Origin of the sequence: Flavobacterium sp. (assembly GCF_027484705.1) — a bacterium.
In the GTDB taxonomy this organism is placed as follows: domain Bacteria; phylum Bacteroidota; class Bacteroidia; order Flavobacteriales; family Flavobacteriaceae; genus Flavobacterium.
This window is the reverse complement of the sequence record NZ_JAIXSL010000020.1, coordinates 1-57,671: the sequence shown is the minus strand read 5'-3', so window position 1 is coordinate 57,671 and position 57,671 is coordinate 1. Positions and strand designations below refer to the sequence as shown.

At 40.7% G+C, this 57,671-nt stretch carries 39 protein-coding genes and 1 tRNA gene; 20 read left to right on the top strand and 20 right to left on the bottom strand.

All coding sequences use genetic code 11. The features are described 5' to 3' along the window. The first annotated feature begins 20 nt into the window (after positions 1-20). The 5 genes from Q0058_RS12165 to Q0058_RS12145 all read left to right on the top strand — a co-directional run bounded on the left by Q0058_RS12165 (position 21) and on the right by Q0058_RS12145 (position 4,612). Positions 21-557 (top strand): AAA family ATPase, encoded by a 537-nt coding sequence (locus tag Q0058_RS12165; protein ID WP_298224311.1) that lies wholly within the window; start codon positions 21-23, stop codon positions 555-557. Positions 558-637: 80 nt separating this feature from the next. After that, positions 638-2,533: an ATP-dependent DNA helicase RecQ gene (locus Q0058_RS12160; RefSeq protein WP_298224308.1), complete on the top strand. Its 1,896-nt coding sequence runs from the start codon at positions 638-640 to the stop codon at positions 2,531-2,533. Beyond that, positions 2,533-3,480: a methionyl-tRNA formyltransferase gene (fmt, locus tag Q0058_RS12155; protein ID WP_298224306.1), complete on the top strand. Its 948-nt coding sequence runs from the start codon at positions 2,533-2,535 to the stop codon at positions 3,478-3,480. The genes Q0058_RS12160 and fmt overlap by 1 nt, the downstream gene beginning before the upstream one ends. A 177-nt stretch (positions 3,481-3,657) precedes the next feature. Beyond that, positions 3,658-3,930: an HU family DNA-binding protein gene (locus Q0058_RS12150; RefSeq protein WP_298176651.1), complete on the top strand. Its 273-nt coding sequence runs from the start codon at positions 3,658-3,660 to the stop codon at positions 3,928-3,930. A 121-nt stretch (positions 3,931-4,051) separates the two neighbouring features. Further along, positions 4,052-4,612, top strand: a complete 561-nt coding sequence (locus tag Q0058_RS12145; RefSeq protein ID WP_298224304.1) for a YqgE/AlgH family protein — start codon at positions 4,052-4,054, stop codon at positions 4,610-4,612. Here Q0058_RS12145 and Q0058_RS12140 read toward each other — a convergent pair. Both Q0058_RS12140 and Q0058_RS12135 read right to left on the bottom strand, forming a co-directional pair. Continuing rightward, a complete protein-coding gene (locus Q0058_RS12140) occupies positions 4,609-5,445 on the bottom strand; it encodes an aminotransferase class IV (protein WP_298224302.1) in 837 nt (278 codons plus the stop codon). The genes Q0058_RS12145 and Q0058_RS12140 overlap by 4 nt on opposite strands. Positions 5,446-5,497: 52 nt before the next feature. Next, positions 5,498-5,890, bottom strand: a complete 393-nt coding sequence (locus tag Q0058_RS12135; protein WP_298224300.1) for an START-like domain-containing protein — start codon at positions 5,888-5,890, stop codon at positions 5,498-5,500. A gap of 150 nt (positions 5,891-6,040) precedes the next feature. Here Q0058_RS12135 and Q0058_RS12130 point away from each other — a divergent pair. The 3 genes from Q0058_RS12130 (at position 6,041) to Q0058_RS12120 (ending at position 21,549) form a co-directional block, all read left to right on the top strand. Beyond that, positions 6,041-6,114 (top strand) — tRNA-Met (locus tag Q0058_RS12130). A gap of 414 nt (positions 6,115-6,528) precedes the next feature. Next, positions 6,529-13,023: a choice-of-anchor D domain-containing protein gene (locus Q0058_RS12125; RefSeq protein WP_298224298.1), complete on the top strand. Its 6,495-nt coding sequence runs from the start codon at positions 6,529-6,531 to the stop codon at positions 13,021-13,023. Positions 13,024-13,254: 231 nt separating this feature from the next. Then, positions 13,255-21,549, top strand: coding sequence for a choice-of-anchor D domain-containing protein (locus Q0058_RS12120; RefSeq protein ID WP_298224297.1), 8,295 nt, complete (start codon positions 13,255-13,257; stop codon positions 21,547-21,549). Between the two features lie 144 nt (positions 21,550-21,693). On the opposite strand, the gene hisS is transcribed toward Q0058_RS12120, so the two are convergent. Then, entirely contained in the window at positions 21,694-23,064 is a 1,371-nt protein-coding gene (hisS, locus tag Q0058_RS12115; protein ID WP_298224295.1) for a histidine--tRNA ligase, read from the bottom strand. A gap of 146 nt (positions 23,065-23,210) precedes the next feature. Between hisS and Q0058_RS12110 the strand changes: the two genes are divergently transcribed. Next, positions 23,211-24,452, top strand: coding sequence for an ABC transporter permease (locus Q0058_RS12110; RefSeq protein WP_298224293.1), 1,242 nt, complete (start codon positions 23,211-23,213; stop codon positions 24,450-24,452). On the opposite strand, the gene prmC is transcribed toward Q0058_RS12110, so the two are convergent. Further along, complete coding sequence (gene prmC, locus Q0058_RS12105; RefSeq protein ID WP_298224291.1) at positions 24,453-25,307, bottom strand: peptide chain release factor N(5)-glutamine methyltransferase; 855 nt, start codon at positions 25,305-25,307, stop codon at positions 24,453-24,455. Between the two features lie 8 nt (positions 25,308-25,315). Further along, complete coding sequence (locus tag Q0058_RS12100) at positions 25,316-25,801, bottom strand: GNAT family N-acetyltransferase (RefSeq protein WP_298224289.1); 486 nt, start codon at positions 25,799-25,801, stop codon at positions 25,316-25,318. Positions 25,802-25,828: 27 nt separating this feature from the next. Here Q0058_RS12100 and ribD point away from each other — a divergent pair, with 27 nt between their 5' ends. Genes ribD through Q0058_RS12085 form a run of 3 tightly spaced genes read left to right on the top strand, consistent with a single transcriptional unit; the run spans position 25,829 to position 28,070 of the window. After that, on the top strand, positions 25,829-26,857 hold the full coding sequence (gene ribD, locus Q0058_RS12095) for a bifunctional diaminohydroxyphosphoribosylaminopyrimidine deaminase/5-amino-6-(5-phosphoribosylamino)uracil reductase RibD (RefSeq protein WP_298224287.1): 1,029 nt from the start codon (positions 25,829-25,831) through the stop codon (positions 26,855-26,857). Next, positions 26,850-27,452, top strand: coding sequence for an HAD family phosphatase (locus Q0058_RS12090; RefSeq protein ID WP_298224285.1), 603 nt, complete (start codon positions 26,850-26,852; stop codon positions 27,450-27,452). The genes ribD and Q0058_RS12090 overlap by 8 nt, the downstream gene beginning before the upstream one ends. Positions 27,453-27,458: 6 nt before the next feature. Further along, complete coding sequence (locus Q0058_RS12085) at positions 27,459-28,070, top strand: YigZ family protein (protein ID WP_298224283.1); 612 nt, start codon at positions 27,459-27,461, stop codon at positions 28,068-28,070. Here Q0058_RS12085 and Q0058_RS12080 read toward each other — a convergent pair whose 3' ends face one another. Further along, a complete protein-coding gene (locus Q0058_RS12080) occupies positions 28,071-28,466 on the bottom strand; it encodes a thioesterase family protein (protein ID WP_298224281.1) in 396 nt (131 codons plus the stop codon). Positions 28,467-28,669: 203 nt separating this feature from the next. On the opposite strand from Q0058_RS12080, the gene dnaA reads away from it, so the two are divergent. Genes dnaA through Q0058_RS12065 form a run of 3 tightly spaced genes read left to right on the top strand, consistent with a single transcriptional unit; the run spans position 28,670 to position 31,296 of the window. Further along, on the top strand, positions 28,670-30,097 hold the full coding sequence (dnaA, locus tag Q0058_RS12075) for a chromosomal replication initiator protein DnaA (protein ID WP_298224279.1): 1,428 nt from the start codon (positions 28,670-28,672) through the stop codon (positions 30,095-30,097). A gap of 2 nt (positions 30,098-30,099) precedes the next feature. Beyond that, complete coding sequence (locus tag Q0058_RS12070) at positions 30,100-30,567, top strand: low molecular weight protein-tyrosine-phosphatase (RefSeq protein WP_298224277.1); 468 nt, start codon at positions 30,100-30,102, stop codon at positions 30,565-30,567. A gap of 9 nt (positions 30,568-30,576) precedes the next feature. Continuing rightward, on the top strand, positions 30,577-31,296 hold the full coding sequence (locus Q0058_RS12065) for an SAM-dependent methyltransferase (RefSeq protein WP_298224275.1): 720 nt from the start codon (positions 30,577-30,579) through the stop codon (positions 31,294-31,296). A 53-nt stretch (positions 31,297-31,349) separates the two neighbouring features. On the opposite strand, the gene Q0058_RS12060 is transcribed toward Q0058_RS12065, so the two are convergent. From Q0058_RS12060 to dapF, 5 genes are all read right to left on the bottom strand, one after another. Further along, positions 31,350-31,985, bottom strand: a complete 636-nt coding sequence (locus Q0058_RS12060) for a peptidoglycan-binding protein LysM (RefSeq protein WP_298224273.1) — start codon at positions 31,983-31,985, stop codon at positions 31,350-31,352. 96 nt (positions 31,986-32,081) lie between these two features. After that, positions 32,082-32,960 (bottom strand): DUF2279 domain-containing protein, encoded by an 879-nt coding sequence (locus Q0058_RS12055; protein WP_298224501.1) that lies wholly within the window; start codon positions 32,958-32,960, stop codon positions 32,082-32,084. Between the two features lie 42 nt (positions 32,961-33,002). After that, positions 33,003-34,046: an endolytic transglycosylase MltG gene (gene mltG / locus Q0058_RS12050; RefSeq protein WP_298224271.1), complete on the bottom strand. Its 1,044-nt coding sequence runs from the start codon at positions 34,044-34,046 to the stop codon at positions 33,003-33,005. 11 nt (positions 34,047-34,057) lie between these two features. Then, complete coding sequence (locus Q0058_RS12045; RefSeq protein ID WP_298224269.1) at positions 34,058-34,591, bottom strand: GNAT family protein; 534 nt, start codon at positions 34,589-34,591, stop codon at positions 34,058-34,060. After that, the gene (gene dapF, locus Q0058_RS12040; protein WP_298224267.1) at positions 34,585-35,367 is read right to left on the bottom strand and encodes a diaminopimelate epimerase; all 783 of its coding nucleotides are present in this window, start codon (positions 35,365-35,367) and stop codon (positions 34,585-34,587) included. Before dapF ends, Q0058_RS12045 begins: the two co-directional genes overlap by 7 nt. 199 nt (positions 35,368-35,566) lie before the next feature. On the opposite strand from dapF, the gene Q0058_RS12035 reads away from it, so the two are divergent. Then, complete coding sequence (locus Q0058_RS12035) at positions 35,567-36,964, top strand: trypsin-like peptidase domain-containing protein (RefSeq protein ID WP_298224265.1); 1,398 nt, start codon at positions 35,567-35,569, stop codon at positions 36,962-36,964. A 159-nt stretch (positions 36,965-37,123) separates the two neighbouring features. Continuing rightward, on the top strand, positions 37,124-38,572 hold the full coding sequence (locus tag Q0058_RS12030) for a glyceraldehyde-3-phosphate dehydrogenase (protein ID WP_298224263.1): 1,449 nt from the start codon (positions 37,124-37,126) through the stop codon (positions 38,570-38,572). Positions 38,573-38,868: 296 nt separating this feature from the next. On the opposite strand, the gene Q0058_RS12025 is transcribed toward Q0058_RS12030, so the two are convergent. The 5 genes from Q0058_RS12025 to Q0058_RS12005 form a co-directional block, all read right to left on the bottom strand. After that, positions 38,869-40,278, bottom strand: coding sequence for an amino acid permease (locus Q0058_RS12025; RefSeq protein WP_298224260.1), 1,410 nt, complete (start codon positions 40,276-40,278; stop codon positions 38,869-38,871). 202 nt (positions 40,279-40,480) lie between these two features. Further along, entirely contained in the window at positions 40,481-42,106 is a 1,626-nt protein-coding gene (locus Q0058_RS12020; protein ID WP_298224259.1) for a DUF4832 domain-containing protein, read from the bottom strand. A gap of 316 nt (positions 42,107-42,422) precedes the next feature. Next, positions 42,423-44,768, bottom strand: a complete 2,346-nt coding sequence (locus tag Q0058_RS12015; protein ID WP_298224258.1) for a T9SS type A sorting domain-containing protein — start codon at positions 44,766-44,768, stop codon at positions 42,423-42,425. A 274-nt stretch (positions 44,769-45,042) separates the two neighbouring features. Next, complete coding sequence (locus tag Q0058_RS12010; protein WP_298224256.1) at positions 45,043-47,310, bottom strand: aconitate hydratase; 2,268 nt, start codon at positions 47,308-47,310, stop codon at positions 45,043-45,045. Between the two features lie 166 nt (positions 47,311-47,476). Continuing rightward, a complete protein-coding gene (locus Q0058_RS12005) occupies positions 47,477-48,616 on the bottom strand; it encodes an acyltransferase (RefSeq protein WP_298224254.1) in 1,140 nt (379 codons plus the stop codon). An 11-nt stretch (positions 48,617-48,627) separates the two neighbouring features. On the opposite strand from Q0058_RS12005, the gene Q0058_RS12000 reads away from it, so the two are divergent. After that, complete coding sequence (locus tag Q0058_RS12000; RefSeq protein WP_298224252.1) at positions 48,628-49,767, top strand: hypothetical protein; 1,140 nt, start codon at positions 48,628-48,630, stop codon at positions 49,765-49,767. A 46-nt stretch (positions 49,768-49,813) separates the two neighbouring features. Here Q0058_RS12000 and Q0058_RS11995 read toward each other — a convergent pair whose 3' ends face one another. The 4 genes from Q0058_RS11995 to Q0058_RS11980 are packed head-to-tail and all read right to left on the bottom strand — an operon-like array spanning position 49,814 to position 55,032. Continuing rightward, positions 49,814-50,767, bottom strand: a complete 954-nt coding sequence (locus Q0058_RS11995; protein ID WP_298224250.1) for a MoxR family ATPase — start codon at positions 50,765-50,767, stop codon at positions 49,814-49,816. 50 nt (positions 50,768-50,817) lie between these two features. Continuing rightward, positions 50,818-52,248, bottom strand: coding sequence for a peptidylprolyl isomerase (locus Q0058_RS11990; protein WP_298224500.1), 1,431 nt, complete (start codon positions 52,246-52,248; stop codon positions 50,818-50,820). Continuing rightward, a complete protein-coding gene (locus tag Q0058_RS11985; RefSeq protein WP_298224248.1) occupies positions 52,211-53,062 on the bottom strand; it encodes a hypothetical protein in 852 nt (283 codons plus the stop codon). The genes Q0058_RS11990 and Q0058_RS11985 overlap by 38 nt, the downstream gene beginning before the upstream one ends. Further along, positions 53,062-55,032 (bottom strand): peptidylprolyl isomerase, encoded by a 1,971-nt coding sequence (locus Q0058_RS11980; RefSeq protein WP_298224246.1) that lies wholly within the window; start codon positions 55,030-55,032, stop codon positions 53,062-53,064. The genes Q0058_RS11985 and Q0058_RS11980 overlap by 1 nt, the downstream gene beginning before the upstream one ends. Before the next feature lie 255 nt (positions 55,033-55,287). Here Q0058_RS11980 and Q0058_RS11975 point away from each other — a divergent pair, with 255 nt between their 5' ends. Both Q0058_RS11975 and Q0058_RS11970 read left to right on the top strand, forming a co-directional pair. Next, a complete protein-coding gene (locus Q0058_RS11975; RefSeq protein WP_298224245.1) occupies positions 55,288-56,877 on the top strand; it encodes a peptide chain release factor 3 in 1,590 nt (529 codons plus the stop codon). 116 nt (positions 56,878-56,993) lie between these two features. After that, positions 56,994-57,206 (top strand): hypothetical protein, encoded by a 213-nt coding sequence (locus tag Q0058_RS11970; protein ID WP_298224243.1) that lies wholly within the window; start codon positions 56,994-56,996, stop codon positions 57,204-57,206. Positions 57,207-57,671 lie beyond the last annotated feature (465 nt).

The window sequence follows — 57,671 nt, the reverse complement described above, 5'->3', positions numbered from 1 at the left end:
TTGCGGCTTATTGCTCAAAAATGGCAAAAGAAATTATTGTAATTATCGGCGGACCGGGAACCGGAAAAACCACCATCATTGATGGTTTGATGCAAAAAGGATATTGTTGTTATCCCGAGATTTCGCGCGAAGTTACGATGGAAGCCAAAAAGCAGGGCATCGAACAACTCTTCCTCGAAAAGCCTTTGCTCTTCAGCGAACTGCTACTTGAAGGCCGCAAAAAACAATACCAAAACGCGCTCAACGAACCACATGATTTCGTATTCTTAGACCGCGGCATTCCTGATGTTTTGGCGTATATGCACTATATTGGCGACAGTTATCCTTCTTTTTTTGACGCCGCCTGCAAGGAACACCTATACTCCAAAATTTTCATTCTGCCACCTTGGGAAGAAATCTATATCAGCGATGACGAGCGTTACGAGAACTACGAACAGGCCAAACTGATCTTCGAACATTTGACGGAAACTTACGTCAATTACGGCTATGAACTCATTGAAGTTCCGAAAGCGAGTGTGTCCGAACGAATCGATTTCATCCTGCAATCGCTTCATTAATTATTCCCACATTCGATTTTCCGAGCGGTATCAAATTTTATGTAAATTTGTGTACGTGTCTAATTTTATACCTATAGCGAATGTCGGAAGCCATACAAATCCTCCAAAAATATTGGAAACACGAAACCTTTAGAGCGCCTCAGGAAGCCATCATCACTTCGATTCTTGAGCGAAAAGATACTTTTGCACTGATGCCCACCGGCGGCGGAAAGTCGGTTTGTTTTCAGATTCCGGCACTGATGAATCCGGGAATGGGATTGATTATTTCTCCACTCGTGGCCTTGATGAAAGACCAAGTCGCCAACCTTCAGAAACTCGACATCAAAGCCATTGCCCTGACCGGCGGTATCGGAACCGAAGAAATGATCGACTTGCTTGACAACTGCCAGTTCGGAAATTACAAATTTCTTTACCTTTCACCCGAACGTTTGCAATCAGACTGGATTCTGGAACGCATCAAAAACCTGCCTATAAATCTTATCGCGATTGACGAAGCGCATTGTGTGTCGCAATGGGGGCATGACTTTCGACCGTCTTATCTCAAAATTTCACAGCTCAAAACCCATTTCCCAAAAGTGCCTTTTGTGGCTTTGACCGCATCAGCCACGCCAAGGGTTGAAGCCGATATCATCACCCAATTGGGTTTGGAACATCCTGCCGTTTTCAGAAAATCATTTGCACGCGAAAACATTGCTTATATGGTTTTTGAAGTCGAAGATAAATTGTTCCGCGCCGAGCAGATTCTTCGTAAAAATCCCGAGCCTTCCATTATATATGTACGCAACCGCAAATCTTGTCTGGATGTTTCACAGCAATTGCAGACTTTAGGGTTTAAAGCTACTTTTTACCACGGCGGTTTGACTTCGAAAGAGAAAGACAAAAATATGCAACTCTGGATGAACGAAGAAGTGCAGGTAATCGTCGCTACGAATGCGTTCGGAATGGGCATCGATAAAGCGAATGTCAAAACCGTCATTCACATGCAGCTTCCCGAAAATCTCGAAAATTATTATCAGGAAGCCGGTCGCGCCGGAAGAAATGGCGAGAAAGCTTTTGCGGTATTATTGAGTAGTCCGTCGGATATTTTTCAGGCGAAAGACCAATCGATTCATGTTTTGCCCGACAGGAAATTCTTGCTCGAAGTGTATGTGAAACTTTGCAACTATTTCCGCATTGCTTATGGCGAAGGCATCAACGAAGTCTTTTCATTCAACCTCAACACCTTTTGCTCGAAATACGGATTTCCGACTTTGAGAGCGTACAATGCGATGCAGTTTTTAGACCGGCAAGGTATTGTGACTTTATCGCAGGAATTCTCGGAAAAGATCACGATGCAATTCCTGATTCCGTCGAAAGAAGTCATCCGTTATACAAGTTTGAATCCGAACGATGAAGAAATCATTCTAACGATTCTCAGAACTTATCCCGGAATTTACGACATGCCGACGGCTTTCAATATGGCCTTAATTGCGAAAAAATCAAATCATAGTGAAGCGGAAGTGAGTCAGGTTTTGAAGAAATTACAAGAAAAGGAAATCATTGCTTACACTTCAAAAAATAATGATGCGGTTCTGATTTTTAATGAAGTCCGCGAAGACGAGAAAACCATCAACCGCATTGCGAAATATCTCGAACATCAGAACCAGCTGAAAGTCGATCAGTTGCAATCGGTTTTGCATTATGTGAATGACAAAAACACCTGCAAAAGCCAATTGTTGCTGGAATATTTTGGCGAAAAAGATTCAAAACCTTGTGGCATTTGCTCGTATTGCATTTCGAAAAATAAAACCAAAACCGACATTCATTTGGTGGTTAAAGAAATTCTTGAGGTTTTAAAAACTGCAGATTTAAATTCGAGGGAAATTGAAAAAGTAGTGCCGTTTGCCTCAAAGGACATTATCTTTGCGCTTCAAATGTTGCTGGAAAACGAGATCATCATTCTCAAACCCAACAACCAATACACTTTAAGAAAATAATGGAAGCATTGAGAATAATCTTTATGGGAACGCCCGAATTCGCCGTCGGCATTCTGGATTCGATATTGAAAAACAATTATAATGTAGTCGGTGTGATTACAGCTGCAGACAAACCGGCAGGTCGCGGACAAAAAATAAAATATTCGGCGGTCAAAGAATATGCGCTTGAACACAACCTTACTTTATTGCAACCAACCAATCTAAAAGATGAAACTTTTTTAGCGGAATTGAAAGCTTTGAATGCCAATCTTCAAGTAGTTGTCGCTTTCAGAATGTTGCCAAAAGTCGTTTGGGAAATGCCGAAGTACGGAACGTTTAATCTTCATGCTTCGCTCCTGCCCGATTATCGCGGTGCGGCTCCAATCAACTGGGCGATTATTAATGGGGAAACTAAAACTGGTGTGACTACTTTTTTTATTGATGATAAAATTGACACAGGCGCGATGATTCTGAATGCCGAGATTGCGATTGCTGAAAATGAAAATGCCGGACAATTACACGACCGTTTGATGGCACTCGGAAGTCAAACAGTTGTTAAAACTTTGGCGTTAATTGAAAACGGAAATTTGGAGACCAAAATTCAAATGGAATCTGAAGATTTGAAAACCGCCTACAAACTCAATAAGGAAAACTGTAAAATCGATTGTAATAAAACCGGAAATGAAATTCACAATCTCATTCGAGGCCTTTCGCCTTATCCTGCGGCCTGGTGCTATTTTAAAGATGGCGATCTAGAATGGAATATTAAGATTTATGAAGCCGAATTCATTCCAGAAAAACATGATGGACCAATTGGAAAAATAACAACTACCAAAAAAGAAATAAAAATTGCGGTGGTTGACGGATATGTCCAAATCATGGCTTTACAATTTCCCGGAAAGAAAAAAATGACCACGGCAGAATTACTTAACGGAATGACGTTTTCAGAAAATGCTTACGCTTGTTAAGTTGCGCCGCCATTGGAGTGAGAATAAAACCGACAAAAACAACTTCCTTTATCAACAAAACAATCGACTTATCAACAAATCGGTGAAAAACACGGCAAATGTCTTGCGCAGTAAGGAATTCCTTTTAAATTTGTTTCAATTAACATAATGTTTAACCAACAATTAATAACTATTATTATGAACAAATCAGAATTAATCGATGCTATTGCTGCTGACGCAGGAATCACAAAAGCAGCTGCTAAATTAGCTTTAGAATCATTTTTAGGTAATGTAGGTGGTACTTTGAAAAAAGGTGGAAGAGTATCTTTAGTAGGTTTCGGATCATGGTCAGTATCTAAAAGAGCTGCTAGAGACGGAAGAAATCCACAAACTGGAAAAACAATCAAAATTGCTGCTAAGAATGTAGTTAAATTCAAAGCTGGTGCAGATTTAGAAGGTTCAGTAAACTAATAAAAGTTTATAAAATATAAATTAAAAGTCTCCTTTTTGGGGACTTTTTTTTTACTTAAAGCGAAATATATTTGTTTATTTAAAAATTTTATTACTAAATTTAATCAAAATTGCGATTCTAATGATATCAGAAAAATTAAAAAAAGGACATTTGCTGATTGCTGAGCCTTCTATAATTGGAGATTTATCTTTCAATCGCTCCGTGATATTATTAGCCGATCACAATGACGAAGGTTCTGTCGGATTCATTATCAACAAGCCTTTAAAATACACTATCAACGATTTGGTTCCCGATGTAGAAGCCAACTTTAAAATATACAATGGCGGGCCAGTAGAACAAGACAACCTTTATTTCATTCACAACATACCGCATTTGATTACCAATAGCGTCGAAATTTCGAACGGTATTTTTTGGGGTGGAGATTTCGAATTGACCAAAAACCTCATCAACACCGGACAGGTCAAAAAGGATAATATCCGTTTCTTCTTAGGATATACCGGTTGGGAAGCCCAGCAATTGGAGAATGAAATGAAATCGAATTCCTGGATTCTGGCTGAAAATCTTTATGAGAACAAAATTATCGGCAAATCAACGACTGATTTTTGGAAAGAAAAAATCTTAGAACTTGGCGGCGATTACATTATTTGGTCGAATGCGCCTGAAAATCCTTTGTTGAATTAATTCCGGATTGATTCGTTGAGTTTCTCGGATAGTTGCTGCGCTAAATCTGTTCCGTATTCCTTTTTCCTGTATTTTGTAATGGATTGGATGCCTTTGACGACATTAGTCATGAAGAGTTCATCGGCTTTTTGAAGGTCGAACGGCGAAATCGAAACTTCTAGAATTTCTATATTTTCCATTGATTTTGATAACGCAATGACCTTTTTTCGCATGATGCCATTCAAACAACCGTCGGAAATTGGTGGCGTAATCAGTTTGTTATCCATTAACATGAACAGGTTTCCCTGCAAGGCTTCCACGACATTTTTCTCATCATTTAACAGCAGGCAATTCTGCAAACCATTTTCTTTCGCAAAGATGCTTCCTGTAATATGAACCATCTTATTGGTCGTTTTGATCGTCGACAGCAATTGCTTCGAAACGTGAAAATCCTTATACAAATCGACTTCATAAGGAATCGCATCGAAAGAATAATCTAAATTTTCTAATGGATTTGACTGGATGATATAGCTAACAAGATTAGTTTCGGGCAAATAGTAACCGCCTTCATTTCTGTAAATCGTAATACGAACTCTAGCGGAATCAGCACATTGATTGGCTTTTGCGGTGCTTAAAATTTGTTCTTCAAAAAACTCCATCGTAAAGTTCATTGGAATTTCCATGCGCACGATTCGCATGCTCGCCATTAATCGGAAATAATGGTCTTCAAGAAAAAGAATCTTTTGGTTTCTTATTTTTAAGGTTTCGAAAACACCGTCTCCGTAGAGAAAACTCCGATTGTTAGACCACGATTGTTCTTCAGAAGAAACGAGCATTCCGTTGTAATTGACCATAAAAAAACCCTAATTAATATTAGGGCAAATATAAGTGTATTCTCAGTAAATATTATACCGAACCGATAACATGTTTAAGGTCTGATATCTGATTCTCCCATAATAATTTAGCCTCATCAAGTTCGTCTTCTTTGGCAAAATCGACAATCATTAAGGATACGTCTTTAGTGATTTCGTCTTCTAGGATTCGCAATTCAAAAAAATAATCTGTGTCTTTTTTATTTTCGTCAATCCAACGGAATTTAATCTTCTCTCCGGTTTTTTTTGAGGACAAACGGGCGTTTTCTTCAGAGTCATCCCATATGAAAGTAAAGTATTCGCCTCTCGAATTTACATTGTCCGCGAACCACTCCTGCAGCCCCGAAGGCGTTGATATATACTGATATAACAACTGAGGCGATGAGTTGATGGGAAATTCGAGTTCGTAGCGTGATTTTAATTCCATTGTTGGGTACTAATTTTTGGGAAATATATATAATAATAGCACAATAAAAAAGCATTTTTTTAAATAATTTTTTTCTCATTATAAATTTGCAACCTATGATTTAAGTTTTATATTTGCACCCGCATTGCGGTATTGCATTTACCGAAATCTGGCGAGGTAGCTCAGTTGGTTAGAGCGCAGGATTCATAACCCTGAGGTCACGGGTTCAACTCCCGTCCTCGCTACAAAAATGAAGTCTTAAGTATTTGTACTTAGGGCTTTTTTTATTTTTATGTCTTTTTCATTTGCTATTTATGCTGATTTTTTTGGTGATAAAACATTAGTCCATTGATGTTTTTAAATGAAGCCTCTTTATTTTCATTTTTACTTTGTGAATTTTACTTTCTACAATACTTACATTCTGTTAGAATCTTCAAAATTGAAGTTTTGAAAAACCAATCCGGTGCTAAAATCAAGAAAGAAATCTCAAATAAAAAATTATATTTGTAATATTTACCTTACTTAATATTCAAATAAATGCATTTTATCGATTTTTTATGTATTTAATCGATTAAAAATTTTGTAATTCAAATCCCTTAAGATACTTTTGGCTCGTTAAATATTTATATCACTAACAATTTTTTCGGGGGAAAAAGATTATGAAAAACTTACTACTTAAATTTACGGTCATTGCATTACTGATGATAAATTGCAAAGACGTTTACGGCCAATGTACAGGATGCACTTTGAACATCACAGTACCAAACAATTTAACCTACAGCGTTACTGCGGGCACAACCATTTGTATCACTGGAACTGGAACTTTTACAGGTAGGTTGAATAATTTCAACGGGAATACACTATGCATCGGCACCGGTGTTACGTACAATCCTTCTGCTGCTCCAAATTACAATGGCAACTGGACCATCATTAATAACGGAACATTTCAGAACGTCAACAATTTAAATTTTAATAGCGGATGCAATTTTACCAATGCGCTCACAGGAACTATAACTCTTGGCAGTAGTACCAATATTAACTGCCCTTTTGTAAACAATGGAACGCTCAATGCCGGTAGCATTACCGCCAATTCAAGCATTACTCTGGGAGGTACTACCACCCTTTCCAGTAGTCTAACTAATAACGCAACCCTAACCATAACCGGTGCTGTTGTTGCCGGAAGTATTACCAATAACAATTCAATTGTTGGTGGCGTGGGCTCCAATTGTAACAGCTTAAGATCTACCGGATCGTTTAGCAATTCAGGTACTATTGGAAACACAGGTCAATATTTATATGTAGCCAATACAGGAGGTTCTATCCTTTCTCCGGCAAGTACTATAAGTCCGACTGCGCCTCCAAGTCAACCCACTTCATTGGTTTTGAGTAATTCCGGAACTACAATAAACGGATCATTTACGCAATGCGTTTCTAGTGGCTATGTTATTTTAAGAGCTATCGCTGCTTCTGTTCCCGCCACAACCAATCCAACCAACATGGCTTCATTGGCGGTAGGACAATCCGTCGGAGCGTGGACAGTTGCTGCAATAAATAGCGGTCAATCGACAACTACGTTTGCAGATAATATCGGAGCGACTTGCAGCAATATTTACTATAGAATATATGCTTATAACAGTGGAGGCAGTTGCAGAGTATATAATGTCAGTTCGCCTTTAACAGGAACTTATAACCCTACGCCAACCATCACCACTACCAGTCCTGCAACAATATGTGGTGCCGGAACGGCAACTTTAGGCGCTACGGCAAGTGCCGGAACCATCAACTGGTATGCTGCTGCGACAGGCGGGGCAAGTATTGGAACCGGAACTTCTTTCGCTCCAAGTATAACTTCAACAACAACATATTATGTCGATGCTACCAATAATGGTTGCACAACCGCTAGCAGAACGGCAGTTGTGGCCACTTTAATTACAGCACCAACATCTATCGCCGGAACGAATGTAACTACTTGTGCCAATAGCGGCGCAGTAAACATAACTGCTGGTGCCAGCGCAAGCGGTTACACGTCTTTTTCATGGGCTTCAAGTGGCACGGGAATATTTACTAATCCTAGTTCATTAACCTTGTGCACTTATACTCCTAGCACATTGGATATTGCTTCCGGTAGCGTAACTTTAAGGTTAAACGTAACCGGAAATGCGCCTTGCGGAACCATCTTTTCAACCAAAACACTAACCATCACGCCAAATGTTACAGCAAGTGTAAGCATCGTTGCTACCGCTACAACAACCTGCGCGGGCAATACAGAAACTTTTACGGCAACGCCAACCAATGGTGGAACAACACCTTCCTATCAATGGAAGAAAAATGGTGTGAGTGTAGGAACCAACAGTACTACTTTTGCCACTTCAGCTTTGGCCAACGGCGATGTGATTACATGTGTAATGACTTCCAATGCTACTTGTGTCATTGCTTCACCTGCTACATCGAATGCATTAACGATGACAGTAAATGCCTTACCGACAATAACCGGTTCAACGCCGGGTTCAAGAATTAATACGGGAACAGTGGTGTTAGGTGCAACCTGTTCATCAGGCGGGGTTTTCTGGTATACCACACTAAGCGGTGGCGGGCCAATAGGAAGCGGAAACAGCTGGACAACACCATCAATTGGAGTAACTACTACTTACTATGCTTCAGCCATGACTTTGAGCGGTTGCTCTTCGACACCAAGAACGCCAGTGGTAGCTACTGTAAACAATCCTGAAATTGATATTCAGGGCAATGCGACTTCAATTGCTGATGGTGATACTACGCCATCAACAACCGACTGGACCGATTTTGGTTCAGCCTTGACCACAAAAACTTTCACGATCCGAAATACTGGAGTAGCCGTATTAAATTTGGGAACAGTAATGATTTCTGGTGCCAATGCCTCAGACTTTAGCGTTACAAGCGCTCCTTCGGCTACTGTAGCTGCCGGTGGTTCTACCACATTTACGATAGCTTTCAACCCAACAGCGGGAGGAACGAGAACCTCAACAATTTCTATTGATAATGACGACAACAATGAAAACCCATACGATTTCTCCATTCAAGGAACCGGAATCGCTCAGGAAATAACGGTTCTGGGAAATGCCGTAACCATTACCGATGGCGACAACTCACCAACCACAGCCGACTGGACTGATTTCAGCAACGTCACTTTTACAAGAACATACACCATCCAAAACTCCGGAAATGTTCCGTTGGCCATAGGAAGTATTGGTTTCTCTGGGCCGAACGCCACTGAATTTGCAGTGACCACTTTGCCTGTTTCAACCATTCCAGCTTACGGCTCAACGACTTTCACGGTAACGTTTTCTCCACTTGGCGTAGGTGTCCGTGTAGCCACATTGAACATTGCAAATAATGACAGCGATGAAAATCCCTATGATTTCAGCATCATTGCGACCGGTGTCAATATCGATAGCGATGGAGACGGCGTGAACAACGGAACGGACAGCGATGATGACAACGACGGAATCACGGATGTGATCGAGTGCGGAACTTGTTTGACCGACCCATTCACCAACGGAAGTTTTGAAGTGACCAGCCCTATATTAGGGGCAACAACATACAGCATCATGCCCGCTGCCAATGTAACAGGATGGCAGAGTTCCCCTGAAAACCTGATTGAAATCTGGAGTACAGGATTCAACGGAGTCGACGCAGCACAAGGAAATCAATTTGCGGAATTGAACGCGAATGTTGCCGGTACTTTATACCAAACATTTTGTTTGAATGGCGCTTCAGGAACCATCACCTGGTCTATTAAGCACCGGGGAAGATCCGGTGTCGATCAGGCTTTCGTAAGATTCGGAACCACTTTAGCCGATGCGCAAACCAATACGCCGATTGCTACTATGGTTGACGGTACGGGTGCATGGGGATTGTACTCAGGAACCTATATCATTCCTGCGGGGCAAACTCAAATCGTACTGGCTTTTCAGGCTGGATATACGGCATCAGGAAGTGCGTCCATCGGAAACTTTATAGATGATGTTCAAATCACCATCAACCAGGCTTGTGTAGATACAGACAGCGATGGTATGGCCAACATCATTGACCTTGATGACGACAACGATGGCGTGGCGGATATCGAAGAAGCCGGTTTCAAAAACTACAGCAACAACACTTCGACTTTTGATAAAACCAACGCGGCAAACTGGAGAGACACCAATGCCAATGGTATGAACGATTACATAGACACCTTAATTTCAGCCGGAACTTACGCTATCCCGGATACTGATGGCGACGGAATTCCCAACTATCTGGATTTAGACAGCGACAATGACTCTTTATTTGATGTCGATGAAGCTGGGCTTGCCAACGGCGATGGAGACATCAACGGCGACGGAAAAGGCGATGGCAGTGATACCGATCGTGACGGAATCTTAAATCTTTACGACAATTCAGCAGCCTACGGAACCGTGGCCAGAGCTTATGCACAGGACACGAATACTAACGGCGTACCCGATTACTTACAATTAGATTCGAATGCTGACGGAATCAATGACATCCAAACCGGTTTGTATGGCAGTTTAGACACCAACAACGACGGAAAAATTGACGGCTCGACGGATATTGACCGCGATGGAATTCTCGATGCTTTCGACACCAATACCGCAGCGGTAGGTTCTCCAAGAAACCTCAACAGAAAACTGTTTTTAGATTTCGACGGAAGAAACGATTACGGTCAAGGAACCGGTGTTCTAGGTGGTTTGCCTGAAGCGACGTTAATGGCCTGGATCGATTTGAATAGTGCTTTCTCTTCTGATGGTGTTGTCGTCGGACAGGATAAATTCCAGATGCGTATCACTAGTGGTGCCCGATTGGAAGCAGTGGTCAACTCCACCATTCTAAAATACAATTTCGATTTAAATGCCTCACGTTGGTATCATGTAGCCGCGGTTTATGGCGGTGGTTTCTTAAAATTATATTTGAACGGCGTGCAAGTTATCAGTACGCCTGCTACAGGAAATATTGCAGCTGATGCGTCTTTATTGACTTTAGGAAAAGACCCGAGTTCCAATACTAAATACTTCAAAGGTAAAATCGATGAAGTGAGAATCTTCAATACAGCCTTGACGGATGCTCAAGTGCAACGCATGGTTTATCAGGAAATTCAAAATACAGCAGGTCAAGTCCGAGGTGCGATTGTTCCTAAAGACATTCAATCTTTGCCTTATGCGAACTTGCTGAGATATTACAAAATGGACGCTTACAAAGATGACATCATTGATGATTTTACAACGGCTGCTATTGACGCCGGAACCGGAATGAAAATATACAACCACAAAGTAATCAAAGTACAGGAAGCGCCAATGCCTTTCGTAACCCGCACTACCGGAACTTTTGCTACGGCAATAAACGATCCGAGTAAAGACATTCGCGGACTCGATGCGACCGATTACGATTATTCTATCGTTCAGGTGAAACACAATATCACGGAAACCGCCAACGCAACCGATCTGGCGATGTTTGTAGATCCGAGTGTTACCGTTACGATGAACAACAATACCAAAATCCAAAATGACTGGTATTTAAAACTCGATGGAAAAATCGACCTTCAGGGAAGATCACAATTGATTCAGACTGCCAACAGCGATCTGGATGTCACCAGCGCAGGATCCATCGAAAGAGACCAGCAAGGGCAATCGAATAAGTTCAACTACAACTATTGGTCTTCGCCTGTAGGTGCTATCAATGCGACATCGAACAACAATGCTTTCACCATTGGCAGCGTATTACGTGACGGAACTGATCCGAACAACCCACAGAATATTACTTGGTCAGCAGGTTATAATGGCGCTCCTACTTCACCAATTACACTCAGCAGCTATTGGATTTTTAAATTCCAGAACCTGACTCCGGTTTATTCAAACTGGTCAGCCGTTGGAGATACCGGTACTTTACAAGCGGCGCAAGGATTTACGATGAAAGGTACGGGATCTGGATCAGCTTCGCAGAATTATACCTTTGTTGGCAAACCAAACAACGGTACAATTACTACTACAATAGCTGGAGGCAATTTAAATCTTTGCGGAAATCCTTATCCTTCAGCGCTTGATGCTGATGCGTTTATCATGGCCAACAGCGCTTCGATTACGGGAACATTATATTTCTGGGAACATTTCGGCACCAACACTTCGCACAATCTTTTAGATTATCAGGGTGGTTATGCCGCGAGAAATCTTGTGGGCGGAACACCTCCGGTTTCTCCAACTGGAGTCAGCACTTCGGGCGGAAGCACTAGAATACCGAGCAGGTATATTCCTGTAGGGCAAGGTTTCCTAGTCTACGGAAGCGGGACAGGCGGCACCATCACTTTCAACAACAACCAAAGAAGTTTTGTGAAAGAAAATGATCCGACCTCAAATGTGATGTTCAGACAAAGCAATCAGGACTTGTCCATCATCGACAAACAATTTGACAATCATGAAGACCGCATGGTCGAAACCCAGAGTTTCTCTAAGATCAGGATCGGTTTCAATTCTGTGAATAATTACCACCGTCAGATTCTGTTAGGTTTCATGAACGAATTTGCTACAGATGCTTTTGACATCGGTTATGATGCTTCACAACTTGACACACAACCCAATGATCTATACTTTGCGATTCCGGGACAAAATTTAGTAATTCAAGGTGTCGGCGCATATGATGCTCATAAAGTGCTGCCGTTAAGTCTTAAGAATGGTATGGAAGGTACTGTACAATTCACGCTAGACGCCACGGAAAATTTTGACGCCAGCCAGAACATCTACATCTATGACAGTGTTACTGAACAGTATCATGATATCCGAAGCGGCAATTTTGAAATCAACCTTCCTGTCGGAATTTATGACACGCGTTTCTCGTTACGTTTTTCTAACACAGCGCTTGACATCAATGATTTCGATTTAAGTCAGGAAGTCGTTATTTCATTTACGAGTAATGACGCGATGATTAATATCAATAATAATTTGATGAATGAAACTATCAAATCTGTTGAACTCTACAATATATTAGGTCAATCCATAAGATCTTGGAATGTCAGTGAAAACGATCAAAGTAAAGTTAAAATTCCAGTAACTAACATTAGTACCGGAGCATACATTGTAAAGGTACACACCACAAAAGGTGATTTAAGTAAAAAGATAATCATCAAATAACCCTTTTTTCCCCAAATCAAGGTTCAAGCTCCTCGTTATGAGGAGCTTTTTTATTTTAAAAAATATTAATTATCGTAAGATAAATATTATTTTTTATTAAAAAACATGCATTTCATCGATGTTTTGTGTATTTTGTCGATAAAAAATTTTGTAAATTAAATTTCACTGACTACTTTTGGTTTGTTAAATGATTACATATTAACTAAAACCGCTTTCGGGGGAAAAGAAGTTATGAAAACAATTACATTATTAAACAGGAAAAAAATTATACTAATAGGCTTTTTGCTATTAGTAACATTAGGTTATTCACAGACCACACAAACCTTTACATCTTCAGGAGTATTTGTTGCTCCTGCTGGGGTTACAACAGTTCAGGTTCAGGCTTGGGGTGCTGGTGGTGCTGGTGGAGGAAATTCAACAACATCCGATGGTGCCGGTGGTGGTGGTGGTGGTGCTTATAGTACCAATCCAGCACTCGCAATAGCACCCGGAACCCATACCGTTACAATTGGTACTGGTGGAACGGCCGTTGCAGGTGGTATCGGTGGAAACGGAGGAGATTCATGGTTCAGTACCGCAGGCACAGTAATGGCCAAAGGTGGAAACGGTGGTAATCCTCCAGTAAGCGGTATCGGTGGTATCGGTGGTACCGGTGGTTTAGGCTCTGCCAGTATCGGTACAACCAAATACAATGGAGGAACCGGTGGTTATGGACGAGATGCAAATACAGGACATGGTGGACCCGGAGCAACTTCTGCTGGAACCTTAAGCAATGGTTTGTCAGGTCCAAATCCTTGGAACAACACTACGGGTATTAATGCTCCTACTCCAGTACCTACTGGCGCAGGTGCAGGTGCAAATGGAGGGTCGAATACTAATAACGGATCAGACAACACGGCTACACCTGGTGGTGGTGGTGGTGGCGCAGGAGATAAAAACTCCTCAGGCTCTGCCAATACTATAGGTGGAAACGGAGCCGATGGTCAGGTCATTGTATCCTGGACATGTCCTACATACGCCCTTACAGTAGCGGCAACCAATAACGGACCATTTTGTAATGCTTCGGCTGCAACCGTTACGTTAAGATCAACAACATTACCTTCAGGAACTTATACAGTAACTTATAATTTATCCGGAGCAACTTCAGCCACGGGAAATACTGCTACGATGACATTCACGGCAGGAAGTCCGGGTACAGGTACTATTACAACGCCTTTGTTGAATATAGGGACTACTACTGTTACGATTACAAACCTTTCGTCAGGTGCCGGTTGTAGTACTGTCATCAGTAGTTTTAATACAACGTCCGTAAATATAGCTGATTCGGCTACAGCTGTTGCTGGAAGCAATATTTCGGGTTGCTCAACATCGACATCGTTCAACATTACTTCTGGTGCAAGCGCCACCAACTATACTTCCGTTTTATGGACATCAAGTGGGACTGGAACCTTTACAAACGCAGATTCATTGACACTTTGCACCTATACACCAAGTGCTTCGGATATAGCGGGAGGAACGGTAACGATAACATTAAACGCAACAGGAAATGCACCATGCGGTGTTGTAATTTCCTCCAAGTTTCTAACTGTTTACGAAAAACCGACAGCTGTCGCGGGTTCTAATATTACAACTTGTTCTAGCGATGGAGCGGTAAACATCACTTTCGGGTCAGGCGCTTCAAATCACTCGAGTGTTACATGGACTAGTAGTGGCACAGGAACTTTTGCAAATCCTAATTCATTAAGCACTTGTACTTATACTCCAAGCGCTGCAGATATCGCAGCAGGAAGTGTTACTCTTACGCTTACAGCTTACAGTCTTGTTTGCAGCTTGGTAACTTCAACAAAAACACTTACTATATTAAGTTCACCAACTATAACAAGTACGACCCCTGCTTCAAGAATTGGATCAGGATCGGTTACCTTAGCTGCAACAGCTTCTTCAGGTACCATATCTTGGTATGCAAACGCAACTGGTGGAGGATCATTAGGAACGGGAAACAGTTTTACAACTCCAGTTCTTTTTTCGACCACTACTTACTATGTACAGTCATTTAATGGTACGTGTAATTCTGCTCCAAGAGTAGCCGTTACGGCAACCATTTTTATTAACGAAATAGATGTACAAGGAAATGCCACTTCAATCGTTGATGGAGACATCACGCCTTCAGCAGCTGATTGGACAGATTTTGGAACAGCATCAACAAGAACTTTTACAATCCGAAATTCAGGTTCAAGTACCTTAGGTGTTGGAGCAATCTCCATATCTGGTGCAAATGCAGCTGACTTTTCCGTAACCACAGCACCAAGCGCAACCGTTGGCGCTAGTTCGAGTACTACTTTTGTAGTTACTTTTACACCATCAGCAGTTGGAGTTCGTACGGCATCCATTTCTATAGCAAACAATGACCTTGATGAAAATCCATATGATTTTTCTATCCAAGGAACAGGCTTAGCTCAGGAAATAAACATTCAAGGAAATAGTACCTCTATCGTTGATGGAGACGTTACCCCTACTGCGGCAGATTGGACAGACTTCGGAACAACGGTAGCCGTTTCCGGATCACTGACGAGAACGTTCACCATTCAAAATACGGGTGCGGTTAGTTTGACCATCGGTGCCATTTCTTTCAGCGGGGCAAATCCAACAGACTTTTCTGTAACTACGCCACCAGCTGCAACGGTGGCAGGATACGGAAGTACAACATTTGTGGTCACTTTTGTTCCTGGTGCAGGAGGAGTGAGATCAGCATCGATGTCTATTGTCAACAATGATAGTAATGAAAATCCGTATGATTTTACGCTGCAAGGAACAGGAACCGAACCAGAAATAAGCGTTCTAGGAAATGCCGTTGATATTGTAGATGGTGATATTACGCCAACTGTAGCAGATTGGACGGACTTCGGAACAACAGATATTAATACGGGAAGTATCACCAGAACTTTTACAATCAACAATACTGGTGTAGCCACTTTAACCATTGGAGCAATTACCTTCTCAGGTACAAATCCGGGTGACTTTACAGTAACAACGCCGCCAAGTGCCACTGTTGCATCAGGAGCAAGCACTACTCTTGTAGTTACATTCGACCCTACAGCAGTGGGTGTGAGAACGGCAATGATCAATATTGCAAATAATGACTTAACAGAAAACCCATTCAATTATACATTACAAGGAACTGGAACTGCTCAAGAAATGGACGTTCTAGGGAATGCCACCTCAATTGTAGATGGTGACACTACTCCTACTACAGCAGACTGGACTGACTTTAGTAACGTAACTACAACAAGAACATTCACCATTAGAAATACAGGAACTTCGCCACTGACCATTGGAGCGATTACCTTTTCAGGCGCAAATGCGGCCGACTTTAGTATCTCTTCTCCTCCAGCGGCTATTATCATCGCAGGATCTAGTAGCACTTTTACAGTATTGTATACCCCAATTGGAATTGGAACTAGTAACGCAACAATTTCAATTGTAAATAATGATTCCGATGAAAATCCTTATGATTTCTCCATCCGTGGAACGGCAATCAATAACGAAATAGACATTCAAGGAAATGGTGTTTCTATTGTCGATGGTGATAACTCTCCAACAACGGCAGACTGGACAGACTTCAGTACGACCGCTACCTCAAGAACATTTACGATTTTCAATACAGGTGCCACAGCACTGACAATCGGAGCAATTACCTTTAGCGGAACAAACCCAGGAGATTTCTCAATCACAACACCTCCTAGTGCATCAGTGGCAGGGTACAGCAGCACAACATTTGTGGTTCGATTTGCGCCAGCGGCTGTTGGAACAAGAAGTGCCATCATGTCAATTGTAAATAATGATGCTAACGAAAACCCTTACGATTTTACCTTGCAAGGAACAGGAGTAGCTCAAGAAATTGACATTCAAGGAAACGGTTCTTCAATCGCTACTGGTGACATGTCACCAAACACCTCTGACTGGACGGACTTTAGTAATGTTGCCATTACAAGAACCTTCACGATCAGAAATACGGGCACGATGAACTTAAACATTGGAGCAATTACAATAACAGGAGCAAATCCTGGAGATTTTAGCATCTCAACGGCTCCAAGTGCCATCGTAGCCGGAACAACCACAAGTACTTTTGTAGTAACCTTCGCACCTACAGTGGTTGGTGTAAGAACTGCGACCATCAATATCCCTAACAATGATAGTAATGAAAACCCATATATATTTGGTATAAGCGCAACCTCAACAAGTGAAATAGCGGTTTCAGGTTTATATACCAATATCGTAGATGGCGACAGTTCTCCTTCTCAAGACGACTGGACTGATTTTGGAACCGTTTCTATTGAAAACGGAAACGTATTGGCGAATTATGTCATCACGAATTCTGGTACAGGTCCTTTGGTTATTGGCGCCATTACTATTGCTGGAGCCAATGCTAGTGACTTTACAATAACCGGAGCGCCGGCCGCTTCTGTTGCTTCCGGAGCGTCAACAATATTGCAAATCTCTTTCAACCCTACTGTGTTAGGCGTTAAGACTGCTACAATATCTATTGCCAACAACGATATCGATGAGAATCCATTTAATTTCTCAATCACTGCCACTGGTGTAAGAACCTACGTAGATACAGACGGCGATAGCGTAACGGATAACTTTGACCTCGATGATGACAACGACGGAATCGTAGATACTTTAGAGCAATCAAGCTGTGTCGCTTCTCCTTTTGCAAGTGCCATTACCCAAACGTTTTTGAATGAAACCTTTGGTTCAGGAAAAACAAGAGGTTTGATCAACATCAACATTCCTGGAGCTTCTACTACTTCTTGTTATGAAGACGGAATTGCCGGAAATGCGAATAATTGTGGTAGCAATGGTTCCATTCGTCTGGATGATGGTGAATATTGTGTAAATTATTATATTTCCCACAATTCAAATGCAGCCTACCCAGAGAGTGTGCACCAAAGTTTGGCATGGACTGATCAGTTAGACCATACGCCTGCTGACACCAACGGTAGGATGGCCATTTACAACGCCGATAATACTGCCGGAACCTATTTCTACCAAGTATTAATAAACGGTGTATTGCCTAATGCGCCAATCTCATTCGGATTTTGGGTCATGAATATCATGCGACAAGGTAATCTTGGCGGAACCATTAAACCAAACATTACCATTGAATTTAGAGATATTACTGGGGCGACTTTATATACTTCATACAACACCGGCGATATCGGAAGATGTTCTGCAACGGATCCGCTTGACAATACTTGTGGACCATCATTATCCAACTGGTTGAATTATTCTACTACTGTAAATCTTGGAAACGTCACCGATTTCATGGTAAAAATTAGAAACAACGCCCCAGGTGGTGGTGGAAATGACTTTGCTATGGACGATATCTTAATCACGCAAACCTATTGCGATTGGGATGCCGATGGTGTAGCCAACTTGTTCGACCTTGATTCAGACAATGACGGCATTGCCGATATCGAAGAAGGCGGTTTCAAACAATACAGTGGCGGAACTTCTAAAATGAGCCTCAGCGGAACTTGGACAGATGCCAACCTGAACGGAATGAATGACGTCATCGACCCAATATACACAGGAGTCAACAACTCAGTTCCAGATACTGACGGTGACGGCGCAAGAGATGCTATCGATTTGGATAGTGATAATGACAGCTTATTCGACGTAGATGAAGCGATTGCCAACATGGGCGACGGTGATATTAACGGCGATGGTAAAGGCGATGGCGTGGATACGGATCGTGACGGTATCTTGGATATTTACGATACTTTAAGCGGATTCGGAACAGCCGTAAGACCTTACACTCAAAATACCGACGGTATCGGCAACCCTGATTATTTACAGGTTGATTCCAATAATGATGGTATCACCGATATTGCAGGCTCTTTATATGCTTCACTCGATGCCAATAACGATGGTAAAATTGACGGCGCAACCGATACCGATAAAGACGGAATCATCGACGCTTTCGATACCAATACAGCAGCACTAGGCTCTCCAAGAGATCTCAACAGAAAACTGTTCTTAGACTTCGACGGTAGAAACGATTACGGACAGGATGCTACAGCGCTTGGCGTATTGACCAATACTTCGATGATGGCTTGGATCGACCTTAATAGTGCATTTTCTGCCACAGGAGTTATTGCTGGAACCCCTAACTTCCAATTGCGCATCAACAGCAGCAGGAACTTAGAAGCTATTGTCAACGGAACGACTGTCGCTTACACCACTACAGCACTCAATACCTCACAATGGTATCATGTCGGTGCAGTTTACAACGGAGCCACTGTAAAACTATACCTTAACGGTGTGATGGTCAATTCTGGTGCAGCCACAGGAAGTATCGCTTCCAGCGTATTGACTTTGGGTAAAAACCCTAGTGCGGCCAACACTTACTTCAAAGGTAAAATTGATGAGCTTAGAGTATTCAATACCGCGTTGACGGATTCCCAATTCCAACGCATGGTATATCAGGAAATTCAAAACAACGGAACTGAAGTCAGAGGTGCCATAGTGCCTAAAGACATAGGAAGTTTGGCTTACAGCAACATATTAAGATATTACAGAATGGATGCGTACAAAGATGATATCGTAGATAATTTAATCACTTCAGGTATCGATACTGGTACCGGAATGAAAATCTACAACCACAAAGTGATCAAAGTACAGGAAGCGCCAATGCCTTTCGTGACGAAAACTACAGGAACATTCGCTACAGCTGTTAACGATGCTACTAAAGATATCCGAGGATTGGATGTTACAGATTATGATTATTCCATCATTCAGGTGAAACACAATATTACCGAAACTGCAAACTCCACCGATTTGGCAATGTTCGTAGATCCGGGTGTAACCATCACGATGAATAACGATACTAAAATCCAAAATGACTGGTATTTGAAACTCGATGGTAAAATCGACTTGCAAGGAAAATCACAATTGGTGCAGTCGACCAACAGTGAACTCGATGCGACGAGTGCCGGTTCAATAGAAAGAGACCAACAAGGTCAATCGAATAAGTTCAATTACAACTACTGGTCATCACCTGTGGGCGGATTGAGCGCGACAACGAATAACAATGCCTTTACTGTAAACGGCGTGTTGCGTGACGGAACCGATCCGAACAACATCCAGAACATCACTTGGACTTCTGGATACAATGGTGCCGCAACTTCTCCGATTACGTTGAGCAGCTACTGGATTTTCAAATTCCAGAACCTGACGCCTCAATATGCGAACTGGGCCGCTGTAGGACAAAACGGAAGTTTAAATCCTGCACAAGGATTTACGATGAAAGGAAGCAGCGCAGCTACAGCCAATCAGAATTACACCTTTGTAGGAAAACCAAACAACGGAACGATCACCGTACCGATTGCCGGAGGTAATTTGAACTTGTGTGGAAACCCTTATGCTTCTGCTATCGATGCTGATGCGTTTATTGCGGCCAATACCGCTTCAACTACAGGAGCCATATATTTCTGGGAGCATTACAACACGAACACTTCGCACAATCTGGTAGAATATCAGGGTGGTTACGCAGCAAGAAATCTTGTAGGTGGAACGCCTCCGGTAGCACCTGCTGGTATTAGCGGTGCAGGATCGAGTTCAAGAATCCCAGCCAGATTCATCCCTGTAGGACAAGGATTCTTGGTATACGGAAGCGGAAGTGGCGGAAACATCACTTTCGATAACAGCCAAAGAGCTTTCATTAAAGAAACTGACCCAACATCTAATGTGATGTTCAGACAAAACAACGCAACAGCATCAATCGTTGACAGCCGTTTTGACAACCACGAAGACCGAATCGCCGAGAACAACACCAATTTCTCTAAAATTCGTTTAGGGTTCGATGCCGTGAATGGTGCCCACCGTCAGATTCTCCTGGGATTCATGAACGAATTCGCGACAGAAGGTTTCGATTCAGGTTATGATGCACCGCAACTTGATATCCAGCCGAATGATTTCTACTTTGCGATTCCGGGACAAAACCTCGTGATTCAAGGTGTAGATGCCTTCAGCGACAGCAAAATATTGCCTTTGAGCGTGAAAAATGGTGCAGAAGGAAACGTAAAATTCACTTTGGATGACACAGAAAACCTTGATGCGAATCAAAATATCTACATCCATGATAATGTGACCGATGAGTACCATGATATCCGTAGCAATAATTTTGAAATCAATTTGCCGGTAGGAACTTATGATACCAGATTCTCACTTCGTTTCACCAATTCAGCTTTAGGAACGAATGATTTTGAACTAGGCAAAGAAGTAATCGTATCGTATACAAACACTGATGATATGATCAACATCAGCAACACCATGTCAGATGCCACAATCAAAACTGTGGAGCTTTACAACATGTTAGGCCAATCAATCAAATCATGGGATGTTAAGAATGCAGACCAGACAAAAATTAAAATTCCTGTCGTCAATGTCAGTACAGGCGCTTATATCGTGAAAGTGGTCACCACCAAAGGCGATTTGAGCAAGAAAATAATTATTGAATAATTCCCCTTTTTTCCCCAAATTAAGGTTAAAGCTTCTCGTTCTCAGAATGGGAAGCTTTTTTTTTGGAGTAAAACGAACAAATGCACGAATTGAATTAAGTTTCCGTTCGTGCATTCGTAATTTAAAGTCTATTTTTTTTGATGATTAAGCCAACTGTTCTTTCAATTCCTCAAAAGAAAGTAAAGTCTGTTCGCCGGTTTGCAGGTTTTTCAATCCGAATTTTTGTTCTTGCATTTCGGTTTCGCCGACAATCACAGCATATTGGATTTGTCTTTTATCGGCATAAGCAAATTGTTTTCCAACTTTAATCGCGTCTGGATAGAGTTCCACTTTAATCGCATCAAGCCTAAGTTTCTGAATCGCCTGCATCGCATAGAACGCTTCCTTTTCACCATAATTGATAAACAAAGCTTTGGTCGAAGTCGTCACGGTTTCAGGAAATAAGTTGAGTTCTTCAAGCACAAGATAAATCCGATCCAAACCAAAAGAAATCCCGACACCGCTCATATCTTTCAACCCGAAAATGCCGGTCAGATCATCATATCTTCCGCCGCCACCGATAGAACCCATCGCAACGGATTTTGGTGGCGCGACTTCAAAAATGGCTCCGGTGTAATAATTCAGGCCGCGCGCTAAAGTCACATCCAAATCTAAAACAGATTCGCGCAGTCCTAATTTGGTGAGGTTGTCGCAAATGAACTGAAGTTCTTCCACGCCTTTCATCCCTTCAGCTGAAGTAGCCAATAAAGTAGATAGTTTTTGTATTTTCTCGTCGATGCTTCCTGTGAAATGGAACAACGGCTGTACTTTTTCGATTGCGCTTTCCGAAATGCCTTTTTCGACCATTTCCTTTTTGACGCCGTCCTCGCCTATCTTGTCGAGTTTGTCCAACGCCACAGTGAAATCGATGAGTTTGTCTTTGGCTCCGATGACTTCAGCAATTCCGGACAATATTTTCCGGTTGTTGATTTTGATAGTCACGCCTTTCAAACCTAAATCTGAAAAAACGGCATCGTACAACTGCACAAGCTCGACTTCCTGCCAAAGTGAAGTGGAACCCACAACATCGGCATCGCACTGATAAAACTCTCTGAACCTGCCTTTCTGCGGACGATCGGCGCGCCAAACCGGCTGGATTTGATATCTTTTGAAAGGGAAATCAATTTCATGTTGGTGTTGCACTACATAGCGAGCGAATGGAACAGTTAGGTCGTAACGCAGCGCTTTTTCGGAAATTTTTCCGGTGAGCTTTTTGTAATTAATTTCTTGTAATTCCTCTGTGGAAACCTTGTCAAGATAATCACCCGAATTCAAAATCTTAAAAATCAAACGGTCGCCTTCCTCGCCATATTTTCCCATCAGCGTTTCCGAATTTTCAAACGACGGCGTTTCAATCGGTTGGTAACCGTACTGTTCGAAATTGCGTTTGATGATCGAAAAAATATAGTTCCTTTTGGACACTTCCATCGGTGAAAAATCGCGGGTTCCTTTAGGTATGCTTGGTTTCTGAGCCATTATTTTGATTGTTGGATTTTGAGATCTTTGGATTGCCGAAAACAGTCAGCTCGCAATCGCTTTGCAAATATCATATTTTAAAATAAATAATCCGCGCCAAAAGCAAACTTGTAACAAAAATTGTAATTTCGTGACAAACTCGCATCATGCTAAAATTATTCAAGGAAAACATCCGGATTGCCTTAGGGTCGATCAGAACGCAGCTGTTGCGAACCATTCTCACGGTACTGATTATCGCCATCGGAATCACCGCTTTGGTCTGCATCCTGACGGTTGTAGCCGCGCTGGAGAACACGCTTTCGAGTGATTTTGCATCAATGGGATCGAACACCTTCAACATCAACCAATATGCTTTTGAAACCCGGAACCGAGGTGGTAACGAACGCGAGATCATCAATCCGATTATTTCTTATCCTGAAGCGGTGGCGTTCAAACAAAAATACAATTTCCCTTTAACACATACTTCGCTTTCATTTACGGCGGTTAGCACGGCGGAAGTCAAATTCGAGAACAAAAAAACCGATCCCGAAATTACCGTGATGGGCGTCGACGATTATTTTCTGGTGAATTCCGGACTCGAAACCACCCAAGGAAGGAATTTTACAGGATTCGACATTTCCAACAATACATATTGCTGTGTGGTCGGTTCGGATTTTGAAAAGGATTTGTTCAAAGATGTCAACCCGATCGATAAGGTCATTTCAATCCGCGGCGCCAAATTCAAAGTCATCGGCGTCTTGAAAGAAAAAGGTTCGACCTTTGGCAACAGCCAGGATTTGCGCGTGATGATTCCGATTCAGATTGCGCGGTCTTTATTCACCGCACCCAACATCAATTATACGATCAGCGTCATGGTCGACAAAAAAGAACTGCTCGACCAAGCCGTGGACGATGCCAACATTACGATGCGAAGGGTTCGAAAATTGACTCCGATCAAAGACGACAATTTCGGCATTTCAAGAAGCGACGACCTCATCAATAAAATTCTGAGCATCACGCAATATCTCGGACTTTCGGCTTGGGTCATCGGAATCATTACGATTTTCGGATCTTCGATTGCTTTGATGAACATCATGCTCGTTTCGGTCACCGAACGCACCCGCGAAATTGGGGTCAGAAAGGCTTTAGGCGCCAAACGAAGTACGATTGCCACCCAATTTTTTATCGAGACTTTAGTAATCGGGCAAATGGGCGGGATTTTCGGAATTATTCTGGGAATTTCAGCTGGTTACGGCATCGCGTCGCTTCTGACTTTCGATTTTGTAACGCCTTGGGCCGCGATTGTTTCGGCTTTCGTGACTACTTTTATTGTGGCGATTGTTTCGGGCTCTTATCCTGCTTTGAAAGCTTCGAAACTCGATCCGATTGAAGCTTTACGTTACGAATAATTACTTTTTGACGGCACGCATCATGCGGTCGTTGCCATAAATATCTTTACGTAATTCAATATCAGCAAAACCCATTGACTGCAATAAAGCCATCATTTCGCTTCCTAAATATTGATTGATTTCAAAATAGAGTTGCCCATTTTCTTTGAGATTTTTTTGGGCCAAAGCGGCAATTTTCCTGTAAAACAGCAAGGCATCGTGATCTTCAACGAACAATGCTAAATGCGGTTCGTATTCTAAAACATTCTTTTTGATTTCGGCTTTTTCAAGGTTGCGAACATAGGGTGGATTCGAAACGATAATATCAAATTTTGTATTCAAATCTTCCGTTTCTAAAATATTTTTACGGATAAATTTTACTTCGACTTGATTCAAAGTAGCATTTTTAGTAGCAATATTTAATGCACTTTCAGAAACATCGATAGCTGAAACTTCGGCTTGTGGTAAATTTTTGGCCAATGAAATCGCAATACATCCACTACCTGTTCCGATGTCGAGAATCTTAAAATCTTCCAGTTTTTGAGCCTTACAATCTGACAAAATCCACTCGACAAGTTCTTCGGTTTCGGGTCGCGGAATGAGTACATTTTCATCAACTTCAAAATCCAATCCGTAGAAAACCGTTTTACCTAATATATATTGTATCGGAATTTGCTGTTGAAGTTGTTCCAGAATAGCATTCCAATTGATGATTTCTTGCTCGGTAAAAGTAGCTTCAGGCTGCAACGCAAGATCGATTCTTTTCATGCGATTGCGTTCTTCCAGAATTAAATAGAAAAAACTTTCCGTTTCCATCGCATCGTAGATCGGCGTTAGGGTTTCGATAAAATAAGCTCTGTAATTTTTGATTTGCATCGGCGCTTTTATAAATCCTTCAACATCCAGACTGGGCAGGAAACGTGTCCTGTATTTCCCATCGGCGCACAAATATAGTCAAAACCGACTTTTTTGTAGAGTTGCTGCGCGGCTTCCATATACGGCATGGTTTCGAGATAACATTTTTCAAATCCGAAATTCTTAGCGCTTTCGAGGCATTTTTGAATCATTTGAATGCCCAAACCCAAACCTCTGGCTTCGGGAAGAAAATACATTTTCTGCAGTTCGCATGTGCTTGCCGCTTCATTTACCAGTTGACTGATGCCACAGCCTCCGACGATTTCACCTTCATGATCAATAACGTAATAAACAGCCCGCGGTTGGTTGTATGTTTCAAACATGAAGTCGAGTTGCGGATCGGCATAAGCAGTTCCGACTTTCGGCACATTCAAATCGGTTAAAACCTTTCGGATTACAGTTGCTATTTGCGCATTATCGTGTTGCTGAATCGGTCTGATGATCATCGTTCCCATGTAAAAGTAAAGTCTTATTTTTGTGCCGTGAAGATACATCAAAAATACATGAAACGCTGCCTCGAACTGGCAAAAAACGGATTGCCTGCAGCGATGCCAAACCCGTCAGTCGGCGCTGTAATTGTTTACGATGGCAAAATTATTGGCGAAGGGTATACTTCCGCTTACGGTGGCCCACACGCGGAAGTGAATGCGATCAACGCTGTAAAAGATAAAACATTGTTACGTCAATCCACTTTGTATGTGAGCCTCGAACCTTGCAGCCATTTCGGAAAAACACCGCCTTGCTGCGACTTGATTATCAAGCATCAAATTCCGACTGTTATCGTGGGCACGACCGATACGAATAGCAAAGTTTCAGGAGCCGGAATTAGGAAAATTATCGATTCGGGTCAAGAAGTTATTGTGGGCGTTTTGGAACAGGAATGCATCGAATTGAACCGCCGTTTTTTTACTTTCCACAACAAAAAAAGACCTTATATTATATTGAAATGGGCCGAAAGCCAAGACGGATTTATCGCACCCACAGCCGAATTTCGAAAAGCTGTTGAAGCCGGAGCCCGAAAACCTTTTTGGATTTCCAACGCTTTTTCAAGACAGCTCGTGCACCAGTGGCGCAGTGAAGAACAGGCGATTTTAGTGGGCACACAGACGGTGATTGATGACAATCCAAGGCTCGACGTTCGAGATTGGACGGGACGGAATCCTGTTAAAATTGTTTTAGACCAACACCATCGAATTTCAAAAGAAAATTATATCTTTGAAAATACATCGAAAACCTTTGTGCTTACTGCCAACGAGATTGATTACACCAAAAACATAGGGAAACAGATTGCTGATTTTTTATTTCAGCATGAAATTCAGTCGGTTATTATTGAAGGTGGAAGGCGAACTTTACAGACTTTCATTGACGAGAATCTTTGGGATGAAGCGCGGGTTTTTAGAGGGACTGTTTTCATTGAAAATGGCATCAAAGCACCTCATTTGGAGGCGAAAGCAATCCTCAGAAAATCGATTATTGATGATGAACTTTTAATTTTTAGAAACCATGATTAACACAATTATATTTGATTTTGGCGATATTTTTGTCAACCTTGAAAAAGAAACTTCCATTTTAGAGTTTAAAAAACTAGGTTTAGACGGGCCAAATGAAGATTTGTTGAACATGAATGATTTGTTCGAAAGAGGCAAAATCACCGAATTGCAGTTCATTGAAGGTTTTCAGAAATACATCCCGAATGCTGATTTGCTCGATATCCGTAAAGCCTGGAATTCCGTAATCGGCGAATTTCCTTTATACCGTTTGGAGTTTCTCCAGATGCTTTCCCAAAAATACCGCTTGTTTTTGCTGACCAACACTGATGCCATTCATATCAGCCGTTTCGAACATATGGCGGGCATGTCATTTTTCAGCGATTTTTACCAATGCTTCGAAAAAGTCTATTATTCTTTTGAGATGGGCATGCGCAAACCCGATCCGGAAATCTTCAATTACATCCTTAAAAAACATGACTTGTCACCGAAACGCACTTTGTTTGTAGACGACAAAAAAGAAAATACCGATGCCGCCGCCGCTTTGGGCATTCAGGTCTGGAACCTGCAAGTCGGTCAGGAAGATGTCGTGGATTTGTTTGAGAAAAAGATACTCTAACCGCTTTTGGAAGTCAAAGACACGTACAAGACGATCGCTTTCCCTTCTGAAGAAATTCTGTTCAAAGAAAAAAACAGCAAGTTTTTCGGTTATGCTTTTCCGTTAGATTCTGAGGAACAAGTCAAACCTTTGATCGAACCTTTGCGCAAGAAACACTTCAACGCGGTTCATTTTTGTTATGCTTATCAGATCGGAACCGAAAAAATAACCTTTCGCGCTAACGATGATGGCGAACCCAGTAATACTGCAGGAATGCCGATTTACGGACAAATCCAGTCACACGAACTGACCAATATCCTTATCGTTGTGGTGCGATTTTTTGGTGGCACTAAATTGGGTGTAGGCGGATTGATTTCAGCCTATAAAACTGCGGCACAAATGGCACTTGAAGCTTCATCGATTGTAGAAAAAACGATTGATATTCATTACCTGATTGCTTTCGACTACAAGAATATGAACAAAGTGATGCGCGTCATCAAAGAGAAAAACCTCGCAATGGTTGCCCAAAAAATGGAAAACGATTGCGAGATTGAAATCGCCACGAGAAAGAAAAATGCTAAAGCTGTTTTGGAGACTTTTCAAAATATGTTTGAAATCAGCATCCGTTTGAAGGAATAATTACAAATTCATCACTTTTTTGATGTAATCCGGAGGTGTAATCGGCCGCCCGGTTTTCATGTCGACGAACACCAAAATAAAGTAGGCTGTTGTTAATAACTCATTTTGCTCGCTCCAGATTTCACAGTCGAATTCAATCTTCACCGAACTGTGTTTTTTGAAGATCGTTTTCACGGTCAGCAGATCATCATAACGCGCTGGTTTTTTATAATTTAAAGTCATCGAAACAATCGGAAGCGCAATACCACTTTCTTCAAGACTTTTGTAAGAAACGCCTTTGTCTCTGAGCCATTCTACCCTACCAATCTCAAAATAAGGGATGTAATTGCCATGGTAAACGACGCCCATCTGATCGGTTTCCGAATAACGAACGCGTACCTGAATTTGATGCTCCATATTGTCTGTTTGTTTAGTATTTTTCACTACCTTTCGAAGGCAAAAGAGAGTGTCTTACAATAATATTTTTAATAAATCAACCTCAATTTTATTTTTTTTTAACGATTTTTGTTCACATATTTGTTACCCCAAAAAGTAAGGAAAAATCAACTGATTTTCTTTGTAAGAGAACCTTTAATAAAAATACAAATTTACTAAATAATATGAGCAAAACTGCGCAATCAGTATGGGAAAATTGTCTGCTTTTCATAAAGGACAATATCCAGGACCAAGCTTACAAAACTTGGTTTGAACCGATTAAGTCTGTTGAGCTGACCGATAATGCATTATACATTCAAGTTCCTAGCAAATTCTTCTACGAATGGCTGGAAGAACATTACGTGAAATTATTAAAAGTAGCCCTCACCAAAGAATTGGGAAAAAATGCCAAATTGCTCTACAAAATAAAAATGGAGAACACTTACGGCAACAAACAACCTTTTACCGAACAACTTCCGAGCGCTCACAGAAGTTCTATGAAACCTCAGGAAGTCGATGCTCCGTTTAAAAATTTGAGCCCTGAATTAAAAAACCCATTTGTCATTCCCGGCATCCGAAATTTAAAAATCGAATCCCAATTAAACGCGAATTATAGTTTTGAGAATTTCCTTGAAGGTGACTCCAACCGTTTGGCACGTTCTGCTGGTATGGCTGTAGCGAACAAACCCGGAGGAACTTCTTTCAATCCGCTGCTTATTTTTGGCGGTGTCGGTTTGGGAAAAACACACTTGGCGCACGCTATCGGCGTGGAGATTAAAGACAAATACCCTGAAAAAACCGTGTTGTATATCTCTGCGGAAATTTTCACCCAACAATATATCGACTCTGTTAAGAAAAACAACAGAAACGACTTCATCCATTTTTACCAACTGATTGACGTTTTAATTATTGATGATGTTCAATTCTTATCCGGAAAATCAGGGACGCAGGATGTGTTTTTCCACATCTTCAATTACCTGCACCAAAACGGCAAACAGGTCATCCTGACTTCAGACAAAGCGCCTGTAGACATGCAGGATATTGAGCAACGTTTGTTGTCGCGTTTCAAATGGGGATTGTCCGCAGAATTGCACCAACCGGATTATGAAACAAGAATTTCGATCTTAAAAAACATTCTATATCGCGACGGCGTGGATATGCCTGAAGAAATCATCGAATATGTAGCGCGCAATATCAAATCGAATGTTAGAGAATTGGAAGGCGCCATCATTTCATTGATTGCTCAATCCTCTTTCAACAAAAAAGAAGTCACGATTGATTTGGCCAAACATGTCGTTGAGAAATTCGTAAAGAATGTCAAACGCGAAATCTCAATCGAATACATCCAGAAAACTGTTTCCGATTATTTCCAATTGGATCTTGAAGTTTTGCAATCAAAAACCAGAAAAAGACACGTGGTTCAAGCGAGACAATTGGCGATGTTCTTTGCTAAGAAATTCACCAAAGCTTCTTTGGCCAATATCGGTTCACAAATTGGAGATCGCGACCATGCTACGGTTTTACACGCTTGCAAAACGGTGGACAACTTAGTGGCTACGGACAAACAATTCAAAAAATTTGTGGAGGACATCCATAAAAAATTATCCTTGTAAAAATGCCGATTAAAATCTTAATGGTTTGCCTTGGTAACATCTGTCGATCGCCATTGGCAGAAGGACTTTTGGCTTCTAAACTTCCTAAGAACAAATTTGTTGTAGAATCCGCCGGAACCGGAAATTGGCATGTCGGAAAGCAACCTGACGAGCGTTCGATTGCAGTGGCCAAGAAAAACGGTTTGGATATTTCTCATCAACGCGGGAAACATTTCAGCGTTTCAGACTTCGATGCTTATGACTACATTTATGTGATGGACAACAGCAATTATAATGACGTCATCACGATGGCAAAAAATGAAGACCAGAAAAGCAAAGTAAAACTCATTCTCAATGAGCTTTTTCCGGGGGAAAATGTAGATGTTCCGGATCCTTATTACGGTTCGCAGTTCGGCTTTGACAGCGTCTATAAAATGCTTGACGAAACCTGTGACATCATTGCTGAAAAACTAATCGCAACACACTCTTAATCCTTTTCGATGAAACCGACGACTACAGGAAAACTCTACCTAATCCCGATTACTTTAGGAGATCACGATCCTTTGGAGGTTTTGCCGATTACCATTAAAAACACTATTGATTTCATCGACGACTACATTGTCGAAAACGAGAAAACCGCCAGGAAATTCATCAAAAGCATCCATCCTGAAAAAGTACAGGCTTCTTTGCGCCTAAGCACTTTAAACAAACATACCCAAGTATCCGAACACAACGCAATGCTTCAGCCTTGTCTTGAAGGAAAAAACATTGGCATCATGAGCGAATCCGGTTGTCCCGGAGTGGCTGATCCTGGCGCTGTGATTGTAAAAATTGCGCATGAAAAAGGCATTCAGGTGATTCCTTTAGTGGGCCCGTCTTCAATCCTACTCGCTTTGATGGCTTCCGGTATGAACGGTCAAAGTTTCGCATTCAACGGCTATCTCCCGATTGATAAATCCGAAAAAAAAACCGCTTTGAAAAATTTGGAGAAATTGTCTTCGGATAAAAACCAGACGCAAATCTTTATAGAAACACCTTACCGCAACAACAAATTACTCGAAGATATTGTTCAGGCTATGCAACCAAGCACGCATCTTTGTGTGGCTTGTGATATTACTTTACCGACTGAATACATCAAAACGATGCGGATTCAGGACTGGAAGAAAACCAAAATCGACCTGCACAACCGTCCGACGATTTTCATCATCCATAAATTTTAGGCATAAAAAAACCCGTCTTTCAACAGGTTTATATTTTCAAAAATTGATTTTTGTTATTTCACTTTTGGATCGTTATCTGCAATAATCCCGCTGGTTTCGTAACCACCAAAATCCCGCATATAACTCTTGACCGAAGTGCCATAATCGTCTTTGCATTTTTTGGCTCCGTTGCTGTTCAAAAATCGTTTAACAGAACCGGCTCCACCTAAATGCGCTGCAGCCAAAATTCCGGATTCTGTGATTTTAACGCCTGAAATGATGGCACCTGAGAATTTTTCAATTTCATCACGAAGTTGCCATTTGTTTTTAGACAAAAGCGCTACGAAAGCTTTTTCCTGTAATTTAGGATTGTTCAAAAACGCCACACTATCATGAATTCCTATGGAAGCTAAAGTTTCCGCTCCAAATTGGTATTTTCCCATGTAGCCCAAAGAATTGACTTTGTGGTATTTCCCCTGAGATTCCTTAAAAGCGACCGCTTCTTTGAAACCTATGAAAAATTTTCCGGTAAAAGGGACATTGAGGTTGGCGTAATCCTTCTCATCTTGGGAAGGAAACAAATAAGACATTTCTTTCTGATTGATCGGTTGCAACCCATCTTGATTTTGAGAATCGGTAGGTTTGAAACCTGAACTTAAATAAGCGATTATTAAAGTTAAACTACTGTAGAATGCCCATTTTTTTAACATACATTGATTTTCTTCTCAACCTGTCACCCGAGAAATTTCTGCGGGGCAAATGTACAACAAATAATAAGATATTCACTATCAATCAGTTAAAGTTTTCTAAAAGTATAAATAATGGAATCTGGAACCGCCGCGACCATTGATTTCAAACGTTGGAGCAGGAATTTTGATGGTGTTGAAAAGTTGAAAAATAGTCTTCAAAACGTGGGATTTCGTTTCAATTTTTGTCAAATCGGCGTCGAAACTGAAATAAAATTGTCTGAATCTTTCCGATTCTGGCAGAAAAACGGTGTTGACCAATTCGTCATTTCCGGTAATCATGCCTTCCGCTCCATAACCCACCGCAACATTAAACCACTTCGGGATTTTGGATTGCTTAAAAAACGAATGTAGATTGACCGAAAGCCAATAAGTCTGTCCGTTGTAGTCTTTCAAAACCTGTTCGTTTAAAGAACTTCCCAAAACATTCGGTCTTGCGGAAGCATAAGGTGTAGTGTGAAAAGAAAACTTCGGAACAATACGCTGTTCTTTCCAAACCAATTCCTGCGAGACGAACAAAGCGGTTCCGGCAGCATTCGCAGCGACATCGCCTAAGGAAGCGCCCCAATTGGAAGAGTAACCATCCATAACCTCAACAGCTGACATGAAGGCAAATCCGATCGTCGAACCATAAATCAGTTGGTTTTTCCTGCTGACGCCACTCCATTGCAAAGCGCTTTTCCCAAAACTTCCGAAATGATAACACGTAAACACATGGCCGGCTTTATCCATCTGCAACCATTCTGCATTGTCATTGATTAGATGAAAATCTGAGCGCGGATAATCAGCATACCAAACCTGATTCAAACCCACGATAACAGCAGCCGAAAGCGCTACTTCAGAAACAACAAGCGTATTTCTTCTGGGAACATTTAGAGTATCGACAGGTTTAAGAAAAGAATCGATTTTGCCTTGCCCAAAAACAGCCGGTACTACCATGAACAAAAATACCGCTATGACGAATGGGTTTGATTTCAAAATTTATCGTTTTATACCCTGATTCGAAATCCAGGCGACGTATTTTTGGCGGTTGGCTTCATGCTGTGCGGGCGTTACTGCAAATTCGTGGTAGCCAAATCGCGTGACGCTGGCGCAAAAATAAATGTAGTCGTGCTTTTCAGGATTCAAAACTGCATCAAGCGCCGTAATGTCGGGCATTGCAATCGGTCCGGGTGGCAAACCTGCATACATATAAGTATTGTAGGGGGAATTGGTCGCCAAATCTTTATTCAAAACGCGCTTGATGATTTGGTTGAAATCGTTAGACTGAAGTTTCACCGCATAAATCACTGTTGGATCGGCTTCGAGTTTCATGCCTTTTACTAAACGATTGAGATACACACCGGCCACTTTTGGCCTTTCATCTTTTTTGACTGTTTCTTTATGCACGATGGAAGCTAAAATAGAAACCTGAATCGGGGTCAAATTTAGTTTCTTTGCTTTTTCCAAACGCTCGTCGGTCCAGAATTTTCGGTATTCCTTGGCCATCTTGTTGCGGAATTTTTCAGCAGATGTATTCCAGAAAAACTCATACGAATTCGGGACAAACATCGCCAAAACGTTTTGTTTGGTGAAACCATTTTCATCGAGGAATTTCTGATTGGTGAATGCATTAAGTAAACTCAAACTATCGGCTTCAATCTGCGTTCCGATGCGGCCCGCGAAATTCTCCAATCTTTCCTGATTATTGAATGCGATATTAACCGGAACATTCTGGCGCAACGAATTGATGATCTCGTTGCTGTTCATGCCTTTCTTCAATAAAAACCTTCCCGATTTTTCGAGTCTTTGCGGATATTCTTTCTTTTCGGCGACCTTATCAAAACGCTCCATATCTTTGATGTAAGGGCTGATGACTTTCTTGACGGTAGCGTAATCCGCATCGGTCGGGATCAATACGTAAACTTCATCCGTCGTAAATTTGGTATTGCTCGAGAAAATGTCGCGGTAAAGCATATAGCCGTAGATCATTAAACCTGTGATCAGGACTACGGAAAAAAGGGCGGCGATTTTTTTAAAATTCAAAATGTGATGGTTTAAAGTGGATGATTGATGAGTTGGAACATGGCTTCGTCTTTGTATTTGCCATCAACGAGGTTCCATTGTTTTTTGGTTCCGATTTTTTCAAAACCAAAAGTAGTAAAAAGACTTAAACTCGGTTGGTTTTCGGTAGCGATATTCGCGTACAATTGATGCAAATTTAACTTTCTGAAAGCGTACTGAATCAGTAATCCTAAGGCTTCTTTGCCAATTCCAATACTTCTATCTTCCTGATTCTGAATCATAATTCCGACACCGGCACGGTTATTTTTCGGGTCAAAATCGAATAAATCAATCAGTCCGATAGCTGGAAAATTTTTGTCTTTGCAAATTGCCAATCGCAATTGTTTGGCTTCGTAAATATCCTGATGCGCATTTTTCAGATACTGCTTGATCAAAAATCTGCTGTACGGTGTTTGAGTATTGCTGACTTCCCAAATGGCTTCGTTGTTTTCAACTGCGTACAGAAACTCAAGATCATTGGGTTCGAGCGCGCGCAGGTAAATGGAATCTCCTTTTAAGGTCAGCATGTGATAGTTCCTTTAAATACAAATGTTGCCGGGCCTTTCAGAAAAACATTCGTGTAGCGATTTCCTTCTTTATCAAATGAAACCGTCAAAGCACCTCCTTCGACATTAATTTCTACTGAATGTGATGTCGTTTTTCCCAAAGCATGCATGGCAATCGCTACGGCTGTGGCGCCAGTTCCGCAAGAAAGCGTTTCATCTTCGACGCCTCTTTCGTATGTCCGGATGGCAAATGTCACATCATCAATCTGCTTTACAAAATTGACATTGCTTCCCGCCTTGCCGTACAATTCGCTGTAACGGATTCTGGCACCTTGATTTTTTACGTCCATATGTTGCAAATCATCCACAAAAGTTACATGATGCGGCGATCCGGTATTCAGAAAAACATAATCCTCTTCAATATCGATGGCATCCACATCGCCCATTTGTAGCGATACGATTTCGCTGTCAAAAGTACTCGCATGGTGCAAACCGTCAATCGCTTCAAAAGTTGCCTGATTTTTAATGATGCCCAGACTTTGGGCAAAAGCGACAATGCAACGTCCGCCATTACCACACATCGAACTTGGGTTTCCGTCAGAATTGTAATAAACCATTTTGAAATCGGAATCAGGATCATTTTCAAGCAGAATCAATCCGTCGCCACCAATCCCGAAACGTCTGTCGCACAAATGCGCCACCAATTTAGTATTGTGTTTTGGGAAGGTAAGCTCGCGGTTGTCGATCATCACAAAATCATTTCCGGTGCCTTCGTATTTGTAGAATGTAATTTCCATACGGTTTTTGAATGAAACCCAAAGGTACAAATAATATGTAAAAACAAATGCGGCAATTTATGCGGCAAAGTAGCGATACTAATGAAAAGTTAATCCTTGTTAAACAGGCGTTAAACTGTTTTTTCAAAAACTTTACTTTCCTAATTTTACGTCTGAAAATTAAAAACACAAAACGTTTAACTAAAATTTTTAAAGCAAAATGAAAAAATTTTCGAGTTTATTCTTAGTGGCCTTATTGAGTGGAGCCACTACGCTAGCAGGCTACAAATTGTTGATGGACAATGACGGATTTTTTTCAAAGCAAAAGAACATCGTGACGATGGCGCCTAGCAATTACGCCAAAAATGTTAGTTTGGTTCCTGAAGGTCTTGATTTTACCGAAGCCGCTGATAAAACCATCCATACTGTAGTGCACGTAAAAAATGTTTCCTACAGAACGGTTTCCAATCCGATGCTGGAATTTTTCTATGGCTACAACGGCGGCCAGCAACAAGAGCAAGTCGGAACCGGTTCGGGTGTGATCATTTCTGAAGACGGTTATATCGTCACGAACAACCACGTGGTCAAAGACGCTTCGGACATCGAAATTACCTTAAACAACAAAAAAACATACAAAGCCAAACTCGTCGGAACCGATTCCAAAATGGATATCGCACTCTTGAAAATCAACGCCGATGAAAAACTACCTTATTCCGTGTTCGCCGATTCAGATAATGCGAAAGTAGGCGAATGGGTTTTGGCCGTTGGAAATCCTTATAACCTGACTTCAACCGTAACTGCGGGAATCGTTTCTGCGAAAGCGAGAAATTTAGATACGAACGGAATTCAGTCTTTCATTCAAACTGATGCGGCGGTAAATCCCGGAAACAGTGGCGGTGCTTTAGTAAACACCAGAGGCGAACTGATTGGAATCAACACTATGATTTCTTCGCAAACGGGTTCTTATGTAGGTTATTCATTTGCCGTTCCATCGAATATCGCGAGGAAAATCATCGAGGATATCATGGAATTCGGTAATGTACAACGCGGTATTTTAGGTGTTGAAGGCGGCGAACTCAACAGTTCCGCTTCGAAAGAATTGGGCATCAAGGAAACGCAAGGTTTCTATGTTAAAAAAGTGACCAAAAATTCCGGTGCGGAAAAAGCAGGATTGACCAAAGGCGATATTATCGTCAAACTCGACAATCAAACGATTACGACTTATGCCGAATTATCAGGCTTCATCAATACGAAAAGACCTAACGACAAAGTACAGGTTTCCTATATCAGAGGCGAAAAAACTTATACCGTTCCTGTGGTGTTAACCAAAAATGAATTCTACACCACAGAATTTAAAGGCATCGAACTCGAAAATATTGATGCCACAGACAAGAAGAAATTCCACATCGATTCGGGCGTACGCATTAAAGAAATCAACAATGACAATTTGAAACCGTACTACGACGAATTGAAAGGAACGATTATCCTGAGCATCGACAACGTCAAAACTCCGGATGTGGAAACGGCTTCGAGAATCTTGGAGAAAAAAGACGAGAACCAAAGCGTGAGTATCGAAATGATCAACAAAATCGGACAACGCATCAGAATCATTATTTAATTTTAGGTTTGTTATTAATTCTGGAAAAGCCACTTCAAGTTTGAAGTGGCTTTTTTATTTCAAAAAACTTAAAAAAATATTTTACGAAAACGTTTGAAATCAATACTTTTGCACCGAATTGAAAAAACAAAACAACACTAACTAATTATAATATCCAACATGAGTAACATCAATTCTTACGAAAAAGAGGTTTCTTTTCAGGTCGACAGAAGACGTGCCAGTGTCGAATTTATTAAAGTCATCAGCGATTTATGGTATGACAAATCAATCGAAATGGTCTTGTTCCGCAACCAGTTGATCAACCGTAATGTCAGCGACATCATCAACCTTCACGAATATGCAGGTGAATTTGTGGGCAAACCGATTTCGATTTTTGATTCGGTCGAAATTGCCAAAGCAATCCTTTCGATGGATTTGCCGCCTTCAAAACTTGACATTGGAAAACTCACTTACGAATTCAATTTAGAAAACAACAAATACGACAATGCCAGAGCATTCGTCATCGACAAATTAAGAAACGCCAAAGATACTCAGGACATTCAACCTAAAGATGTAGTGCTTTACGGATTCGGTCGTATCGGTCGTTTGCTGGCACGCGAACTGATGTCGAAAATGGGCAAAGGAAACCAATTGCGTCTGCGTGCGATTGTGACGCGTGATAAAAACGATGCGGTTTCTTTGGAAAAAAGAGCTTCGTTGTTGCGCTATGATTCGATTCACGGCGACTTTCAGGGTTCTGTGATTGCTGATGCCGAGAACAATGCACTAATCATCAACGGAACTACCGTTCATATTATTACTGCCAACGGCCCGGAAGAAATCGATTATACAAAATACGGAATCAATGACGCTTTGGTGATTGACAATACCGGAGCCTTCACCACTTACGAAGCTTTGTCTAGACACATGACTTCCAAAGGCGTTTCGAAAGTATTGCTGACCGCGCCGGGAAAAGGCGTTCCGAACATTGTGCATGGTGTCAACCAGAATGAATACAATCCTGATGAGATCAATATTTTCTCTGCGGCTTCCTGTACGACCAACGCCATCACACCTATTTTAAAAGCCGTTGAAGATACTTTGGGCGTTGTCAAAGGGCATTTAGAAACCATCCACGCTTATACGAATGACCAGAATCTTGTGGATAACATGCATAAGAAATACCGCCGCGGAAGAGCCGCAGGACTCAACATGGTGATTACAGAAACCGGTGCCGGAACTGCCGTTGCGAAAGCGTTGCCTACCTTGACCGGAAAATTGACTTCAAACGCGATCCGTGTTCCGGTTCCGAATGGTTCTTTGGTGGTTTTGAATTTGGAAGTCAGCAAAGAAACATCCATCGCCGAGATCAATGCGATCATGAAAAAATACGCTTTGGAAGGCGAACTTGTGGAGCAGATCAAATACTCGCTCAACAACGAATTGGTTTCTTCGGACATCATCGGAACCTCAGCGCCATCGATCTACGACAGCAATGCGACGATTGTGTCTGCCGACGGAAAAAACATCGTGCTTTATATATGGTATGACAACGAATACGGTTACAGCCACCAAGTGATTCGTTTGGCGAAATATATTGCGAAAGTAAGACGCTATACTTACTATTAATAGATACAAACTTTTATAAATAGAAAATCTGCTTCAGTCTTGAGGCGGATTTTTTGTTTTTAGAAGCTGATCCTGCTGTGCGTTCCTATCTTTTACGCTGAACACCAGCGCAAAAGGATAACCACTTCCATCAGGGCTAGGGTCTTGGTCTACGGGGAAGCGCGTGAGGGATTGAAGCATTTGTCTGAGCTCTTTTTGCGCCGGCTTTCGGTGCGAAAAAGCGAGTGCGACCCGAGGCGTCAGCCGAACTGGCGAAGCAAAACCCGACCCTTGTGGTCACGCCTAAAAAAACAACTTTATTCTTTCGATTTTGTCAGATAATAAACCGGAATTCCGGCGAGCATGATCAATACGCCCCAACCGCAGGTACTGGTTTTCGTAAACAACAACGCAATCGAAACGGCGCTGGCCACGACAATATACAAAGCGGGAAGTATCGGATAACCAAAAGCGCGGTAAGGCCTTTCGGCATCGGGCATTTTTTTGCGCAGGATGAAAATTCCATAAATCGTCAGGATGTAAAAGATGAGCACGATGATGATGACGAAATCAAGCAAATCGCCGTATTTTCCGGTCAGGCATAAAGCCGACGCCCAGATACACTGAACCCACAACGCCCATGCAGGAACGCTCGCGGAATTTAAGTGTGAGGCTTTTTCGAAAAATAAACCGTCTTTGGCCATCGTATAATAGACGCGCGCGCCGGCCATGATGAGTCCGTTGTTGCACGCGAAGGTCGAGATCATGATCATGACCGCAATGATTAATGTTCCGATGTTCCCGAAAATATATTGCGAAGCGACGACGGCCACACGATCGGATTTGGCGGTGGCGATTTCATCAAAAGGGATTACGGCCAAATACATCAGGTTCGCAAGTATGTAAATGATTGTTACGATGAAAGTTCCGAGAAACAGACTGAGCCCGACATTTCGTTTTGGATTTTTGATTTCACCGGCGATGAACGTTACTCCGTTCCAGGCATCGCTTGAAAATAGGGAACCGACCATCGCGGCGGCAATTCCTGAAATTAAAGCTACTCCGCTAATCGGTAACCATGAAGCGGTTTCTTTAACGTAGGATTTTGTGGCCCAGACATCGGCCCAGTTGGCATTCCAGATTTCGGCTTTGGCGCCCAACAGAAAACCAAAAACCACGAGTCCGAGCAATGAAAGGATTTTAATTACCGTCAGGATGGATTGCAGCGTTTTGCTGTTTTTGACTCCGCGGCTGTTGAGATAAGTCAGAATAACAATCGTGATGATGGAAACGATTTGGGCGGCATGAAGTGTAAAACCTCCGCTTTGGAAAAGAATGTTTTCTTCGCTCATCACGGGAAACAGATAGGCTGCGAATTTAGAAAAACCAACTCCGACCGCTGCAATAGTTCCGGTTTGGATTACCGCGAAAAAACTCCAACCGTATAGGAATGCGATGAGCTTGTTATAGGCTTCCCTAAGATAGACATATTGTCCGCCGGCATTCGGAAACATGGCGCTTAATTCTCCGTAACTCACTGCGGCAATCATCGTAATGATTCCGGAAATTACCCAAATTAAGGTGAGCCAGCCTGCTGAACCCACTTGGCGTGCGATGTCGGAACTTACGATAAATATTCCTGAGCCTATCATGGATCCGACGACCAACATGGTTCCGTCGAATAAGCCTAGTTCCCTTTTAAAATGTTCTTCTTTTTGGTGTTCCATAGTTTAGGTTTTATGTTGTTTTGATCACTTTAGCGTTTTCTCGATTGGTTAAAGATATAAAAAAGTTGATACGCTGAACATCTTCAATTCCATCAGATCGCTTTCACTTCTATACAATAAAAAACCTGTTCTTAATAAAGAACAGGTTTTCCGTGTAATAATAAATGTAATTAAAAAACTAAAAATTCTCTTATGGCAATGATTATTGTTTGTAGATGTTCTTGGTGGTCGTGACTCCGTTGCATTTCACTTTAACGACATAATAACCTTTTCTAAGATAAGTGAGATCTGTGGATGTTGCTCTTAGTTGCCCGTTTAAGTTATATACTTTTACAGTATAACTGGCACTCGGAAGGTTATTGATTACTAAAGTGGTATTGCTTACGAATAAAATTTCTACTGGTAAAGCAACCGGAGTAGTGACTACTGGTGTGGTAACTACTGGCGTCGTTACAACAGGCGTAGTAACAACAGGTGTAGTAACCACTGGGACTGTAACAACTGGATCGGTTACCGTAGAACCGCTGACAGCAATTGTCATATTCAAATTATTGTAACCTTTGGTAGCATCCCAGGTTCCGGTGTTGGCGCAACGGATGGAGAAAAGAGGATTGGTCAAAGCAGGATCAGGCAAATTCAAATACAATTGATATGAACCGTCAGGAACCAAACCAGCCAAACTTTTTGTCAATTGAATGGCTGCTGCTTTTTTCCAGCCTTTGATGTCGTTACTGATTTCAACTGAATATTCCGTCCCCGTTGTAGTATTTCTCAAGACCACAAAGGCTTTTCTGGATTTGTAGACATTAGCAAAACCAATATTTTGAAGTTTAACCGTAAGGGTATTATTCAGGAACGATGCATTCATCAATTCAAATCGGTAACCCAGTTTTTTTTCCATGTCGGTAAAACAACCGTTGGTAACCCAATTGGTAATATTGTCTGTTAAGTAATCTTTGTTGATTAGGCTCCAGTTGTATTTATTCATTTCCAGTAAGGCATTGCTGCAATCTGTTCTCGGCGAATTGACCTGATTGGTCTCACCGGTCATGGGCAGGTTTTCTGTCTGAGCAATTAAATAACTACTGTCTGTGGTACTTGGAGCACTTTGCACATTATTCACTAAAAACATTCCCGAATCTCCCCATTCGCCAAGAAAAGCATCGTTATAGAAACCGATTCTGTTATGCCCGCTTGGATATAATTTTTGCTTGTATTGCAGATAACGCACTTGGATTGGAATTTCCACCGGAGTAGCATTGATCATAGCGTCTAAAACTTCTTTTCGATTGGCCCATTGTGTAGTAGTATATTGGGTGTAATCGCCATTACCGAAATCGGCCACTTGGCTCGTATAATAATTTTCGCCCCAACAGCCAATCCAGCCGTATTGATACATTGCGATGACATCTTTGTTGGCATTGATTACTGGCGCTACTTGTTGGATGTGCGCCAGCATTTGTGCTTTTGAAGCATCTAAAACTGCTGCTGTTTCACTTTGTGAATAGGCAAAGCGAATCATCACTTTCATTCCGGCGTTGCGGATCGTATTAAAATCAGTCTGCATGTTGGCCAAAAATGCGCTTGAAATCGGCGATGCTGTAAACTGCGTCAGATAAAAAATTCTTTGCACTACTGACATGTTCTGCGCTCTGTAAGAACTTAAAGTACTCGCGGAAATAAAGGAATAATTCGATGTAGATCCGCTTGATGAATAATGGTAAAATCCTCTTTCCGGATTAGGGAAATTTTCAGTACTCGCTGTGTAAGTTTGATTTTGTCCGTGGGCTGCTACTGCAATGAGTAGCATGAGTAAAAATTTTTTCATAATAGTAGGTTAAGGTTTTCATACTTCTTTATTTTTAGGGAGAAGCATTACTATCATTTGGGGACAATAATAATACACCACAAATTAATGGGATAAAAATTTATAGAAAATTAAAAATTCGATAAAGTGTTTATTTTATTCGATTAAATACATTTAATTATTTTTTATATAAATATTTACTTACAAAATAAAAAAAAAGAAATTGCTACTGCATATCGATCTTTTCCTTGCTTCATTAATCTCAAAATTGAGCATAAAGCAAAAAAATCCCCAAATTTCTTCGAGGATTTTGTAATACTTTTTTAAATGTCGAAATCTATTGAACTGCCACTTTAATGGTTTTATTGGAATCGTTAAGCTTTAAAAAATATATTCCTTTCGGAAAAGCACTGACATCCATTTTTATGAGATGTCTTCCCGCTGATTCCTGATCAATCCTGTAAGACTGGACAAGTTTTCCATTCATATCTAAGAACTTAGCATTGAATTCTGAAACCTGATTGAATTGTAAATCAACATAAATAAATTCAGAAGCCGGATTTGGATAAACTGTTATCGAATTAAAATTGATTGGATTCGTGGTGGTTGATAATGCTAATGCTGTCAAATCGATTTTATAAACGCCACGCCCAAAAGTAGCAGCGAAAAGAAAATTAGAATTTGCATGCAAAATCAAATCGGTCACGACAACCGAAGGCATATTAGTTCCGACAAAATTCCAATGAACACCCAAATCATTGGAAACCAAAACACCAATATCAGAAGCTACGAATAAGATATTTTCTGAAGTGATTTCAATATCACTTAAGGGCGAATTGGGCAAATCTGAGGATAAATCTTGCCAAGAATTTCCTAAATCATTACTGACATAAAGGTTACTGTCAAATAAATTATATCGGTAGCCGGAATAAGTGACATAAACCTGATTGGCATTGGTGGGTGAAGCTTTGACTTTGGTAACCCATTTGTTGGGCAAAAAACCTGATATTTTGGTGTAAGTGGATCCACCGTCAGTGGTTTTCCATACATTTCCGTCATCGGTACCAATAAAAATGATATTGCTATTGAGTGGTGAAACATCAATCGTTGTAATCGTCCCATAACGCTGTGTTCCGGTGTAAACCCCTTTGCTTAAATTTCCGCTAATGGAAGTCCAGTTTATTCCATTGTCAGTCGATTTGTATAAATTACTGGTCCCAAAATACATGATGTTTGGATTGGCCGGGTCAAAAACATAAGGTGTGTCCCAATTTCTGGGTTCGGTGGTACTAACACCATTATCCGAAAATCCGAAAGAGCCTCCGTCATCAACAGATCGTACAAAAGCGCCATACTGATATTCCGCAAAAAGAATATTAGTATTCATAGGGTTTACATTGGGTTGCATGCCATCGCCTCCGTAAATTTGATTCCAATTATTACTTTCACCTGTCAGTGTCCGCCATGTACCATTGTCTTGAAAACCGGCATAAACATGATTCGCATTGTTCGGATTAACTGCCATTCTATACGCCTGAGAAATGGGCAAATTATTGATTTTAGTATAAGAAGTTCCGTTAGTGCTTCGATACAAACCGCCGTCATTTCCCAGCAAAACCTCATTATTACTGGTAAAGGCTACAACGTGTTGGTCTACATGTATCGCTTCAGTTGTGCCAGAAGTCAATGCCCAAGAAGTGCCGCCATTATTAGAATAATGCGTGTCAAACTCTGACATGAAAACATTATTGCTATTCGTTGGGTTGATAAAAACACCGCCAAACCACCAATTATAAGGCGAGGCAGTAATTGACCCAGAAGGAAGTGTTGTCCAGGTGGTACCGCCGTTTATAGTTTTCTTTATGGCTAAAGTTGTACCCAAAATGTTGGTATAGGTAGCGATCAGAATATCAGGGTTGGAATTGGAAATATCAATGCTGATTCTCCCTTTATCTGTAGTATTTGGCAGCACATTGGTCAGGAGTGTCCAGGTTAATCCTGCGTCTGTTGATTTATAAATATTGGATGTTGCGCCTCCGTATACCCTATTTTCAGGTGTTCGCGTGCGTTCCCAAGTGGCAGCGTAAAGAATGTTCGGATTTAAAGGATTGATGGCCATGTCGATGACTCCGGTTTTATCGGAAACAAACAATGTATTGTTCCAGGTTTCACCTCCATTAGTCGATTTATATATCCCTCTGTTGTTGGTTTGCGCGTACAATAAACCCATGGCACCCACATACATATTATTGGCATTTGTTGGGTCAATAATTACTTTCGCAATACTTCCTACGTTGTTTAATCCTTTGGATTCCCAGGTGTCTCCGCCATCAGTGCTAATATAAACACCATTGCCATCCATACTCGTGGAGCCTCCACCACCATTGGGTTCTCCGGTTCCAACCAAAATCAAATTGTTATTCGTTTTTGAAATGTCCAAATCGCCTATTGACAAAGTACTTTGTGCGTCAAAAATGGCTTCCCAAGAGTTACCTGCATCCACCGTCCTGAAAATACCACCTGTAGCCGTACCAATAATATAAGTTGACGGATTATTAACGGGAACTTCAATATCTGTGATCCGACCTCCAACATTTGCTGGGCCAACGAATTCCCAGTTTACAACATTGGTTTGTCTGAAAGCTAGTGCTTTGCGGTCAACCCAACTTTTAAGTTCTTGCAAATTGTCCTGCTTTAGTTTTCCAGATGGATATGACCTTTGCAGAAACAAGTATTCACTCGGCGCTAAATGCGGCCCTTTAAATTTTATTTGCTGCTTATTTAAAAAAAAGTAACCAGCAAATACTATAGCAATTAAACTAAGGAATATTGCGCTTTTTCGGAAATTGTTATTTGAAATCATTTTTCAGGATTTATTTAAAACAAATCTAATCTTTTTTATGCAAAAAAAAACTCCCAAGCTTCCCTGAGAGTTTTTATATCAACTTATGTGTTTATTATGCTTTACCTGCAGCTGCAATTAAATTTAATGCTGAACCGGCAACAAACCAACCAATTTGACCTTCATTGTAAGTATGATTGGCTAAGATAATATCTCTTGTGCCATCATCATGCACAAACTCTAACGTCAATGGTTTAGCAGGAGAAAAATCTACTAGATCAATAAAATTGATCGTATCATTCTCTTGTATTTTATCATAATCCGCTTCGTTTGCAAATGTCAACGCTAACATCCCTTGTTTTTTCAAGTTAGTTTCGTGAATACGTGCAAATGATTTTACCAAAACGGCCTTAACACCCAAGAAACGTGGCTCCATGGCGGCGTGCTCACGTGACGATCCTTCACCATAATTATGGTCGCCCACAACTATTGAGGGAATTCCGGCGGCTTTATATTCACGTTGAACAGCCGGTACAGAATCATAAGCTCCGGTCAATTGGTTCTTAACCGAATTCGCTTTTTGGTTGAAGGCGTTAATCGCGCCTATCAGCATATTGTTGGAAATATTATCGAGATGGCCACGGAAACGCAACCAAGGTCCAGCCATTGAAATATGGTCGGTAGTACATTTCCCGAAAGCTTTGATCAATAATTTGGCACCTGTGATGTTTTGTTTATTCCACGGATCGAAAGGTGCTAATAGTTGCAATCTTTCTGAGGTTGGCGATACCAAAACTTGCACTTTAGAACCATCTTCTGAAGGCGCTTGGAAACCAGCATCTTCAACGTCGAATCCTCTTGGTGGCAATTCATTTCCGGTAGGCTCGTCTAATTTGACTTCTACACCATCTTCATTGATTAAAGTATCGATCAACGGATTGAAAGACAAATCTCCTGCTATAGCCAAAGCCGTCACCAATTCAGGCGAACCGACAAAAGCTAAAGTATTCGGATTCCCATCGGCGCGTTTGGAGAAATTTCTGTTGAAAGAATGCACAATCGTATTGCGTTCTTCTTTCTCAGCACCTTCCCTGTCCCACATTCCGATACACGGACCGCAGGCATTAGCGAAAACAGTCGCACCAATTTTATCGAAAATATCAATAAATCCGTCGCGTTCTATCGTATAGCGAACCAATTCAGAACCCGGTGTAATCGTGAACTGTGATTTGGTTTTTAAATTTTTATTGGAAACCTGTTGTGCCAAAGAAGCGGCTCTGGCGATATCCTCATAAGAAGAGTTCGTACAAGAACCAATAAGTCCGATATCAATTTTTAATGGCCAGTTGTTTTTGATGGCTTCTTCTTTCATTTTCGAAATCGGAGTAGCCAAATCTGGCGTGAATGGTCCGTTTAAATAAGGTTCCAATTCCGATAAATTGATTTCAATCACTTGGTCGAAATACAATTCTGGATTGGCATACACTTCTGGATCACCAGTTAAGTAAGAGGCGATTTTATTCGCTTCATCCGCTACATCCGCTCTATCGGTAGAACGTAAATAACGATCCATCGAAGCATCATACCCAAAAGTAGAAGTCGTGGCGCCGATTTCAGCACCCATATTACAAATGGTTCCTTTTCCGGTACAGGACATGGCTGTAGCACCTTCACCAAAATATTCTACAATAGCTCCGGTTCCACCTTTTACGGTAAGGATTCCCGCTACTTTTAAAATCACATCTTTCGGAGCAGTCCATCCGGATAATTTACCCGTAAGTTTTACACCGATGAGTTTTGGAAACTTCAATTCCCAAGCCATGCCAGACATCACATCAACCGCATCAGCACCACCTACTCCGATGGCTACCATTCCTAATCCGCCAGCATTTACGGTATGCGAATCAGTTCCGATCATCATTCCGCCAGGAAATGCATAATTCTCTAAAACAACTTGGTGGATAATTCCGGCTCCGGGTTTCCAGAAACCGATTCCATATTTATCTGAAACAGAAGACAGGAATTCAAAAACTTCATTGCTTTGTGTTTTGGCACGCGCCAAATCTGTTTTCGCATCGACTTTCGCCTGAATCAAGTGATCGCAATGTACCGTTGTGGGCACCGCAACTTTGCTTTTTCCGGCATGCATAAACTGCAATAAAGCCATTTGCGCCGTTGCATCTTGACACGCCACGCGATCGGGAGCGAAATCTACGTAATCTTTACCGCGGGTAAACGCGTGAGAAGGCATTCCTTCCCATAAATGGTTGTATAAAATCTTTTCAGTAAGTGTAAGTGGTCGGCCTACGATTTCACGTGCTTTGTCTACGCGCGAAGTCATATTCGCATACACTTCTTTGATCATTTCAATATCAAAAGCCATAATCAATTAAGGTTAATTTGTTTGCAGTGCGAAATTACGAAAACGTTATACTACTAAAAAGTTTTTAATCAAATATGTTTATTGATTTGAATATTTTACGAAATCGTGATTTTCGTTATCTTTTTTTTATTGAAATCGAAATTTAAAAGCGAAATATTTATAAATATTAACTTTTGAGCTTTGGAAGTAATATTGGTTTTTCGAAAAAATGATATATAACGAAACCCAACGACAATGTTAGTATCAAATAAGCTGTCGAAAACAAGCAGAATCCGGTTGCAGTCAATGATTCTGGGTCGAAAAAATGACGCGTCAATTGCAGTATGATGGAGAAATGTACTAAGTAAGCCGCGTAAGATATTTTGCTGATGAACGCCACAATGTTATTCAACTTCGGAATTTCAATTGCAGCAAGAAAAGGAAGAAAAAAAGCGATGGACAGCGAAGTCAAAGGCAAATAAAATACGATCCAAAAAAACGGATGCGAATCGATCAACCATCTGAAATAACCAACACCAACGAATAAAATTCCCATCAAAATAAATCCCGAAAACAGCGATAAGTGTCTAAATTTAAGCCATAAACCGGAACGATTAAAATAAATCCAACTGCAAAAAACGCCAATAAAAAAAGCATCAAAACGATAGAGCACAACGGCTTTAAGGTTGCTGTCCCATTGCGATAATGTGATACTTCCATTGATGAGATAAAAACCAAATTTTGCAAACAAAGAAATCGCAATCATCGATAAAGTGGCGCGCAAAAAAACCTTCGATTTGTTTTTAAATGAAAACCGATTCATTATAAAAAACATTCCGAAAATCAGGATAAGACTAGCAAAAAAACTAACCATAACCGCCCAACTTTCAGAAAAAAACAAAGGCATCGGATTAACAAAATTTTGCATCAAAAAGAAATAGCGCCAAAGATGATCCGTCGGATATTGAAGCCACATCGCTACAGCTAACGCCAGCAGCAATACTAAAAAATAACTGGGCAAAATACGTAAGCAGCGGTGTCTAAAATATTGAATGGCTTCAATCCGGGAAAATTGCTGCAAAACGGTCAATGTGTAGATTTTATTTCCCATCAGAAAACCGCCCAAAACAAACCAAATTTCAACGCCTAAAAACCCAAACAACGGCACTAATTGCTCAGTAACGATATTCTTAACCGGTGAAAAAAGCAGCAAATGGGAAAACAAGACCATCAACAACGCTCCGCCACGCAACAAATCAAGTCCGAATATTCTTTTGCCCTGAGTTAATGATTTTTCTTCCAAGTGAATTGTGTATTTTTGGGTCATTCATACTACCGATGTCAAAACCAAAGATATATAAAATTTTAGGTGTTCTCACGTTGCTCGGACTCATCGCCGGAAGCATTGTATATTATAGGCTTCCGAACCGGCACAAGGCGATTATAAAAACTTATCTGCTACAACACAGCGGATTTTTTGATAATACTTGGAAAATCGACAACCGTTCGCAACATTATACGATGATCTCGCCTGCTTTCTATATCGACGGCATCTACAAATCGATGGAAGGACCGAAATCCTCGAACTACGTGCAACTTTCACAGGATTCCACTTTACTCTGGATTACGGGTTTTCATGTCAAAGCCGTGAATTCAAAAAACAAGAAGCAGATTTCTAATGATTTCATTTGCCATACGAATGTAGATTTCAATGACGTCAAATATTTCAGCAACTTCCATCTGGAAAACAGAATCGGGAAACAATACCCACGGATGACTTCGCTTTCGCACGGACAGGAAAATTTCAGTTTCCCAAAAGGCTATGGCGTTCCGATGAAAGGCAACGATTTGTTGTACGTGACCACAGAATCCTTAAACCACAACATTCCCGATGCCAATTTCCTGATCAAGCACGAAGTTGATATTGACTATTCCACAGACGCACCAGACTTGAAACCGCTGATAAGCCGAACGGTCTACATCATGCTGCCTTATGACCAATACGATCCGTTCAAAAGCCCGGTCGATCCCGGCAAAGATTACTGCATTCCCGTGGAAACCAAAAACCATAGTTACGATGACGGCAAAGGCAATAAATTATCCGGACATTGGGTGATTCCTGTGGGCAAACACACTTACAGAAGTTCGATTGACAACCAATTGCAGATTGAAAACGACAGTATCCGTTTGCATGCGGCGGCGGTTCATGTGCATCCTTTCGCGACTTCATTGACTTTGCGGGATAAGACTTCGAATAAAGCGATATTCAGAAGCAACATCATCAACCATAAGGGCAAAATCGGATTGTCAAAAATTGATGCTTATTCTTCGGAATCAGGTGAATGGCTGTATCGCGACCATGAGTATGAATTGGTTTTGGAAGTCAACAACACTACAACAATCGATCAGGATATGATGGGCAGCATGTTCCTGTTTTTCTACGATGCAGAACTCGACCACATTTTACACCAAAAATAAAGGCGTCCTAAAAAGAACGCCTTTGCTATTTTCTGTGCTTTTTATACTAAAATAAAGAAGCTATAATTTTTTCTATCGTAATGCCTTCCGCATCGGCTTTGTAATTTTTGACGACACGGTGTCTTAATATTCCAATGGCTACTGCTTTCACGTCTTCGCTGTCCGGAGAAAATTTCCCGTTGAAAGCTGCGTGGGCTTTGGCTGCCAAAATCAAATTCTGTGAAGCTCTTGGTCCTGCGCCCCAATCAATGTAATTTTTGATAAAATCAGTTGCCAAAGCATTATCAGGACGTGTTTTACTTACAAGCGTCACGGCATATTCCACCACATTGTCTGGCACCGGAATACGACGCAACAAATGTTGGAAATCGATGATTTCCTGAGCAGTAAATAACGGATTAATCTTAGCCTGATTGTCGGATGTCGTGCTTTTCACCACCTGCACTTCTTCCTCAAAAGAAGGATAATCCAGTTTGATCGAAAACATAAAACGGTCGAGCTGCGCTTCAGGCAAAGGATAAGTTCCTTCCTGCTCAATCGGATTCTGAGTCGCTAAAACGAAATAAGGTAAATCGAGTTTATAATTGTGTCCGGCAATCGTAACCGCGCGTTCCTGCATGGCTTCGAGTAAAGCGGCTTGCGTTTTGGGCGGCGTTCTGTTGATCTCATCGGCTAGAATAATGTTTGAGAAAATCGGGCCTTTGATGAATTTGAATTGACGGTTTTCATCCAAAATTTCACTTCCTAAAATATCAGAAGGCATCAAATCGGGTGTAAACTGGATTCGTTTAAAGTCAAGCCCCAAAGCCTGAGCAATCGTATTGACCATTAATGTTTTGGCCAAACCGGGCACCCCAACCAACAAGGCGTGACCTCCTGAGAAAATACTTAAAAGGATTTGGTCTACGACATCCTCCTGCCCTACAATGATTTTGGAGATTTCGTTCTTGAGTTCGATTCTTTTCTGAACGAGGTTTTTTATTGCTGTTACGTCTGACATTCCTTTAGGATTTATAATATTATGATGTAGGAAATTCTAAAAAACTAGGCTTATTTTTTAAGCCAATTGTTGGTGAATACACAATTGCGATATTCACCGTTGATTTTGATATAAGTTTCCTTGATTTTTTCTTCCGACCATTTGCCAATCGCTTGAATTTGTTTTTCTTTCAAAGCGAGGTTTTTGATCTTGATATAATCTTTGGCGTAATCTGCCGTATGCTCTTCGATGCGGTTGGTGACCATCAGCAATTTGTATTTTTTCTTGCCCGACTGATCGACGTCAATCTGAGGAATCGAAACTTCGCCTTCTTTCAGATTCGATACCTGAGCATATAAAGTCGGATCCATTTTAGTGAGTTCGAAATGCGTGTCTTGTGTTTTTGGGTTGATCAACACGCCGCCATTGGCTTTGGTTTCTTTTTCATCCGACTCTGTTCTAGCGGCATCAGCGAAAGAAATCGATTTGTCTTCGATTTTCTTTTTGATCTGTAAAATGCGCTCTTTGGCTTCACTTAACGATTTATCATCCGTTTTTGGCACCAGAAGGATATGGCGAAGATCTACATCTTGCCCTTTAATTTTTTCTATATAAATAATATGCCAGCCAAAATCAGTCTCGAAAGGTTCCGAAATTTCACCTTCACCCAAGCTAAAAGCAACGTCTTTAAATTCCTTAACAAATGGGGTTTTTTTATTCATTTTGTAATAACCCCCATTGGAGCTTGACCCCGGATCCTGAGAATACAACACCGCTTTGGTCGAGAAACTGGCACCTTCCTGCACTTCTTTCTTGAATTCCTTGAGCCTGTCAATCACTTTTTGCTTTTCTTCAGGTGAGACTTTGGGCGCGACTACAATCTGCGACACTTCCATTTCGGCACCGAAAAGCGGCAATTCGCTGGTTGGGATTTTTTTGAAAAAAGTGCGGACTTCCTCAGGGGTAATCTCTACGCCATCGATGATCTTTTTTTGCATCGCACTCGAGAGCTTGTTCATTTTGATGATTTCCGAGAGGTCGGCTCTAAAATCCGCTTCACTCGATTTCTTGAAATAAGTCACGACTTTATCCATCGAACCCAATTGCTCGACCATATAAGTCAGTTGCTCCTCCATTTTCGATTTGACATCATCATCCGTTACGATGATACTATCCTGAACCGCCTGGTGCGCATACAATTTATCTTCGAGTAATTTCCCTAGCATCTGGCAACGCGTGATGTCTTTCACCGAATTACCCTGGCTTGACAGTTCGAGAAAAGTCTTATCAATGTCGGAATCTAAAATATTGTAATCACCAACCGTAGCAATGACACCGTCAATTTTTTGGTGACGATTTTCAGCCAATACCGGTTTTTTGGTTTTTACAGTATCCTGAATGATTTCCTGCGCAAAAACAAAACTTGTCGCCATCATCAAAAAGCAAACGGTCAGTACCACGCTTTTATTTATATACTTCATACTTCTTATCTTTAATGGCATCATCGGTGATTTCCTTTTCAAAATTCTTGATTAATTCTAATTTTCTTTTGTTGATTATAACTTCTTTGAGCGTCGGTTTCAGATAATCGAACGGCGCTATTTGATTCTTATCGATAACATTACTAATCTTGACCAGGTAATTGTTTCCGGCATCGGTTTTCTGAATCGTTTTCCCGGGAATAACATATTCGTCTCTGTTGTCCGGTGTAATAAAAGGCAGTTTGGTATATACTTGACTTAAATCAACCCAAATCGAATCATTCAATGCGAAACTATTGAGCTGCAAGGAATAAGTGTCCCAAAATTTCTTGTCTGATTTTCTGAAATCAAAAAATTTGCTTTTGATGGTTTCGTACTTGGGATTGTCCTTTTTGATGTTGATGTATCGCAAACGAACTAATGTCCCGTTGGTTTTAAAATTCTCTTTATTTTCGTTATAATATTTTTTCAATTCTTCTGAACTCACTGCCGTATCGGTAGTTCTTTTGACCACTTCTTCTAGATACGCCTTGGTGTAGAGATCAATTTTATATTGCTGCACTAAAGTATCAAATTCGGCTTTTTTTTGGGCATTCAGATTCACTTCTGCAACATTAATCAGCAATTTTTGGGCAGCCCAGCGGTCAATGAAATTCCTCACAATAACAATACTGTCTTCTTTGGATATTCCCGGAGGAACCAGATTGGCGATATCTTCTTTATAGAGATAGTCCGAATTGACTCTCGCAATGGCTGTGGTTTTGGTGTTGGATTTAAAAAGATTACAAGCCGTGAAACAAGCCGTCAATGCTAATACAACAACAAACTTCCGCATTACTTATTAAGTTCTTTTTTGACTCTGTCGAAGACGTCCGGAAAGGTTTTGATGGTGAATTCCTTCTTCAAATCCGACACCCAATTCTGCTCCAGATACTGCTGGTAATCATTGATGACTTTCCCTTTACATTCGTCAAGCGTTTTAGGCCCGGCCGGCATAATCTTATTGACCATTGCTACGAAATAATAATCTCCGTCTTTCAATATTTCTGAAACGCCAACTTCGTGTTTTAGATTTTTAGGTAAGGCGTCATTTCCGTCTTCAAAAACACCTACATTGGTCATGACGGCTACTTTATCTTTGGTATTCAATTGCTCTTTAATCTTTTCAGGAGCTACTTTTTGTTTCAAGAGTTTTTGTGCTTTCTTGATGACATCCATATTAGTTGAGGAAGCGATGATCACATCAAGTCTGTTTTTCCACTGGTAAGCAGCTTTGTTGCTTTCATAGAAATTTTTCAATCCTAAAGTGTCCGTTTTAGAACGATCCCAGATTTCTTTTTCCATCAAATCAAACAATAACAAACCATCGCGGTATTCGTCCATGACGTTAGAAAATTCAGGAAATTCTGTTTCTAAATGGTCTGTGTAATACGCGGTCAATTGTTCGTCTAAGAATTTCTGGTAGAAAGTATCCACCAATTTATTGATTGGTTTCAAAGTCAAACCTGCTTTTTGCTGGGTTTTAAGATAAATTAAAAATGAAGTTCCGGTGATGGTTTTGTCATTGATCGCAAACAATTTTTTATCGAATGCTTTCGTATCGGCAGGCACTTCCCATTTATTCTCGTAGTAATCGTTGGTCACCAATTTTGACAAAGCGGCGTACATTTTATCGTCTCGTTTTACTACGTATTTCTTTCTCAATTTTTCGTTGAGCGAATTGGTAATCAATCTCGAACGGTCGTCTTTAGAGACTTTGTTTTCGAGTTCGACTTTCATCTCATCTAAAGTTCTTACCGGATGTTTTTCAATCAATTTCACGATATGCCAACCAAATTTGGTTTGGAAAGGCGCTGACAATGGTTTGTCTTTAGTTAGTGAAAAAGCAGTATTCTCAAATTCTTCAGAACTCAACTGACCTGAACCGAAACGCGCTAAAACACCGCCTTTAGAAGAAGAAGATTTATCGTCTGAAAACTGTTTGGCTAAGCTTTCGAAACTCTCCCCTTGCTGTAATTTTTGATAGATATCGTCAATGTTCTTTTTGATTTTGGCTTTCTCATCAGCGTTATCCTCTTTAGGATTGAGCAACATGATATGCGCAACGGTGACTTCACCACGGTTGTCGCGACTGTCTTCCACTTTGATGATGTGGTATCCAAAACGCGTACGCACCGGATTTGAAATTTTTCCGACTGCTGTTTTAAAAGCTGCAGATTCAAAAGCGTAGACCATTCTGAAGGCGCTGAAATAACCCAAATCGCCTTTGTTTTCTTTAGCTGACGGATCTTCCGAGAGTTCAGCTGCCAATTTTCCGAAATCTTCTCCTTTAAGAATGCGGTTGCGGATTTCAACAATTTTGTTATAGGCTTTTAAAGTATCAGCAGGAGCCGCATTTTCGTCTACCATCAACAGAATATGGGAAGCTCTGATTTCTTTTAGCGAGCGTTGGTAGCCTTCATCGACTAATTCTTTGGTGACTTTGGAATCGCTCAAATAGTTTTTTGAAAGTTGGGTTCTGTACGAACTCAATTCGTTTTTGTAGGCATCGCCGTTTTGAAGGCCCAGTTTGTTGGCTTTACTGATTTTAAGTTTGTAACCAATAAATAATTCGAGGTATTGGGCTAAATCTTTTTGGGATTCGTCTTTAACAAGATCTAAATTCTTATTGTAAACTCTAGAAAATTCGTCCGTGAAGTAAGGTTTGTCATCAATGGTAAATAAAACTTCTTTTTTACTATTTTGTGCGAAACCTGTTAAATTTAAAGAAAGTAATACTCCAAGAAACAATTGTTTTATTTTCATTATTTAAAAATTTTCCGTTTATAAATTAAGTTAAAGTTAGAGGTCGCTGAAATTTAATCCTTTTTGAATTTGAATCAACAAAAATAACAATTCAATTACATTAAACAAGTATAGTGAATACTATTAACAAAAAATTATTAACGCTTATTTTTACTGTAATTTTGCCTCCAAAACCCTGATAAAAAACACCTTACAATCTTATTGGTTTTTATTGTCGAATAAATACTATTTTTGCAGTCCATTTTACAAATAGCTATGAGTTTTTTAAAAGAAATACAACGACGACGAACCTTTGGGATTATCTCACACCCTGATGCCGGAAAGACCACACTTACGGAAAAGTTATTGCTTTTCGGGGGTGCGATTCAGGAAGCCGGAGCTGTAAAAAACAACAAGATTAAAAAAGGAGCCACTTCCGATTTTATGGAAATTGAGCGACAGAGAGGAATTTCTGTTTCTACTTCGGTGTTGGCCTTTAATTATAAAGACAAAAAAATCAACATTCTTGATACGCCCGGACATAAGGATTTTGCCGAAGATACTTTCAGAACTTTAACTGCAGTCGATAGTGTAATCGTAGTAATTGATGTCGCTAAAGGTGTTGAAGAGCAAACCGAAAAATTAGTGGCCGTTTGCCGTTTGAGAAATATCCCGATTATTGTTTTCATTAATAAATTGGACCGCGAAGGAAAAGACGCCTTCGACTTGATGGATGAAGTGGAGCAAAAATTAGGCTTGACAGTCACACCATTGAGTTTTCCGATTGGAATGGGTTATGATTTTCAGGGTATTTACAACCTCTGGGAACAGAATATCAATCTTTTTAGCGGCGACAGTCGAAAAAATATTGAAGAAACCATTGCATTTTCTGACGTACAAAGCCCTGAATTAGAAAAAATCATCGGGCAAAAACCCGCAGAAAAATTGCGCGAAGAATTAGAACTCATTAACGAGGTATATCCGAAATTTGACCAGAAATTGTATCTAGAAGGCAAACAACAGCCTGTATTTTTTGGTTCGGCTTTGAATAACTTCGGAGTACGTGAATTGCTCGATTGTTTTATCGAGATCGCCCCATCGCCAAGACCTAAAGAATCTGAAACACGGTTGGTTGATTCGGCAGAAGCAAAAATGACCGGCTTCGTATTTAAGATTCATGCCAATATGGATCCGAAACATCGCGACCGTTTGGCGTTTATAAAAATCGTATCCGGAACCTTTGAGCGCAACAAACCTTATTTTCATGTACGCCAAAAAAAGAATTTTAAATTTTCGAGTCCAAATGCCTTTTTTGCTGAGAAGAAAGAAATTGTTGATATGTCATATCCAGGAGATATCGTGGGACTACATGATACCGGAAATTTCAAAATTGGCGACACTTTAACTGAAGGCGAAGTCATGAATTTTAAAGGAATCCCAAGCTTTTCTCCAGAACATTTCAGGTATATCAACAACGCTGATCCGCTCAAGGCAAAACAGCTTGACAAAGGAATCGATCAGCTTATGGATGAAGGCGTTGCTCAGTTGTTTACTCTGGAAATGAACAATAGAAAAGTAATCGGAACCGTCGGTGCCTTACAATACGAAGTAATTCAATATCGATTAGAACACGAATATGGTGCTAAATGCACTTATGAGAATTTCCCTGTCCACAAGGCTTGCTGGGTCAAACCGGACGACGCTAAAAATGAAGAGTTTAAGGAATTTAAAAGAATCAAACAGAAATTTCTGGCTAAAGACAAATATGATCAATTGGTGTTTTTAGCAGATTCTGATTTTACGATTCAAATGACCGTCAGTAAGTATCCTTCAGTAAAATTATATTTCACTTCAGAATTTGATTAATCAACGAATTAACGGACCGTATTACCCATTAAAAGCAGTTTCTGTTTAATATTTTAAAAATCAAATTCGTTATTTCAATAATGATTCTTATATTTGCAACTTAATCTCTACGCAAAATGAAAAACAGATTATTTAATTTATACCTGATCAGCTTTTTTTTATTGGTTGATTTTGTGGCTTTTGCCCAACCAGGTGATGATGATGGAAGTGGTGGATTAGAAGGGAATGACCCGCCTCCTGCTCCAATCAATGGTAAATTAGTTTGGTTAGGAATAGTTGCCCTTCTTTATGCGTTTTACAGTATTCGAAAATATAGAAGAATGGCTTAGTTCTGTTCTTAATAATTATTATACAAATATAAAAGTCCGGTTTCAATAGAAACCGGACTTTTTTTTCTTTAGAAATTCTAAAAAAAAAGGAAATTATCTTTTACTATCAAGAAATATATAAATCAAATTTCTAATAAAAAGTATCAGTACTGTTTTTAAGTCATTATTAAAGATTACAAAAAGAGTAAACATCTACTGTCATTATGGGAAAATCTTATAAAGGTTGTTTTAATACCGACATGCGTTTATGATTTTTAATAAACTTCTTTATAAAACAAAAAAACCTCTCCGGTAACGGAGAGGTTTCTTTATTTAAAGACAATGGAATTATCTTTTGATCACTCTTAGCGTTTTCACGTTGTCACCTTGAGTTACAATAATGTTGTAAACTCCAGATGGGTAACGAGAACCGATTTCTAAGTTTGTGATAGCATCTACGCTAGACTGACGTGATTCTACTTCACG

Excerpts from the sequence above, each read along its gene's own strand:
- Q0058_RS12145 (WP_298224304.1), top strand. The coding sequence starts at position 4,052 with ATGATATCAGAAAAATTAAAAAAAGGACATTTGCTGATTGCTGAGCCT.
- Q0058_RS12160 (WP_298224308.1), top strand. The coding sequence starts at position 638 with ATGTCGGAAGCCATACAAATCCTCCAAAAATATTGGAAACACGAAACC.
- Q0058_RS12120 (WP_298224297.1), top strand. The coding sequence starts at position 13,255 with ATGAAAACAATTACATTATTAAACAGGAAAAAAATTATACTAATAGGC.
- Q0058_RS12020 (WP_298224259.1), bottom strand. The coding sequence starts at position 42,106 with ATGAAAAAATTTTTACTCATGCTACTCATTGCAGTAGCAGCCCACGGA.
- Q0058_RS11970 (WP_298224243.1), top strand. The coding sequence starts at position 56,994 with ATGAAAAACAGATTATTTAATTTATACCTGATCAGCTTTTTTTTATTG.
- Q0058_RS12110 (WP_298224293.1), top strand. The coding sequence starts at position 23,211 with ATGCTAAAATTATTCAAGGAAAACATCCGGATTGCCTTAGGGTCGATC.
- dnaA (WP_298224279.1), top strand. The coding sequence starts at position 28,670 with ATGAGCAAAACTGCGCAATCAGTATGGGAAAATTGTCTGCTTTTCATA.
- Q0058_RS11980 (WP_298224246.1), bottom strand. The coding sequence starts at position 55,032 with ATGAAAATAAAACAATTGTTTCTTGGAGTATTACTTTCTTTAAATTTA.
- Q0058_RS12055 (WP_298224501.1), bottom strand. The coding sequence starts at position 32,960 with ATGGTAGTACCGGCTGTTTTTGGGCAAGGCAAAATCGATTCTTTTCTT.
- Q0058_RS12080 (WP_298224281.1), bottom strand. The coding sequence starts at position 28,466 with ATGGAGCATCAAATTCAGGTACGCGTTCGTTATTCGGAAACCGATCAG.
- Q0058_RS12165 (WP_298224311.1), top strand. The coding sequence starts at position 21 with ATGGCAAAAGAAATTATTGTAATTATCGGCGGACCGGGAACCGGAAAA.
- Q0058_RS12100 (WP_298224289.1), bottom strand. The coding sequence starts at position 25,801 with ATGGGAACGATGATCATCAGACCGATTCAGCAACACGATAATGCGCAA.
- Q0058_RS12140 (WP_298224302.1), bottom strand. The coding sequence starts at position 5,445 with ATGGTCAATTACAACGGAATGCTCGTTTCTTCTGAAGAACAATCGTGG.
- prmC (WP_298224291.1), bottom strand. The coding sequence starts at position 25,307 with ATGCAAATCAAAAATTACAGAGCTTATTTTATCGAAACCCTAACGCCG.
- Q0058_RS11975 (WP_298224245.1), top strand. The coding sequence starts at position 55,288 with ATGAGTTTTTTAAAAGAAATACAACGACGACGAACCTTTGGGATTATC.
- Q0058_RS11990 (WP_298224500.1), bottom strand. The coding sequence starts at position 52,248 with ATGCCATTAAAGATAAGAAGTATGAAGTATATAAATAAAAGCGTGGTA.
- Q0058_RS12125 (WP_298224298.1), top strand. The coding sequence starts at position 6,529 with ATGAAAAACTTACTACTTAAATTTACGGTCATTGCATTACTGATGATA.
- Q0058_RS12035 (WP_298224265.1), top strand. The coding sequence starts at position 35,567 with ATGAAAAAATTTTCGAGTTTATTCTTAGTGGCCTTATTGAGTGGAGCC.
- Q0058_RS11985 (WP_298224248.1), bottom strand. The coding sequence starts at position 53,062 with ATGCGGAAGTTTGTTGTTGTATTAGCATTGACGGCTTGTTTCACGGCT.
- Q0058_RS12030 (WP_298224263.1), top strand. The coding sequence starts at position 37,124 with ATGAGTAACATCAATTCTTACGAAAAAGAGGTTTCTTTTCAGGTCGAC.
- dapF (WP_298224267.1), bottom strand. The coding sequence starts at position 35,367 with ATGGAAATTACATTCTACAAATACGAAGGCACCGGAAATGATTTTGTG.
- Q0058_RS11995 (WP_298224250.1), bottom strand. The coding sequence starts at position 50,767 with ATGTCAGACGTAACAGCAATAAAAAACCTCGTTCAGAAAAGAATCGAA.
- fmt (WP_298224306.1), top strand. The coding sequence starts at position 2,533 with ATGGAAGCATTGAGAATAATCTTTATGGGAACGCCCGAATTCGCCGTC.
- Q0058_RS12090 (WP_298224285.1), top strand. The coding sequence starts at position 26,850 with ATGATTAACACAATTATATTTGATTTTGGCGATATTTTTGTCAACCTT.
- Q0058_RS12000 (WP_298224252.1), top strand. The coding sequence starts at position 48,628 with ATGTCAAAACCAAAGATATATAAAATTTTAGGTGTTCTCACGTTGCTC.
- Q0058_RS12045 (WP_298224269.1), bottom strand. The coding sequence starts at position 34,591 with ATGCTGACCTTAAAAGGAGATTCCATTTACCTGCGCGCGCTCGAACCC.
- Q0058_RS12005 (WP_298224254.1), bottom strand. The coding sequence starts at position 48,616 with ATGACCCAAAAATACACAATTCACTTGGAAGAAAAATCATTAACTCAG.
- Q0058_RS12150 (WP_298176651.1), top strand. The coding sequence starts at position 3,658 with ATGAACAAATCAGAATTAATCGATGCTATTGCTGCTGACGCAGGAATC.
- Q0058_RS12060 (WP_298224273.1), bottom strand. The coding sequence starts at position 31,985 with ATGTTAAAAAAATGGGCATTCTACAGTAGTTTAACTTTAATAATCGCT.
- Q0058_RS12010 (WP_298224256.1), bottom strand. The coding sequence starts at position 47,310 with ATGGCTTTTGATATTGAAATGATCAAAGAAGTGTATGCGAATATGACT.
- hisS (WP_298224295.1), bottom strand. The coding sequence starts at position 23,064 with ATGGCTCAGAAACCAAGCATACCTAAAGGAACCCGCGATTTTTCACCG.
- Q0058_RS12070 (WP_298224277.1), top strand. The coding sequence starts at position 30,100 with ATGCCGATTAAAATCTTAATGGTTTGCCTTGGTAACATCTGTCGATCG.
- Q0058_RS12025 (WP_298224260.1), bottom strand. The coding sequence starts at position 40,278 with ATGGAACACCAAAAAGAAGAACATTTTAAAAGGGAACTAGGCTTATTC.
- Q0058_RS12065 (WP_298224275.1), top strand. The coding sequence starts at position 30,577 with ATGAAACCGACGACTACAGGAAAACTCTACCTAATCCCGATTACTTTA.
- Q0058_RS12135 (WP_298224300.1), bottom strand. The coding sequence starts at position 5,890 with ATGGAATTAAAATCACGCTACGAACTCGAATTTCCCATCAACTCATCG.